This window comes from Mycobacterium malmoense, assembly GCF_019645855.1.
GTDB classification, from domain to species: Bacteria; Actinomycetota; Actinomycetes; order Mycobacteriales; family Mycobacteriaceae; genus Mycobacterium; species Mycobacterium malmoense.
The window spans coordinates 1934657-1990108 of record NZ_CP080999.1; the positions used below are offsets into that span (position 1 = coordinate 1934657).

The window sequence follows — 55452 nt, forward strand, 5'->3', positions numbered from 1 at the left end:
ATTGGTGGCGAAGCGCGGGTCTGCGGCCAGGCCCGGAACGCAGCCGGACAGCACCATGGTCACGGAAAAGGTCACCGCGCCCAGGACCGTGGCGGACGTGATCTGCCGACTCATGCCGACCACAGTAGCCATCGCGCCCGGCTTTGCCGCGCTAGTCCTTCACGTAGCGGGTGTACAGATAACCGGCATCGTCGGTCAGGATGTGGGCGCAGCGCATCCGGGTCAGCACCTCGCCCGGGCCGGTCGCGATGCGTCGGGCCAGGCCGCCGACGAGGTACGGCGCGATCGTCAGGCACAGCTCGTCGAGCATGTCGCGCTCGACGAGCGAGCCGAGCAGCATCGGCCCGCCTTCGGTCAGGATGCGGCGCATTCCGCGAGCCCCGAGGATCGCCAGCAGGGCGGCCTCGTCGACCTTGCCGGGATCGCTGCCGGAGCAGTCGACCACCTCGCACAGGTCGGTGAGCAGATGGCGCGCCTCGGCGGCGGCCGCCGTGCAGGTGAGCACCAGCGGCGGCGCTTCCGTCCGGGTGAACACCGGCATATCCCGGCCAAGGCGGCCCGACTTGGTGACGATCGCCAGTCGCGGCACTTCGCTTTGCCCGCGGGCCTGCCGCCGCTGGCGCTGGGCGGCGCCGACGTGCGCGCCGGAATAACCCTCGATCCGCACCGTGCCCGCGCCGACGACGATGACGTCGGCCAGTTCGCGCAGCAGGTTGAAGATGAGTCGGTCGCCGGCCCCCGCCATTGGTCCGCTCTTGCCGTCGGCGGTCGCGCCGCCGTCCACGCTGGTGATGAAATTCGCCCGCACCCACGTCCCCTCCCGTTCCGGGTAGCCGTAGAGGTGGGGGAGTTCGCCGTCGTCGAGTTCGCGTATCGACCCGAGCAGCGTCAGCGGCGTGCCGGCCTCGGAGTCGGGCATGGGTCTGATTGCAGCACGCCGCTACAGTTCCCGCATGCACGGGTCCGTCTCCGGCCGGGTGGGTCACCTGGTGGATCGGCATCCGACCGTGTCGCCGGAGCGGCTGATCGCCCAACTGAGGCCGCCGCCTACGTTCGCCGACGTGAGCTTTGCGACGTATCGCCCGGATCCGGCGGAACCGACCCAGGCGGCCGCCGTGGTCGCCTGTCAGGACTTCTGCCGGCGGGCCGTGGAGCGCCGGGCCGGCCGCCGGAAAGTGTTCGGCAGGCGGGCGGTGTTGCCCGGCGTGGGGCTCTACCTCGGCGGCGGCTTCGGCGTGGGCAAGACCCACCTGCTGGCGTCGGCCTATTACCGGTTGCCCGGTGACGGCCCGGACGCCCCCACTCCCAAGGCGTTCGCCACGTTCGGGGAGCTCACCCAGCTCGCGGGCGTGTTCGGCTTCGCCGAATGCGTCGACATGCTGGCCGATTACACGGCGGTGTGCATCGACGAGTTCGAACTCGACGATCCCGGTAACACCACGCTGATCTCGCGGATGCTCTCGTCGTTGGTCGAGCGGGGGGTGTCGGTGGCCGCCACCTCCAACACCTTGCCCGAGCAGCTCGGCGAGGGCCGCTTCGCCGCGCAGGACTTTCTGCGTGAGATCAACACGCTGGCAAGCATTTTCACCACGGTCCGGATCGAGGGACCCGACTACCGGCACCGCGGCCTGCCGCCGGCGCCGCGGCCGTTGTCGGACGAGGAAGTGGCCGCGCGCGCCGCGAAGGTCGACGGCGCGACGCTCGACGATTTCGACGCGCTGTGCGCGCATTTGGCCACCATGCATCCGTCGCGGTATCTGACGCTGATCGAGGGCGTGACGGCGGTGTTTTTGACCGGCGTGCACCGCATCGACGATCAGAACGTCGCGCTGAGGCTGGTGTCGCTGACTGACCGGCTTTATGACGCCGGCGTTCCGGTGCTGGCTTCCGGGGCGAAGCTGGACACCATCTTCAGTGAGGAGATGCTGGCCAGTGGGTATCGAAAGAAGTACCTGCGGGCCACTTCACGGCTGTTGGCGCTGACCTCTCGCGAACCATGACGTAGTCGTTCTCGCGGCTGGCGCCCACCTGAAACGTCCTGGTGCCGTTGACCTTGAATCCGCTCTTGGTGTAAAAGCGTTGTGCGCGTTGGTTTTTCTGATTGACACCCAGCCATACGCGGCGCACGCCCCATTCTTCGGCGGTGGCCAGCGTAAGGTCCATCAGCGCCGCCGACACCCCGGCGCCGTGGTAGTCGGGCAGAACGTACATCTTGGAGAGCTCGGCGCTGTCGTCAGCGACCCCACGAACGAGCATGGCGTAACCGACGATTCGGCCGTCCTGCCGGGCGGCGAGAACCGCGCGCCGCGGATCGGTCAGATACTCCGCGAAGCGGGCGGCGGACAGGTTGGCGTCGATGAACGACGCGATGTTCTCCGGAGCCGCCGAGGGCGGACACGCCAACGGAAAGGTCCGCGCGGCGACGGCGGCCAGCTCGTCGGGGTCGGCCGAACCCGTCGTGACGACGTCTACCGCAAGCGACTGGATTCTCAGAGGTTCCACTGCGCGAGGTGATAGCCCGTCTTCTTGTCCAGCAGGACGACGGTGGAGACCGGGTCGCGGTAGGCGTCCCAATACACTCCGCCGCGCACGATCGCGCCGTTCGGCGCGTTCACGAGCACGTTGTCCAGCGCGTCGGGGGCGTCGGAGGGCCGCGGCTTGTAGGCATCGGCGAACGCCGTCACCCCGTCGAAGCTGAAGTCGGTCGCCATGATGAACGGGTTGGGCATCCGGATCGCGCGAATCGTCACGTCGGCGCGGTCGATGGTGCTGCCGGGAAAGCTTTTGACCGGAACGCCGCTGCGCGTGTAGCCGAATCCCGGCGGCGGGTCGCACGGGGCCACGCTGCTGACGGTGACGTCGGCGATGTATTTGCCGGTGTCCACCCGCAGGGTGTCGCCGATGTGGCCGATCGGCGCGTCGCCGGCCCAAGCGCGGGGCGCGGACGCCACGGAAACACCGACCGCGGTGACGCTCGCGGCGGCCACCAGGAATGTGGACAGGACGATCAGCCAGCGGTGCATCTTCGCCACGTCTTTGCCTCCTCGGCTCCCTTGGACCTTTGCATGATGGCACACGAGCTGTCGTGAAGGGAGGGGTTGGGCGATAGCTGGTCAGCCGTCGTGCTTAAGCGCCCGGGCTCGGGTCACCGCTGGTCAATGATTCGAGTGCGGCGACCAGATCGATCTCAACGCGGTCCTTGTCGACGCCGAAGCGGTGCAGCGGTCCGTCACCGTCCTCGAGTTCGAGTAACGCCAGCAGCAGGTGTTCGGTGCCAACGTAGTTGTGGCCGAGTCGAAGTGCCTCGCGGAAGGTCAGTTCCAGCGCCTTGCGCGCCGGGCCGCTGAACGGGATGAGCGCGGGGGACTCGCCGCTGGACGCGGGCAGGGTTATGGCGGCGCGGATGGTCTCGGCGTCAACCTTTTGCAGGTTCAGCAACACCGTGGCCAGGGCGGCCGGATCGCCGAGCAAGCCAAGCAGCAGGTGGTCGGGCGTGATCTCGCTGTTGCCGGCCTCGTGGGCGGCATTCTGCGCCGTGACAACGGCGTTGCGGGCCCGCGGCGTGAAGCGTCCGAAGCCCTGTTCGGGGTCCAGCGTGGTGGCCTCGGCCCGCGGGACGAACCGCTTCTGGGCGGCCTGCTTGGTGACGCCCATGCTCTTGCCGATGTCGGTCCAGGAGGCGCCCGAGCGGCGGGCCTGATCGACGAAGTGCCCGATCAAATGGTCGGCGACCTCGCCCAAATGCTCGGCGGCCAGCACGGCGTCGGCGAGCTGGTCCAGCGCGTCGGTGTGCACCTGCTTGATGGCGTTGATCATCTCGTCGAGGCGGACGGGATAGGCGGTGGGTGTGGCCTGAGACATGCCGTCAACACTAGGTTGACGCAGCCGCTATGTCAACCTCGAGTTGACGGCCGGTGTGCCGTCCGGCCGTCGTGACCGGGCGGCCGGCGAACCGGCACCGAGGTGACCACTGCGAATAATCTTGGCGCACAGCATCATTCGTGGTCCGCGTGCGGTGCGTCGCTCGAGATGCGGGCCCGTCGCCTCTCTGGGACGATCGGGGAACCGTGAAATTCCTCCTGACGCTGGCAAGCCTTGCCGCCGCGATCGGCGTGGCCGTGCCCGCCCACGCCGACAGCAACGACGACGCGTTCCTCGCCTCGCTGCAAGCCGCCGGCATCACCTATCCCGACCCGGGGCGGGTGATTGCGGCCGGCAGATGGGTGTGCCAAGTGGTCGGTCAGGGCACCCAGATGGTGGATGCCGTCAAGACGATCCAGGCGCACAACCCTGGGCTCACCGGCGACAACGCCGCCAGGTTCACGGCAATAGCGGCCAGCGTGTACTGCCCCAAGGCGCTGTCGGTCACGAGCGCGAAGGGCGACGGTCCCCCGTAGCCGCTCGCCAACCTGGTCGCGATTTGCTTGCTGGGCAAGTGGGCGTTTTGACCTCGCGTTGGTCTACCGTTGAGCCCGTGCCGTCATCTCTGGGGCGATCGCGGGCGGTGGCAACGGAGATTCAACTGCGTGAATGCCGTCGGACGGTCGGTCCGGCCGTGAGAACAGGCCTGGCCGCGTGCGCCGCGCTGGCCGGCGCGACCGGCTTGTTGGGCTGGGGCGCCGCGCGGGCGACGGTCGCACGGATTCAGCGGAACCCGGATCCCTTTCCGCGCCAAAGGCTTATCACCGAACCGCAGGGTGAGCAGGTGCCGATCACCCGCCCCGACGGCACGGTGCTGCACGCGTTGACAGCAGGGCAGGGACCGCCGGTAATCCTCGTCCACGGCTACACCGCCAGCATCGCCGAGTGGAACGTGGTGTGGGACGGGCTGCAGGCGCGGGGCTTTCGCGTCATCGCCTTCGATCAGCGCGGCCACGGGCGGTCCACGCTCGGCTCCGACGGGATCGGGTCGGAGCCCATGGCGGCCGATCTCGCCGCGGTCCTGCGGCACTTCGACGTTCACGACGGCGTGCTCGTCGGACATTCGATGGGCGGGTTCGTCACCATCCGCGCGGTGCTCGACCACCCCGATCTGGCGCGGCGGCTGCGCGGGCTGGTGTTGTTCGCCACCTGGGCGGGCCGCGTCCTGGATGGGGCGCCGCAGAACCGATTGCAGATCCCACTGCTGGAACACGGCATCCTGCAACGGCTGATACGCAACGAGACCGTTGCGGTGCTGTTCGGTGCCGCGCAATGCGGTGCGCGCCCGTCGCCGGCGATGATCTCGGTGTTCGTCGAGTTGTTCAACCGGCACCTGGACGAACACGGGCCGCTGCTACCGATCGTGCGGGCCTTCTCGCACGAAGATCGATACCCGCGGCTGGGCGAGATCGCGATACCGACCGTGGTGATGGTCGGCTCCGCGGATCGCACGACGCCGCCAAGCCATTCGCGTCGCCTCGCCGAGGGCATACCCGGCGCGCGGCTCGTCACGGTGCCCGACGCGGGACACCTGCTGAACTGGGAAGCAGCCGACGAGCTGATCACTGTCGTCGAATCGTTTCCGGCGCAACGGGATTCGGGCCCCACCTAGGGGGATGCGGCCCGCGCGGTCCAGGTGAAGCTGTGCATGTCGGGAATCTGCGGAGCCAGCGCGGAGGCCACGCGGCGGCCGATGCGGTCGGCGTCGGTCAGCGAAGTGTCGCGGTCGAGGAAGCCTTCCACCTCGACGCGCAGGGTTCGCCCGGTCCACCGGGCTCGGGCGTGCGCGTGCATGACGCCGGGGATCGTGGTGGCGGCGGTTTCGGCCGCCGCGATGATTTCGGGGTCGACGCCGTCGAGCAGGCGGTGCGCGATGTCGACGGTCACCTCCCAGCCGACGTGGCAGACGAATCCGGTGACCACGATTCCCGCGACCGCGTCAGCCCAACCCCAGCCGAGTGCGACGCCGATCAGCCCGAGCATCGCGCCGGCCGAGGACAACGCGTCCAGCCAGGAATGCTTGGCGTCGGCCACCATGGTTGCCGAGCGAATCCGCCGCCCGACTGCCAGCTTGTAGCGAGCCACGAGCTGGTTGCCCGCGATGCCCACGGCCGCCGCGGCGATGCCCCAGCCCAGGTGACCGGTGCCGCCATGACGAAGCAGCTTGGTGACGCTTTCAAAACCGGCGACCAGGGCGCTGCCCCAAATCACCAAGGCGACGCCCACGCCGGCGAGGTCTTCGGCGCGTTCGTAGCCGTAGGGATACCGCTCGGTGGGCACTTTGCGGGACGCCCGAAACCCCACGAACACCAGGACGCTGGTCGAGACGTCCGACAGGTTGTGCAACGCATCGCCGAGCAGCGCGACCGACCCCGACACCAGCGCGATCGCCAATTCGACGAGCCCGGTCAGCGCCAATCCGACCGCGCTGACGGCAATGGCACGATTGGCCTGGCGACGCTCGCTCGCGTCGTCGGTGGCGATATCGAGAGGAAAACTCGCGGCCGGGTCACGGACTCCGCTAATCAGATGCATACCGGTAAGCATGCCCGCCGGGGCGGTGGCGCTCAACCCCGCCGCCGATCGGTCGGATGGCCCTGTCTATCAACGACTTTCGGCTGATCACGACGGGCAAAACGCGTCGGTCGGCGCCTCGGGCTGCAAAAGGCCGCGCGTGATGCTACCGTCACCCGGTCGATGCGTCGCGGATCCCGTTCGGGCAACCGCGGGGCTTGATTCGGCAGGGTCAAACGAAGGCGTGTGCAGGTCTCGTCGATGAAATTCGTACTGGCCGGCTACGGAAGTCGGGGCGATGTCGAGCCCTGTGCCGCCGTCGGTCGGGAGCTGTTGCGTCGAGGTCACGACGTGCGCATGGCCGTCTCGCCCGACATGATCGGCTTCGTCGAGTCGGCGGGGCTTGCCGCGGTCGCCTATGGACCGGACACGCGGGAGCAGATGCGCGCGGCCGCGGAAGTCGTTCGCACCGCGCAGAACCCGATCGGCGCGTTGCCCGAGGTCCTGGAGCGTCTCACCCGGACCTGGTTGGCGAAAAGCGCGGCGTTGACGTCGCTGGCACAAGACGCCGACCTGCTCTTGGTCGGCATCAACGAGCAGGAGCTCGCCGCGAACGTCGCGGAGCGTTGGGGAATTCCGTTGGCCGCGCTGCATTTCTTCCCGGCGCGCGTTTTGTCGACCGGGTTGTTGTACGCGAGCATGACCAAGGAGGCTGCAGGCGCCCAGCGCCGCGCGCTCGACTTGCCGGAGGCAACCGAACCCTCGACCCAACCGCTGGAGATTCAGGCCTACGACGAGCTCTGCCTGCCCGGGCCGGCCGCCGAATGGGTGGACTCACACGGTCGCCGGCCCTTCGTCGGCGCGCTGACGCTCGAGTTGCCGGCGGATGCCGACGACGAGGCCTTGTCGTGGATTGCCGTGGGAACGCCGCCGATCTGCTTTGGCTTGGGCAGCACGCCGATCGCGGCTCCCGCCGAGCTGGTCGCCATGATCGGCGCGGCCTGCGCACAGTTGGGCGAGCGGGCGTTGGTTTGCAGCGGCCCCAATGACTTTGCCGGCGTCCCGCGTTTCGACCACGTGAAGGTTGTGGACGCGGTGAACCACGCGGCCGTCCTTCCGGCGTGCCGCGCGGTCGTCCACCATGGCGGCGCCGGCAGCACCGCCGCGGGCATGCGGGCCGGAGTCCCCACACTGATCCTCTGGCTCTGGCTCGATCAGCCCGTCTGGGCCACCGCAGTGAGCCAGCTGAAAGTCGGCTCCGGCCGGCAGTTTTCGGCCACCACCCAGGAATCGCTGGTCGCCGACCTGCGCGCCATCCTCACCCCGGACTGCGTCGCTCGTGCCCGCGAGGTCGCCACCGAGATGACCAAGTCCGCCGAAAGCGTTGCCAGGGCCGCCGATCTTGTGGAGGGCGCATTGGATCGGTGACGCGCTATCAACGTTTGGTGTGTGGGTCGACGCGCTCATGCACCGTCACCCGGTCGTGGACACCCCACCATTGAACCGGCTGGCGGGAATCGACTTCGGTCCAATCGGTTTCGAGGATGCGGCGCAGCTCGTCGTCGCCGGTGTGACCCTCGGTCTCGCCGATGTAGATGACGCGTTTCCCCTCGTAGGCCAGCACTATTCGCGCGCCGACATCCTGGGCATGGGGCGGCCACGAAAGGAATAGCGTCCTATCGGGGTGCAGCGCCACCGCTTCGGCGCCGTCCTTCGCGCTGATCTCGGCATAGAGGTCGTCGCCGTGCCAACCGTTGGTGTGCAGCGCCGTTCCCGGGTTCCGGTCGTAACAGACGACATCGACACCCGCCTGCGCGAGCAGGTAGGCCCAATAGCCCGTGCCCGCGATCGGATCGACCAGTCCGCCGTGAGCGTGCTTGGCGACGAACGCCACGGTGTCGGGGTCGGGAATGGTCCAGCAGTACTTCCTGACCAGCTGCTGCCGGTTGGGAAGGCGGGCCATGCTCTCTTCGACGGTTTGGTCCAGGCGGAACTCGCCGACCACCGGGGTGCCCCGGAAACTGTCGACCGCAACGCAATCCTTGACGGCCTCCCAGAAGGGATTGTCGATGCTCACTCCGCTACTCCCTCAAGCCGACGCCTTCCCGGCACTCGGACTGTTCCTCAATGCCGTTCTGGTTCTTCATGATTCACGAACCTTCGGGTAAGCTTCAGCGCGCGGCTTGCTTGACGAATTCGTCGAGCACTTGGCGTGAGAGCTTCGACACGCTCATCTTGCGCGCCTTGGCGATCGCCGCGAGCTTGTCCCGGGTGGCTTCGGAGACCCGGACCTGGACTACCGGTGAATGCTTCTGGCCGCCGGACAGCGACTTGCCGCCGGGGATGAGGTTGGCGGCCCGGGCCGCGCGGGTTTGTTCGGCTTCCTTGGCGGCGATGTCGCCCAGCTCCGCAACGCGGGCCTCGGTGAGCCGTTCACCCTTGTAGTAGATCTCGCGTTCGTCGAGGTCGGCGTCCTCGATGGTGGCTTCGGGTCCGATCACGTAGTCGGCCGGGTTCTTGTTCATCGTGTCCATTCCAAGGGTTGTGCGTGGATGATGACGAGCACTGCCGTGTCTTCGACGGCTTCAATGACAGCGATTTCGGTCAGCCGCCCGGTGGTGTCGCGGCCGGTGTAGAGCATGCTGCCGCCGGGCTGGATCTCCGGGACGCCCGAGTTGCGCATAGCGGCGATGGCGTTGCGTTTGTTGACGCCGTGCTTCCGCCGGGCTGACGCGGTGAGGATGATCCTTTGCTGCGGCATACATGCGAGCGTAGGGTACATACCCTCTATGCATAACCATTATGCAATACATACTCGTATGTTACGCAGGTCCGGTAGAGCAGTCAAAAGCCGGCTGGCGGACACTCCTCATGAATCCCGATCATCTCGTCGCCTGCTGGCGCCGCGGCGTGCTACCGATCGGCCCGGGCGCAGATCTCGACATCCCGCTGCCGGCGCGCGGCCGACCTGTCATCCCGGCGCGCTCCGATGCCGCCTCTGACCTGCGATAACTCTGGTGCGCGATACTGGGATTGAACCAGTGACCTCTTCCGTGTCAGGGAAGCGCTCTCCCGCTGAGCTAATCGCGCTGGGAGTTCGAACTTTGGAGGTGGAGACGGGAATCGAACCCGTGTGCACGGCTTTGCAGGCCGTTGCCTCACCACTCGGCCACTCCACCGCGGGGGATTGATGCCACTTGCACCTTCGAGCGGATGACGGGATTCGAACCCGCGACCCTCACCTTGGCAAGGTGATGCGCTACCAACTGCGCTACATCCGCGCGCAACGGACGAGATCGTCGCCCGGTGCGAAGCACGACGATAGTCCACCTGAGCGGGCGCACACAAATCTCTTGGTAGGTTGCCGCGGTAGGCTGACGCCGACGTACGTGGCGCGTTCCGCGACGTCCGCCTCGTGCTAGTCTTCGACCTCGTTCGCCTCTCGGCGCCGGTCCCGTGGCTCAGTGGAAGAGCGTCCGCTTCACACGCGGAAGGTCGCTGGTTCGATCCCAGCCGGGACCACCGGATCCTTGCACGTCAGGCGTTGGCCTTGTCAGATAACCCGGGCTCATGCCAGAAACGTGCCGGATCGGTCAGCAAATTCAGCGGTACGGTTGCCCCCGATGGTCCGGATGCGAGCTACTCCTTGATTTCGCATTAGCTCCCCAGCATGCGCGACGGCGAAGGTGGGCAACGATGACGACACGAATCGCAGCCGGCCTCGCGGCGCTGGCCGCCGCCGCATGCACCCGCGACGTTTCGGGACCACCGCCGCGGCCGGCAACGCCCGCGCCGACGAACACCCACACTGCCGCCCCGGCCTCGCCGGCACCGCCGCCGACGGTCGAGCTAAAACCGGGATCGCATTCCGCGCTGGCCGACGTCGACCTCCCAGCCGGTGTAACTTTCGGGGGCAGCAGCTCACTCGAAGAACGCTGGAACTACAACGGGTCTTATGACGACACCGTTGTGTTCCTGAGAAAGCAGTTCGCCACCGGGCGGAAGTACGACGCGCGGGGCGCGACGTGGTGGCACGACTTGCCTCCGTGCTACAGCGACACGCACGAAAGTCCGCCGGCCGGTTGGGTTTTGGACGATTCCACACTTTGGGTGTGGGCGGACGTCAACACCTCGCTCTCCGTCCAGGTTTTCCGTCCGAGCAGCACGATCACCCCTGACGAAATCGTGATCGACTACATGCGCCGGGGCAACGCATACGTGTGCAATCGGCAGTAAAGGCGCAAGACGGCGGCCGGCTCGCGCACGACCAGATCCACCGATTGAATCGCCCCAGCCGGAGCGCCAATTGGTCATCGAGGCGACAATTGAGTGTGCCCCGATGACCAGACCAAGACCCGTAAGGACGGTGGACGATGGTAGGCAACCAAGAGGGGATCGGCGTGCTGAAACTCGAATGCCCGCAAACCCATCCCGTGGGCCGGATCGTCAAGGAAGCCCCGCATCAGGCGGTCCAATACGATCCCGGGGCCACTGTCGGGCCACGCCGATTCTGGCCGGACGAAGACGAGCAGCCACAATTCAAAGCGCACTGTCGCTTCTGCGACAAACCGGTGATAGGAGCCACGACCGCGCTGCAGGACAAGCTGAACAACTTGATCGCCGACGGAGCCGAGGTCAGTGGAACCGCCACGCTGTCGTATCTGTAGCCGGGTGCGCACGGGCTCGATACATACTGAAACGGTTACAGTAGCGAGTTTAGCGGCGCGATGTTGCACCGACGGAGGCGCCGACGTGAGAGGAGTCCCGTGGCGCAGACACCGCACGACACGCCCCGCCCGCCCAACGGCGATTGGCTGGGCACCCCGTACCTCAAATTCGAGCGTCAGGGATCGATCGCGGTGTGCACGATCGACCGCCCGGAGGCGCGTAACGCCTTGACCCCGGCGATGTACTTCGGAATCCGTTGTGCCGTAGGACGTCTCAACGAGGACCCAGATTTAGCGGGGCTACTGATCACCGGAACCGGGGACGTGTTCGCACCCGGCGGCGACATGGGCGGTGGGGGCGCCGAGGACAACTGGATCACCTTCGGCGCCGCGCTGGGCATGGACGTCACACCGTTCGACGCGGTCCGCACGTCGGCCAAGCCGGTCGTCTCCGCGGTCAACGGGCTCTGCCAGGGCGGCGGCTTCCAGATCGCGTTGTGCAGCGATCTGTCGGTGGTCAGCGAGCGGGCGACCTTTCGCGTGCCGGAGCTGTTCCGCGGCTACGCCGACACCTATTACAGCCAGATGCTGCTGCGCCTCATCGGCCCGGTGCGCACCCGCGATCTGATGTTCACCGGACGGGTGCTGAGCGCCGCCGAAGCCCTCGACTGGGGCCTGGTCACCAGGGTGGTGCCGCACGAGGACCTGCTGACCACCGCGAAAGACCTACTGGCGCAATGCTGCCGGAGCGCACCGCGCGCCCGCGGTGTGATCAAGTCCAGCATCGACAACTACCTCGGCCTGTACGACCGCATCGGCATGACCAGCAGCCTGACCGATGCCGAGGCACGAGAAGGCTTCCGCGCGTTCAAGGAACGCCGCTCGCCCGATTGGGTGCACCCGGAACTGCGCGCGGAGGGACACCTGTGATCGCCCCGACTGCGGGACCAGGGGTCGTCGAGGTCGTCGTCGGCCCACGGGATGTGAATTCCAAAGATGTTGATGCGCAAGGCTTACCAGGTTGCAGGTTCGTGGTGAACTAAGGTGGGACGCAGCGCTTGTGATCAGGCTATCCTGCGTGATTCCGCGCCGGCCGACACGATCCGGGCCAGCAGCCTGCCGCCACGGACGACATCGATCGTCTCGCCGGCGGCAACCCGATCGAAACACCGGCCGGCACGCGTTCGCAGTTCGTCAAGCCCGACCCACCCGCCAGCCTCCTGTGCCGCGACTCTGACTGACCGCGCCGGTATCGGGGCCACCCTCCAGTCACCAACGGAGAGTATTCGCGCCACCAATTTGCCGCGACGGATGACATCGATCGTCTCGCCCGCGGCGACTCTTTCCAAGTAGGTGAGCGTGTGGCTCCGGAGTTGGCCTAGGCCGATCACTTCGCGCGTCCCGCTTCGATCTGTGTGTTCGGGAGCCGGTTTGTCGTGTGGGGAGCGGATGTGCGCGGAGCGCGGATGAACTGACGGGAACATGGGCGGGGTTCAGCCGGCTGGTGCCAGCATCTCCTTCCATCCGTCGTCTCCTGTTTTGGTCGAGTTTTCGACGGAGTATTTGGCTCCGTCGGGCCCTACCAGTTCACCGCTTTGGGGACTGTAGACGGCCACGGGCGGTCCGGGGGTGTAGACACACGGGTTGGGTTGTTGGCCATTGCATTGCACGGTTCCGGTTCCCGGCCGCGACAAGGGGTCGCTGGTGGGCGGTGGGGTCCCCGCCACCCGGTCGGAGGGTGCGGGGTTGAGGCCGTTGTCGACTGATGGTGCCGGGATCACCAGGCCTGGTTTGACCGGCTGGTCGCAGCGCGCCGACGGTGCGGGGCAGGTCAGGAGTTGGTTGGGGTCGCCGTACCAGGGGTTGGTCCCGGCCGGAACGTAGGGTTTGGGGTCGCGGCATTCCCGCGGCGAGGCCGCGCGCTTGCCCGGGACATCGACACAGGGAATGTTGCGTGATCCGCGCACGCTGTTGGCGGGGGTGTCCATCGGGATTTTGCAGTAGGTGCCCGAGGGCAACGGCTGCATGCTGGTGTCGGCCGGTGATCGCCACTGTGACGCCGGAATGAACCCGGTCAGACACGGCGGTGGCTGGTTGATCGACAGCGCGAGATCCAGGGCGGCCATGTTCGGGAACGGCGCGGCCACCGTCTGCGCGATCGACGCACCCTGCGGCAGGAACACCAGCACCTGCTCCACGCCGGTGTGGTACTTCTTGAGCAGGTCGATCACCACCTCGAGATTCGCCAGCGTCTGCGGCAGCGAATCCCGGACGTCGCTGAATACCTCGTTGACTTGATCGGCGGTCGGTGCCGCCTGCGACAGCACGCTTTTCAGATGCCGGTCTTGCTGGGCTGACTGTGCGGCCAACGTATTGAGGTTGTGTGCCCAGCGCTCGATGGCGTCACCGGATTTGACCTGGCTGTCGATCACTGGTCCGGAGTTCGCGATGATGTCGTTGATGTCGGTGATGTTGGTTTTGAAGTCGCCGACGATGGCTTGGGTGGAGTCGACTAGTCGTTGCAGGGCGGGGCCTAGGCCGCCGACGGATTGCGCGGTTTCGTCGAGCAGGGAGCCGATCTTGTCTTTGGGTAGTACTGCGAGTCCGCGGTTGGCGGTGTCTAGTGCTGGGCCGATCTCGGCGGGCACGGTGCCGTGGGTGATGGTTTGCCCGGGTGAGAGGTTTTTGCCGGGGTTTCCCGTGGAGACTAGGTCTAGGTATTGTTCACCGACTGCTGATACCGAGTGCACGTGGGCGATCGCGTCGGCCGGGATTTTGTAGCGGCTGTCGATGCTTATCGTGGCTTGGGCGCCGTGTTCGGTGGGTTCGACGTCGGTGACTTTGCCGATGGTGATGCCGCGGTAGGTCACGTTGGCGGTGGGGTATAGGCCTCCCGAGGCGGGTAACTCGGCCTTCAGGGTGTAGCGGCCGATGCCGGCCAGGCTCGGGATCTGTAGGTAATACACCCCGAGCACGAGCAGGGAAATGACCGTCAAGATGCCGAAGGCGACTAGCTGGCGTCGGATGAAGGGGGTCAGCAATTGCGGTCCCCCCTTTCCACCAGCGGCCCGCCCGGGGCGTCATTGGGGTTAGGGGTGTAGCGCACGTCGGGGATCATCGTCTCGGGATCACGCCCAAAAGACTGCTCAAGAGCCCGCAGCGCCCCCGACAACCCCGTCCCGGTAAGAAACGCATTATCAATCGCGCTATAGGTGACGTCGATCGTCAGCGACACATTGATGTAGTCGCCGCGGAACATCTTCGGCACTGTGTCGATGTCATAGGGCTGGGTCAGGATCAGCTTTAGTGCGCCGATCAGATATGGCGCGCCGCGGCCGAGTTCTTTGAGTGGGCATTGCAGGGCTTGCAGGTCGGTGTGCAGGGGCCCACGCGCCTCCGCCAGGTAGTGGTCGGCGGCTGCGCTGAGTCGTCCTACCGCGTCGGTGGCGTTGATGAGTAGTTGTTTGGTGTCGGCGAAATGTTTGATCAGCGGCGGGATGTCGGTCAGGACCCGATCCAGGACGTCGGCGCGCCCGCCCACGTAGGTCAGTAGCCGGTTGGTGGAGTCGATGGCGTGGGTGATGTCGTCGCGTTGTTGATTGAGTTGAGTGGTGAAGGTGTCTAGTTTGCCCAGGAAGGACCGGATCTGCTCGCCGCGGCCGTGAAAGATGGTGTAGACCTCGTTTTGCAGCACCTCCAGGTTTGGGATGCCGCCGCCGCGCAGGATCAGGGCGAGGCTGGCCAGGGTTTGCTCGGTGGTGGGATAGGCCGAGGAGTTCTTCAGCGGAATGGTGTCGCCGTCCCTGAGCGGCTGCGGGGAGGGGTTGGGTGGGGCGGCTAGCTCCACATGCTGGGATCCCAACAGGCTGGTCTGGCCGATCTTGGCGATCGCGTTCTTCGGGAGCTTGACGGACTTGTTTATCCCCAGCGTCAAGGTGGCGATCCAGTTCTTGAGCGCGATGGCGCGGATCGAACCGACGAACACATCAGCGACCATCACCTTGCTGTTGCCGTTGATCGCCAACGTGTCGGGCACCTGCACATAGACGGTGTAGGAGCCCGCCCCACTACCCGGACCACCCGGAATCGCCACATTAGAGATCCCCCGCCAACCGCACGAGCTGACCACCAGCACGACCACCAACACCACCAGCCCCTGCCAACCCCGCCGCCGGATCCAACCCAGCACGCTCGGCGCGCGCCTCACTGGCCCGCTCCTGCGTTAAGCGGTGCCGGTGTGGGAGCGACGGGACCCGGGGCCACCTCCGGCCCCGGTGGCGGTGGCAGGATGGGGTTTTCGTCGTAGGCGTTGGGGGGTCCCGGCGGGGTTTGCAGGGTCGATTGCACGGGTGCGATGTTGGGTCCGCCCATCAACTCCGCCAGTGAGTCTGGCGTCATCAGGCCCGCGGTGATCGGCCCGACCTGTTGGCCCTGCATGCCCGGGGCGACGATCCAGCCGGGTTGGGTGTTGCGGTGCGACGTCGGCGTATCCGGGCTCCAGATCCCGGGCACGGTGGTGTCTTTGTACCCGTTGGGGGGCTGTAGGCGCGGCTCGGAGTAGGCGACCTCCTTGGGCAGCACCTCGGCGGTGGAAAACAGGTTCAACCCGAACGGCGGATAGTTGAACTTGATCGCGTCAAGCACTGGGGCTAGGTATTGGGCGCATAGTTCGGCGGAATCTTGGTAGCCGAGGCGGCTGCCGGCCTGGATCGAGCTGCAGATGAACTGCATCGGATTGGCGAAGTTGATTGCCGGAATAGCAATGGCGGAACCGTGCGCCGGGTGGTAGATCTGGTCGACGTTCGCTAAGGCCGTCGGACCGACGTGCAGGAAGGTCTCCAGCCCGTTGAGTGAATCGGGTTGCAGCAGGGTGTTTGTCGCGGTGGCCAGGTTGTTGACGTCGTGGGTGAGCACCTCGCGGTTTTTGTTCAGGAACGGGCGCACCGTGGTCAGCAGCCCGTCGAGCTGGTCGATGGCGTTGGCCAGGGCGGTGTCGGAGTGTGCGAGGCGGGTGGTGAAATCGGCCAGGTTTTGGTTGAGGGCGACGAACTGCGCGTCGTCTTGGTGCAGCGCGTTGACGAACAGTGCCAGGCTTTTGACTACGGCGAAGAAGTCGCCGCGGCCCTCGTTGAGCGCGGTCAGCGCCCGCGAGAGGCTGTTGAGGGTGGTGTTGATCTGCTTGCCCTTGCCGGCCAGCCCGTCGGCGAACGAGGTGATGACCTCCCCGAACGGGCCGGTGGGCTGCTGGGGGGTGGGGCCGAGTTTGGCGATGATGTTGGTGATGCTGTTACGCAGCTGATCCCACTCCACGGGCACCTGGGTGCGCTCCTGGGGAATCACCGCGTTATCGGCCAGCACCGGCCCACCCTTATAGGCCGGCTCCAACTGAATCGCCCGTGAGGCCACCAGGGTGGGGTTGAGGATCACCGCTGAGGCGTTGGCGGGCACCTTGTATTTGTTCTGGTAGTGGAAGGTGACCTTCATCGTGTCCCCGGCCGGTTCGATCGCATCGATCGCGCCCACGCGTAGGCCCATGATTTGGACCTTGTCTCCGGCATACAGGGCGTTGGCCGCCGGGAAATAGGCCACCACCGTGTTGTTGGTCAGCTTTTCGTAGAGCCGCCAGCCGACGTAGCCGATGATCAGGGCCAGCACGATGACCAGGGTTCCGAGGATCACCGACGTGCGGGACAGCTTGGGTAGCCGGATGTTGCGGATGTCAAAGATGGTGCTCAATTCTGGCTACCCCCTCCCGCCGCGCCGCTGCCTCCCGCACCGCCGGGGTTGATAAACGGGGCCGGCAGCTGCTCACCGGGCCCGGGTGGTGCCGGCGGGCCCGGGGGCAGGCCCGGCGCGAACGTCGATGGCGGCGGTGTGGGTCCGGCCGGCGCCAGGTTCTCGGTGCGCGCGCCCGGCGGCGCCTGCGTGGGGAGCGGCACCGGGGTGCCGACAACATTGGGAGCCGGTTCACCTGGGCGCCCGGCGATCGGGATGCCCGGTGTGGGCGGCAGACCACCGGGATTCGGCGACCCCGCCACATCGATCGGGGCCGGGAAGCCCGGCCCGCCGAAGGGGCCAGCGGCAGCACCCGCGCAGGGCAGCGGGTTGTCGGGCCGGGGTAGCCCGTCGGCCGCTGGGGTGTAGGAGCAGGGCGATCCGGGTGGGACGGCCGGCCCGGGATGCTCCGGGGTGCCTTCGAGCGCCGGCGGCGCCGGCGGCGGCGCACCGTTGGGGAACCGGGTGCCGTTGGGGTCGGGCCACCGGAATTCGGGCAGTCCGGCGCTGCGCCAGAAGTTCTCCGGGTCAAGACCACGCTTCTTAAAGGCGGCATCGATGAACGGCTGCACAAGCCAACCCGGTGCCAGGTTGTGCAGCACCGCCTTGAAGAACGGGCCCGACGCGATGGCCTCGTTGAGCGACGGCAGGAACTTGCCGACCTCGGTGAGTCCGGTAGCCAAGTCGTCTTTGCGTTGGACCAGGATGTCGCTGAGCGAGTGGAGCTGTTCGAGTACGTGGTTGAGGTTGGGGTTGTCGTTGATCAAGCCCTTGACCTGTTCGGAGAACGCGGCGACGTTGCCCAGCAACGCGTCGATGGCGTGGCCGCGTTCGTTGAAGGCGGCCAGCAGTGTCTTGGCGTTGACCAGCGCCCGGTCGATCTGCTCGCTGCGGTCGCCCAGCACGCTGGCCACCTGGTTGGCCTGGGCCAGCAGATGGGTGACCTGCTCGTCGCGTTTGCCGATGGTGTCGGAGAACTTGGCCACCCCATCGAGCGCGGCGCTCAGGTGCGGGTAGGTCGCATCGATGGTCTGCGACAACACGTGCAGCGACTCTTTGACGGTGTCGATGTCCCAGCCCTGCGCGGCCTTGGTGACGTCGAAGAACGCGTCGTAAATCTGGTAGGGGGTGGTGCTTTGGCCCAGCGGCAACGCGGCCCCGGGCCGTAACGTCTGGCTACCGCGCGGTTGAACCTCGAGGATCTTCTTACCCAAAATGGTGTCGGTCTTGATCGCCAACCGGCTCTCGGTGCCGATTGTGTTGGCGCCGATGGAGAACTTCAGCACGATGTGGTCGCCGTCGATCTTGAGGCCCTCCACCTTGCCGACGTCCACCCCGGCGATGCGCACCTTGTCCCCGGTGTTAATGCCCCCCGAATCGGTGAACTGCCCGTAATAGGCCGGCTTGGCCATCAGCATGGGGACGCTGGTGAAGCTTTGACCCACGCCGATGACCAAGGCCGTCACCAGAATGCCCATGATCCCAATGCGCAGCCGATTGGGGGGTTCCAGTGTTCTCATTGCGGCGTGCACCTACCGGTCGGCTGGTTGAGGAGCCGGACGGTGCGGACGGGGCCGCCGGACTGTAGACCGTTGAGCTTGAGCGTGATGTCGCAGGCGTAGAAGTTGACGAAGTCGCCGTAGGAGCCGATGCCGCGTCCGATCATGTTCAACGCGGTCGGGATCTTGTGGACGAAGTCGTTGAGCTGGTCGCGCTGGCTGACGAGCGGCTGCTGCATCGCGTCGAGGTAGTTGAGGCTCTTGCGTAACAGCGCGCGGTCTTCGGCCAGCAGATCGGCGACCGTGCCCGCGGCGTTGCTGATGTGGGCGGTCCCCCCCGCCAGCTGATCGCCGTGGTCTTTGAGCCCGGTGATGAGCACCTCGAGGTGGTTGACGGTCTGATCGAACTGCTGGCGATGCCGCACCGTGGTGTCCAACACGATGTTGAGGTTGGTGATCACCTCACCGATCGCCTGATCACGCTCGCCCAGCCGTGTGGTCAGTTGCGCGGTCTGATCCAAGATGTCGTTAAGGGTGCCGCCCTGACCCTGAAACACCGTGACCAGGGCGGTGGCGATGGTATTGACCTTCTGCGGGTCCAGCGCCCGAAACAAGGGTTTGAACCCGCCGATCAGCGCGTCCAGATCTAGGGCCGGCGCGGTCCGCGCCAGCGGGATGAATCCGCCTGGCGGCAAGACCTTCTCGGCGCCTTCGCCCTGACCGCGTTTGAGCTCCAGGTAGCGGTTGCCGATCAGGTCCAGGTAGCGGATCTGGGCGGTCGTGGACTCATACAGCGGCACCGCGCGATCCACGGCGAACTCCACCCGCGCCCGCCTACCGCCCTCGACCAGATGCACCGAGGAGACTTTGCCGATCTCCACCCCCGAGGCGCGCACGAACTGACCCTGTCGCAGACCGCTGACATTGGCGAACTCCGCCGAATACCCGTAGGTGCGGTCAAAACGCATCTGACCGAACACCACGATGATCATCACGGTAAAGATCAACAGCACCACCGAGAAGGCGCTGAGCCGCACGAGGGTACCGGTGATTTTCATGGGTTGATCGTGTTATCCCCGACTTGGCGGCCCCAGACATACTCGAGCGCATACGGCGAACCGGTCTCCAGATGGTTATACGGCGCAATGCTGGCGCCGGTGTCCATCACCAATTCGGGTGCCGGCCACAGATTACGAGTGATCTGCTGCCAGCACCCCGGGGCGCCTCCCGGTCCACCGCGGGCGTTCACCCGCGGCAAATTCTCCGGATAGACATAAGGATTCGGCGCACCGGCTACGACGCCGCCGACTAGCGATCCGGCTACCGATGCCGCTCCGGCTACCGCTGCCAGGGGGTTCAGCAGCAGACCCAGCGCCGACAGCAGCTCGCTATGGGCATTTAACGAGTAGCCATTGCCGCCGCCTTGGAACACGGCGGTCTTGGGTTCGGCGTCGTGGTAGTTGCGGATGGTGCAGAACAGCTCCGGGCTGTAGGTGTCCAGCAGTTGGGCCGAGGGCACCAGGTCGGCGGCGCCGCGCGCCAGATACGGTCCGCCGCGGCCGAAGATGTCGGCGCCGGTGTTGCCGAACCCGGCCGCCGACAACAACGCCTGATCGAGATCCTTTTGCTGCGCGTTAAGGGTGCGCGAGGTGATCACCGCGTTGTTGAGGAAGTCGAACAGATCCGGTGAGGCGGCGGCGTAGGTGTCACCCAGATCCGCCAACTGCGCAATGTCGCGGCGGGCCTGCGGCATCCGCGGATTGACATCATCGAGGATCGCGTTGGCGTTAACGATCGACTGCCCGAACCGATCACCGAGCCCGGCCAGCGACTGCGCGGCCGCCGACAGCGTCAGGTTCAACTTGACCGGATCCACCTTTTCCGCGATCGAGGTGATGGTCTGAAACAACGTGTTGATCTCGGTGGTCACCGACCTCGCATCAATCACGGTGTGCGGGGTAATGCGTTGCGGGGACGGGTTTTTCGGCGTCGTCAACGACACATACTTACCGCCGAACACCGTGGTCGCCTTGATATCGGCATCCACATTGGCCGGAATCAACTCCAGGTATCGCGGGTAGACGTCCAGGCTGAACTTGGCCGCCGGCCGTCCATCGCGCACGGTCTCCGAGATAGAACCCACCCGGCCGATCTGCACCCCGTTATAGGTGACCTTCGAGCCCGGATCCATCACCAACCCCGCCCGCGAGGCCACCATCGTCAACCGGGTCGTGGGCGTGAAATCACCCCGGAATTGCCCATACACCAACACCAAAACCAGCGCCCCGACGACCAGCAAGATGATCCCGGCCAACTTATACGGCGGGTTGCGCGGGGCATTGATCTTGGCGGGTGCTGTCATGGCCGCTACACCGTGAGCGCGAAGTTGGGGTTGACGCCGTAAAGCGCCAACGCGAACAGCAGGACGACGACTTGCACTGATGCCAGCGAGAAGCGCATTGACCGGCCGACGGCCTCACCCACACCGACCGGCCCGCCGCCCGCGTTATACCCGTAGAAACAGTGGGTGATCATCACGATTGCGGTGATGAGGATGATTTCCACGAACGACCAGAACACGTCGTTGGGCCGCAAAAACGTGCGGAAATAGTGGTCATAAGTGCCGTTGGACTGGCCATACAACAAGGTGGTGACGACTTGCGGGGACAGAAACGACATGATCGTTGCCAGCGCGTAGAGCGGGATGATCACCACCAGCCCGGCCATAATTCGGGTGGAGGCAAGAAATGAAATCGCGTTGATGCCCATCACTTCCAGGGCGTCGATCTCCTCGCTGATCCGCATCGCCCCCAACTCCGCGGTCGCCCCGGCACCGACCGTGGCGGCCATCGCGATGCCGGTGACGACGGGGCCGGCGATGCGCACGTTGACCATTGCGGCCAGGAACCCGGTGAAAGTTTCGAGACCGATGTTGCCCAGCGAGGCGAAGCCCTGGATGGCGACCAGCGAGCTACCCGACAGGGTCACAAAACTGACGATCGCCACGGTGCCGCCGAGGACGGCCATCGCGCCGGTGCCCATGCCGATCTGGGCGATCAGCCGCAGCGTCTCCTTGCGGTAGCTCCGGAGCGCATTGGGGATGTGGCCGATGCTGATCGCGGTGAACCAGGCTAACTGGCCCGTCTGGTCCAGTCCCCGGCCTGCAGCCCCGCCGTAGTGGTTGAGGTTTTCGGCCGCTCGGGGGAAGCGGGCGCGCAACACGGCGGTGGTCGACATGTCAGTGCCCCGTTCCGAATCGCACACCGATCGTGGTCAACACCACGTTGACCGCATACAGCGCGACCACGCACAACACGACGGTCTCGTTGACCGCGGTGCCCAGCCCCTTGGAGCCCCCACGCACGGTCAGCCCGCGAAAACAGCCGACCAGCCCCGCGATCAGGCCGAACATCGCGGCCTTGGCGATGGCGATGACCACCTCGGGCAGGCCGGTGATGGTGGTCAGGGTGGCCAGATACGCCCCGCCCGACACGTTTTGCAGATACACCCCGAACAGGTAGCCGCCCACCAGACCGACCGTGATCACCAAGCCGTTCAGCAGTGTGGAAACCACGGTCGCGGCGACCACCCGGGGCACCACCAGCCGGTGAATCGGGTCGATGCCCAACACCTCCATCGCGTCGATCTCCTCGCGGATGGTGCGCGCACCCAAATCCGCGCAGATCGCCGTCGACCCCGCGCCGGCCACCACCAACACCGTGGTCAACGGGCCCAACTGGGTGACCGCGCCGAGCGCCGCACCGGCGCCGGAGAGGTCGGCGGCACCGAACTGGATCAACAGGATATTCAGCGTGAAGATCAGCAAGACGGTCAGCGGAATCGTGACCATGATGGTCGGCAGCGACGCCACCCGCATGATGAACCAGCACTGCAAGATGAACTCGCGCCACTGAAAGGGCCAGCGGAACAACGCTTTTCCAGTCAGCACACACATCCGGAAAAACCCACCGACGAGGGTCAGCGGCGTCTGCAGCTGATCACGCAGATAACCAACCAGGTAGGGGCCCCGAGGACTCGTCGACGTTGAAGGCATTCTGGCCTGATTTCAGCTGCCGTGCTTGGCGATCCACTCGGCCTGCAGCCCCATCAGCTGGATCACGCCCAGTTCCGGCAAGGTTGGGTCGAGGTAGCGGTAGTGCTGGTAAAGGTTGGTGACGATCCGCTCGGCGTCGAGCCATTTCGCGTATTCACCGAGGTCGATGGAATCGGCCGCTTCGATGAATGTTTGCCCTTTGCGGTGTGCTATCTCCGCGTACTCCTTGATGAAGCTCAGGTAGTCGCGAACGGCGCGGATGCCATCGGCGTCGGTGACGGGACCGTGCCCGGGCACGACGATCTCGGCGTCGAGCCCGATCATGGTGTCGCAGGCGGTGACCCAATTGCTGATCGGCCCCTCCCAGACGACCGGGGTGCCGCCGATGAACAACAAGTCCCCGGCGAAGAGCACCCCGGCATCGGGCACATGCACCACCGAGTCGGCGGCGGTATGCGCCGGGCCCAGGTTCAGGACGCGAACGCTGCGCCCGCCGACGTCCAGTACCAGTTCGCGGTCGAAGGTCTCGTCGGCGAATCGCAGGTCTACCCCGGAGAAGTCGAAGGGACCGAAGCGATCCTTGAGATAGGGCGTCAAGGCGGGACCGAGATCGGCGAGGGTGGCGACGCGCAGCAACTCCGGCGCCGGTTCGTGACGCATCTCGGTGTCGGTTCCCTCGGCGGCCACAATACGAACCGCCTTGTCCAGCAGCTGATTCCCATGAGTGTGATCGCCGTTCGAGTGGGTCATGACCGCCCAACGCAGCGGATGGCGATCGGTGATCGGTGCCATCGCCTCCAACATTTCGCGGGTCAGGTGCAAGTCGAACAGGGTGTCGACCAGCAGCGACGCCCCGTCGCCGGCAACGAGTCCCGCGTTGCTCCAGCCGTAGCCGCCGTCGGGCGCCAGCCACGCCCAGATATCGGCGCCGAGATCGTGTAGTCCCTTGGTGTAGGGCACTTTTCGGGCCGGGGCCGGGTTGGGAGGCCGATGAGGTATCCGCGCGTCGGGATTGTGGCGCGGGGCAAGGGCGGCGACCGGGCGGGGGTATCGGCGCACCGCCTGGCGAAGCGCACCCAGGCCTTCGACCTCGAGGGTGACGGTGTCGCCGTCGCGCAGCCATCCGGAGAATCCGGCGAGATCGTCGAGCCGGAGGTGTTCGACCAGCGTGCACGTTGGCACGGTGCCCGAGCCGAAGATGTCACCGGGCCGCAGTTCCACACCCCGGGAGGCATACGAAATCACCTCGGAGAACGACCAATCCATGTCGGCGGTGGTGCCGGTGCCCACCACGCGATCGTTGACCCGCGCCGTCACGTTCAGCGCGAGGCGGCCGTCGCGTTGAAAGCCGACGAGTTCGTCCGCGGTGACGAGATAGGGTCCCAGCGTCAGTGCGCAGTCCTTGCTCTTGCCCTGCCCGATCGCCAGCACCGTCTCGGCGAGCTGCAAATCCCGGGCGGACCAGTCGTTGTAGATCATGTAGCCGACGATGTGGTCCTGCGCCTGCTCGGGCGTGAGGTCGATACCGCCCGGGCCGATGACCGCCCCGATTTCGAGCTCGAAGTCAAACCAGGTGCTGCCCGGAGCCATGTAGACGTCGTCGAAGGGCCCCAGGACCGTTGCGGGACAGGCGAAGTAGAAGGCCGGAATCTCATACCACCGGTCGTGCAGGGTTCGCTCGCGCCCGGCGGCAACCTGGCAGTTGCGCATGTGCTCGAGAAAGCACAAGAAGTCGCGGATCGACGGCGGTTTGGGGATCGGGGCCCGCAGCACGACGTCGTTGAGTGCAACGACGGCGTCGGGCTCTGCCAGCGCATGTTCACCCACTTCGCGTAGGGCTTCCGCACCGCCACCGATCAGGTCAACCAGGTTGACGCCGGCGCCCAGCGCGTGAATTTGACTGTCGCGCACCACGCCAACCCGATCGGAACCGTCAAGGTCGAACGTCACCCAGCGCATCAGCACTCCGTGTGTTAGTTGTCATTTTCTATGTTGGTTAACATAGACCGTGACGTCGGTGCTGTAAATATGTGATTACAAGATGTGGACCAACCGAAGGGAGGGCTGTGCCGACTCGTCGTGCAGACACCAGCGCCGAAAGCCGGCAACTGCTCATGCGTGCGGCGGCCGAGGTTATCGGCGAACGAGGATTTCGCCGGGCGACCATCGCCGAGATTGCCGAGCGCGCCGGGATCAGCCGCGGATCGATCCCGTGGCACTTCGGCAACAAGGAGGGGCTGTTGGCCGCGGTGATCGAGCAGTTCATCGACGACGTGGCCGACAGGTTCGTCGTCAACGAGCCGGGGTCGGCGCGCGAGATTGCCGGCGCTCTGGATGCCGCCATGCTCTTTGTGCAGGTGCCCGAGATCCGTTGGCTGATCATGGTTATCGCCGAGGCGATCGAGGAGGATTCCTCACTGGCTCCGTGGTATGCCAAACTCCACGAGGCGATGCGCGCCCAGATTCGGGGCTGGGTGCGTCCCGAGCATCTTCCCGATGGCGTCACGCCAGACGGGTGGGCGATCGTCGTTATGGCCGCGGTGATGGGAATCCACCAGCAGTGGCGGATTTCTCCTGACGCCGTGGACCTGAATCACGCCGCATCGACGTTGGAGACGCTGGTGCTGTCCTCGTTGCGCTCGCCAACTCGATCCCGGTCCGGCCCGCGGGCCAGGCGTTAGCCAACCTGGCGGTCGCGTCCGGCCCACCACCGCGCCCGAATGGCCTTCTTGTCGATCTTGCCGGCGGGAGTCTTGGGAAGCGCATCGGTGAAGTGGACGCGTTTGGGGGCGGCGACACTGCCAAGCGCGCCCCTGACGGAGTCGATGACCGCGCCCTCGCTGGGCTCGCGGCCCCGGGCGGGCACCACGACCGCGGTAACCATCTCGCCCCATTTATCGTCGGGCACCCCGATGACCGCACACTCGAGCACATCTTGCCTGGCCAAAATCGCGGCCTCGACCTCGGCGGTGAAGACATTGACGCCGCCCGTGACGACCATGTCCTTCTTCCGGTCCACGATGTAGAGAAAGCCGTCCCCGTCGAGGTAGCCGACGTCGCCCGTATGGTGCCAGCCGTGTTGTCGAACCTGCGCCGTGGCCTCGGGCATGTCGTGGTATTCGCTGACCACCAGCCCGCCACGGACGACGATCTCCCCGCGCTCACCGACCTCGAGCAGCCGTCCGTCCTCGTCCATCGTGGCGACAATCGTCGAGAGCGTCGCCCGCCCCGCACTGGCGAGACGTTCGGGATGTTCGCCCGCCACCGCCCGCGTGACGGTGTGGGGATCCAGATAGGAGATCATCATCGGGGCTTCGACCTGTCCGTAACACTGACAGAGGCAGGGGCCGAAAGCCTCCACGCCCCGCGCAAGCTTCTGGGGCGAAACCGGCGAGGCCGCCAACAAGAGCATGCGCAGGCTTGAGGTGTCGTAATTCCCGGAGGCGGCGCTGTCGAGTAATGCGTAATACGCCGTGGGCGGCAGAAAGAGGTGACTTACCCGATGCGCCTCAATGGCCTCCAGAACGGCGTGCGGTTCAAAACCGTTGTGCACGACCGTTGTTGAACCGATGCTGGCCAAAACCAGCGCGGTGAGGCCGGCGGCATGCGTGATCGGCGTGACCATAAGATTGACCGGATCGTTGGCCCGCGGCCAGTTCGCCAATGCTAACTCTGTCATCGCCGTGAAGTGACGGTTGCGTACCACAACACCTTTGGCCGCACCGGTCGTGCCACCGGTGGGCATCAGCGCCATCACAGCATCGGGGGCGCCGAATGGATCGCTCCAATCCGGGATATCGGTGCCCGTTCCCGCGCTGATGAATGCGTCGAGATCGTCGATGCAGACCGGTCGCCGCAGGCCGGGAGCGGCCCGCTGTAGGGCGTCGGCTTGCTCGGCGTAACTGGAATGGAAAAACAGCCAGCGGGGTTTGGTGTAGCGCACGTACTCGGCCGACGCCGCGGGCGGGTTACCGGCATTGAGCGGGATCCACGTCCCGCCCGCGCGCCACAGACCGAGCATCACCGCGAAGGTGCGCGGGTCGTTGGGCGCAAGTACGGCGACGCCATCGCCGAGTTGGAAGCCCTGGGCATAAAGCACCCGAGCGATTCCCCATGACAGGTCCTGCCCCTGTTGGAACGTCAACGTGAGGTCCTCGCCGACGGCCAGCGGCCGGCCGGGCTCGAGGGCGACACCCTTATCGAAGTAGTCGATGACGCGCACTCGTCTCCCTCTGCCGATGTATGCCGATGCGACGGTGATCGGAACCTGGGCCCGAGCGCGGCCCCGGTGATCCGACCCGGTTGCTTGCCTTCCGATTGCGTAGTCTGCTACACATAAGTGAATTTTGACTAGTCCATCGTTCGGAGATGCTTATGACCCAGCGCGCTTTGGTGGCCGGTGTCGGGATGATTCGGTTCACCACGCCCAGTCGTAGTGAGACCTACCAGGTAATGGCCGAGAACGCGACGCGGGCGGCATTGGCCGACGCGGCGGTCGAATACTCCTCGGTGCGCCAGGCCTATGTGGGCTATGTGTATGGGGACTCGACATCGGGGCAGGCCGCGCTGTACGGACTGGGGCAGACCGGCATCCCGATCGTCAACGTCAACAACAACTGCTCAACCGGGTCGACGGCGCTGTGGCTGGCGCGGCAGGCCATCGAGGCCGGTGTCGCCGACTGCGTCCTGGCGTTGGGCTTCGAGCAGATGCAGCGCGGCGCGCTGGGATCGATGTGGACCGACCGCCCCAGCCCATTCACCCGCTTCGACGACGTCACCCGCGCCGCGCAGGGGTGGGACGATGCCGCGCCGATGGCCGCCCAGTACTTCGGCGGCGCCGGGCGCCAGTACGCCGATAAGTACGGCACCGATCCCGCGACCTTCGCGCACATCTCGGTCAAGGCGCGCCGGCACGCAAAGAACAATCCCTACGCGGTCTTTCGCGACGAGGTGACCGTCGAGGAAGTGCTGGCGTCGCCGCACATCTATGGACCGCTGACCAGGCTGCAGTGCTGCCCGCCGACCTGCGGTGCCGCCGCCGCGGTGCTGGTCAGCTCGGAGTTCGCCCGCAGGCACGGGCTTTCCCCACGGGTCGCCATCAAGGCTCAGGCGATGACGACGGACTTTCCGTCCACGTTCGCCGGCGCAGACATGATCAAGGTCGTGGGCTACGACATGGCCAAGGCCGCCGCCGATCAGGTCTACGAAACCTCCGGTGTCGCACCGGAAGACATCCGGGTGGTGGAACTGCACGACTGCTTTACCGCCAACGAGTTGCTCACGTACGAGGGTCTCGGCCTAACCCCGGAGGGCACCGCGGAGAAGTTCATCCTCGACGGCGACAACACCTACGGAGGCCGGGTGGTGACCAACCCGTCGGGCGGGCTGCTGTCCAAGGGGCATCCCCTCGGGGCGACCGGCCTCGCCCAGTGCGCCGAATTGGTGTGGCAGCTGCGCGGACAGGCCGGCGCACGCCAGGTCGACGACGTCAGCGTGGCGCTGCAACACAACATCGGTCTCGGCGGAGCGGCCGTGGTGACCCTCTACGAAAAAGTGGGCTGAGCGTGGCAATCGACACGAGCGTCATCGGGACCGCGCTGCCCACCGCAACGCTCACCGTCGACCGAGGGCGGCTGCGGTTCTTCGCCAAGGCGATCGGGGAGACGGATCCGATCTATGCCGACGTCGACACCGCCAAGGCCGCTGGGCACCAGGACATTCCGGCGCCACCCACCTTCCTGTTCTCGGTCGAGCTGGAGAATCCGGACCCGTTCGCGTTCCTGGCATCGCTGGGCGTCGACCTGCGGATGGTCCTGCACGGCGAGCAGTCCTTCACCTATCACGCCATCGCCTATCCCGGCGACGAACTCGTCGCCAGCCCCCGCATCACCGACGTCTACGCGAAAAAGGGTGGGGCGCTGGAGTTCGTCGTCAGGGACACCACGATCACCCGCGCCGACGGGGCACCCATCGCCGATCTGCGATCGGTCATCGTCGTCCAAAACCCAGGGGTGGCACCATGACTCTCGCGGAATCCGTGGCGGTGGGCGCCGAGCTGCCGCCGCTCAAGGCCGCGCCGATCTCGCGGCTGACGTTGGCGCTGTTCGCCGGGGCCTCCGGCGATCACAACCCGATGCACGTGGACCTCGACGCCGCCAAGTCGGTCGGCCTGCCGGACGTTTTCGCACACGGAATGCTGTCCATGGCCTACCTCGGCCGGCTGCTGACCAACTGGGTGCCCCAGCGGCAAATCCGCTCCTATCGCGTCCGGTTTGTCGCCATCACCCCGGTGCGCGGGGAACCGACCTGCACCGGCCGGGTGACACGCATCGACGATGTCGACGGCGAACGGCGAGCCACGGTCGAACTGGCCGTGCGCCTGCCCGACGGCACCACCACTCTGACCGGCGATGCCGTCGTCGCGATCTAGCTGAAAGGCACTGTCACACATGGGAACTCTGAGCAATAAGGTCGCGATCGTTTCGGGTTCGGGCCGCGGCATCGGGCGCGAGATTGCCATCAAGCTGGCCTCCGAAGGGGCCCTCGTCGTGGTGAACGACCTCGACGCCGGCCCCGCCGCCGAGACCGTGGCCGCCATCGAGGCCCTCGGCGGCAAGGCCGTCCCCTGCATCGGCAGCGTCACCGATGCCGGCTTCGGGGAGCGGTTCGTGCAGACCGCCGTCGACACGTTCGGCGGCCTGGACATCATCGTCAACAACGCCGGCTACACCTGGGATTCGGTGATCCAGAAGATGACCGACGAGCAATGGGACGCGATTCTGGACGTGCACCTCAAGGCGCCCTTTCACATCTTGCGCGCCGCCCAGCCGGTCATCGGCGGATTCGTCAAGCGCGCCAAGGAATCTGGAGATCCGGTGCCCTGCCGCAAGGTGGTCAATATCTCATCCCTGGCCGGTGTGGGCGGCAACGTCGGGCAGGCCAACTACGCTTCGGCCAAGGCCGGCATCCTCGGCCTCACCAAGGCTCTGGCCAAGGAGTGGGGCCGCTATAACGTCACTGTCAACGCGGTGGCATTCGGGTTCATCAAGACCCGGCTCACCGAGACGTCGGCGGGTGGCGGCACGATCACCGTGCAGGGCAAGGAGATTCAGGTCGGCGTCAATCCCGGTCTGCTCGCCGCGATGGAACAGCTCATCCCGCTGGGGCGGGCCGGCACCCCCGCCGAGGCCGCGGGCGCGGTCTACCTGCTGTGCACGCCCGAATCCGACTACGTCAGCGCGCAGACCCTGGTCTGCGGCGGCGGAGTGAACATCTAGGGCAAGCGATGAGCGCGGTGCACCGTTCGCCCTGGGTCGATGACGAGATCGCCGACCTCACACGGATGGCGATCAAGTTCTTCGAAACCGAAGCCGTCCCGAACCGGGAACGCTGGGAGCGACAGAAGCGCGTCGACCGTGAATTCTGGCTCGCCGCGGGCCGGTTGGGGCTGCTGTGCGCATCGATTCCCGAAGAGTACGGCGGCGGTGGCGGAACGCTCGCCCACGACTTCGCCATCTTCGAGGCGCAGGCCCGCTGCGGCGATAGCGGATTCGGCAACCAAGTCCACAGCGGCCTGGTGGCCCACTACCTTCTTGCCTACGGAACGGAGGAACAAAAACGGCGGTGGCTGCCGACGATGGCCAGCGGCGAACACGTCGGCGCGATCGCCATGTCGGAGCCCGGGGGCGGCTCCGACCTCAAAGCCCTCCGCGCCACCGCGATCCGGGACGGCGACCACTACCGTTTGAACGGATCCAAGACGTTCATCTCCAACGGCGCCAGCGCCGACCTGATCGTGCTGGTGGTCAAGACCGACCCGGCGGCCGGCGCCAAGGGCGTTTCCCTGCTCGTCCTGGAAACCGCCAATGCCGCGGGATTTCGCGTCGGGCGGGTGCTGGACAAGCTGGGAATGAAGGCCCAGGACACGGCCGAACTGTACTTCGACGACGTGCGCGTCCCCGCCGACAACCTCCTGGGCGAGGAGGGCGCCGGCTACGGTTATGCGATGAAGCAACTCGCCCACGAGCGCCTGATCGTGGCCATCATGGGCGTGGCCATGTTGGAAAGCGCTGTCGCGGAAACCATTGCCTACACCAAACAGCGTTCCGTCTTCGGGGCGCCACTTTTTTCGATGCAAAACACCCGCTTCGAACTCGCCGACTGCGCGACCATCGCGAAAGTGGCGCGAACCTTCGTCGACGACTGCATCGTCAAACACCTGCGCGGCGAGCTCGACGCCGTGACCGCGTCGATGGCCAAGGCGTGGGTGACAGACATGCAGTGCCGGGTCATCGACCGTTGCTTGCAGCTGTTCGGGGGATACGGGTACATGCTGGAATACCCGATCACGCGGATGTACGCCGACTCGCGCGCCCAGAAGATCTATGCCGGCACCAACGAGGTCATGAGGGAACTGGTCGCGCGCTCGCTGTGAGTGCAGTCCCAGCACGGGAGAGGCGAATGTATGTAACACAGTCACTGCACCGGATGCTGCAGCAACGTCCGGACATGCCGCTGACGGTGTTCGCGGACCGCCAGCGCACGGTGCGCCAGTCCGCCGATCGCATCGCGCGGCTGGCCGGGGCGCTGCAGGCGCTCGGCGTCCACCGCGACGACCGGGTGGCGTTCCTGGGCCTGAACTCCGACCGCTACCACGAATACCTCTACGCGGTGCCATGGGCCGGCGCGGCGCTGAACCCGGTCAACATTCGCTGGAGCCCGATCGAAATCGCCTACTCCCTAAGGGATTCCGAAACCACGGCACTGCTCGTCGACGACGCATTCGTCGCGGCCGTCCCGCAGCTGCGCGCCGCGGGTGCCGAGCTGTCGACCGTCATCTACTGCGGTGAGGGCCCGTGCCCGAATGGCATGGTCGACTACGAATCGCTCGTCGCGGACTCGCGGCCGATCCCGGACGCGCGACGCGGCGGCGACGCGCTGTTCGGCATCTTCTACACCGGCGGCACGACCGGGCAGCCCAAGGGGGTGATGCTCAGTCACACCAACGTGATGACCTCGGCGCTGGGCAGCCTGGCCACCGGCCGGTTCCTCACCGACCAAGGCCGAATCCTGCACGCGGCGCCGCTGTTTCACCTGGCGGCGATCGGCATGTGGATCGCCGGCACCGTTGCCGGGTCAACCCACGTGATGGTGCCGTCGTTCACCCCCGGCGGCGTCGCCAAAGCGATCAGCGACCATCGCGTCACCGATCTGCTGCTGGTACCGACGATGATCCAGATGCTGATCGACCACCCGGACACCGCCGGGCATGACCTTAGCTCGCTGCGCCACCTCGCCTACGGTGCCTCACCGATCCCCGAAGCGTTGGTCGAGCGCGCCGCAAAGGCTTTTCCCACAGCGGGTTTGGCGCAGGCCTACGGGATGACCGAACTGGCGCCGGCGGCCACCTTTTTGCCGGCGTCCGACCATGACAAGCCGGCGCTGCAGCGATCCGCGGGTCGGGCGCTGCCGCACGTCGAAGTGCGGGTCGTGGACGAGGACGACAACGAGGTGCCGACCGGCGAGATCGGGGAAGTGGTCGTGCGCGGCGACAACGTCATGCTCGGCTATTGGAACCGGCCCGACGACACGGCCGCGGCGGTCCGCGACGGCTGGATGCACACCGGTGACCTGGCGCGCATGGACGAGCACGGCTACCTGTTCATCATCGACCGGCTCAAGGACATGATCATCACCGGCGGCGAGAACGTCTATTCGGCCGAGGTCGAGAATGCCCTCGCCCGCCATCCCGCGGTCGCCGCCGCGGCGGTCATCGGTGTGCCCGACGATCGATGGGGTGAGCGGGTCCACGCCGTGATCGTGTTGCGCCCCGATCGCGCGGCGGCCCAAGAAGGGCAAGAAGGGATAGTGGAATCGATAGGTGAGCACTGCCGGGCGCTCATCGCCGGATACAAGGTGCCGCGCAGCATGGAATTCGTCACCGAGCTGCCTATTTCCGGGGCTGGTAAGGTGCTCAAACGTGAGCTGCGGGAACGCTATCGGAACCCTGCCGGCACTCGATAGTGGGTAACCAGCAGCAGTCCTTGTCGAGTCCGCCCGCCAGGGGAACGCGACCGCGCAACCGGCGTCAGTTGATCATCGACGCGGCGGCCGACCTATTCTGCGACAACGGCTTCGGCAACGTCTCGATGAGCGATGTAGCCGAGGCGGTGGCCGTCGGCCCCTCGGCGTTGTACCGGCACTTCCGGGGAAAACAGGCGCTACTGGCGACGGTGATCGACGACGCGCTCGGCGCCCTGGACCAAGCGTTGAAAGGAGCCGACGCCTCCGCCGACCTGGCCGCGGTTCTGGCCCGCATTGTGCTGGATCGCCGCGCCGTCGGTGTGCTGTGGCGGCGAGAAGGCCGTCATCTGACAACGGAGGACCGTAAACGACTGCGCCGGGTGGCCCTGCGGATCGGCGATCGGCTCGCCCAACATATTCGATATCGGCGCCCCGACCTGGAGCCGGTGCAAGCCGACCTGCTGGCATGGTGCGCGCTCGGTGTTGCCAATAGCGTGTCATTTCATCGTCTTTCGATGCCCGAGCCGGGATTTTCGGCCCTGTTGACCGGGCTGATCGGCGTGCCGCTCAACGCCGCCGCCGAGCTGCGGGGTGCGGGTGCGGGTTCGGGTGAGTCGCGCGGGGCACTGGCCTCCCGTTCACGAAGGGAAGCGATCTTGTCGGCCGGCGCCGCGCTGTTCGCCCAGAAGGGCTTCTCCGGGGTCAGCGTCGACGACATCGGCGCCGCCGTCGGCATCGCCGGACCCAGTGTCTATAACCACTTCGCCTCCAAGACGGACATCCTGGCGTCGGCGATGTTCCGTGGTAACGAACGGCTTTGGATGGACTTCGACCGCGCCGTCGCCGATGCTCGCGACGCGGCCGAAGCCCTGCGCCGGGTGGTGCTCAGCTACCAAACCTTCGCCTTTCGGAACCCCGACATCGTCGAAATCCTGATCACCGAGGCAGCGCATCTTCCGGTGTCCGACAGCCAGAGCGCCAGGAGAGCGCAACGGGCCTATATCGACGAATGGGTGCACCTCGCACGGCAACTGCACCCCGGCTGGACGATCACCGAAGCACGGATCAGGGTGCAGGCGGCTCAAATAATGATCAACGATGTTGTGGTGATCCCGCGGTTGCGCAAGCTGGCTGGGGTCGAAGCCGCATTGGCCGATATCGCGGTCGACCTGCTGGCCGGGCCATCGGGCCGGTGAATACCCAGGAACCCGTCGACCTCATATTCCTCGCGCCCGGTCTCGCCAATGGGGTTCGCGCAGCGTGGTTTTGAGGATCTTTCCGCTCGCATTGCGGGGCAGCTCCGGCGCGAAGTCCACGGTTCGCGGGCATTTGTAGCCGGCCAGATGGCGGCGGCAGAATTCGATGATGTCTTTCGCGTCGACCTCGTCGGTGGCCACGACGATCGCCTTGACGGATTCGCCCCAAAAGTCGTCGGGCACCCCGATGACCGCGGCGTCGGCGAGGGCGGGATGCTCGACCAGCACGCTTTCCACCTCGGGCCCGTACACGTTCTCGCCGCCGGTGATGATCATGTCCTTGAGCCGGTCTTCGACGTACACGTAGTCATCGGCGTCGAGGCGCCCGATGTCGCCGGTGCGCACCCAATCGTCGGCGGTGACCGTTTCGGCCGTCGCCTCCGGCCGATTCAGGTAGCCGCTCATGTTCTGGTTGCTGCGCACCCAAATCTCACCCGGCTCCCCGGTGGGCAGCGGGTCGCCCGTCTCGGGATCAACGACCCGGATTTCGGTGCCCAGCACCGCCTTTCCCGCCGACAGCTGCAACCCGGGCCGGGTCGAATCGCGGTGATCGGCGTTACTTAGCGCCGTGACCGCGCCGCACAGTTCCGTCTGCCCGTACACCTGAACGAAATGCGTCTCGGGCCACGTCGAGAGCGCCCGGTGCAGCAAGGGCAGCGGCATCGGTGCGGCGCCGTACACGATGTAGCGCAAGCCCGAGATCGCGGCGCTCGCCGCCTCACCGGCCTCCAGGAACCGGGCGATCACCGGCGGGACAAAGAACGCGTGGGTCGCACCGGCCCGCACCGCCCCGATCAGGGCCGCGGCGTCGGGCTCGCGGGTCATGATCGTCGGCACCCCGGCCCTGATACCGAAGAGCGCATAGCCGATTCCGCCTACGTGAAACAGCGGCATGGCAACGAGATTCGCGTCGCCCTCGGTGAACGGGAACGCCGGTGCCAGGTTCGCCGCGTGATTGACGAGTGCACGCTGGCTCAGCAGCACCCCTTTGGGTCGTCCGGTGGTGCCGGAGCTGTAAATCACCAGGGCGGTCTCGCTGTCGTCGACTTGCGCGTCGGTCTCCGCGGGTGAGGCTGCGGCGAGCAACGATTCGTACTCGTCGCCCACCACGACGACACGTTCCAGGCCCGGTACCCTCCCGGCGGCCGCCGGACGCAGCTCGGCGCCGACGAAAAGCACCCGTGCGCCGCTGTCGCCGAGCACGTGGACGAGTTCGTCGCCGGTCAGGCGCCAATTGACCACGGTGGTCACGGCGCCGATTGAGGCGGCGGCAAAGAGCACTTCGAGGCAGGCGGGGTGGTTCTTGTCCAGGAACGCCACGCACTGGCCGCGCTTTACACCGGCGGCGCGCAGCGCTCCGGCCGCGCGACGAATCCGCGACGCCCAGTCGGCCCAGGACCACTGCCGGTCGCCGTAGCGAATCGCTATGCCGTCGGGCCGCCGCCGCGCGTGCCGCTCGACGAATCCGGCAAGCGTGCCGGTCGTGGCGTCGGCTGGTGGCATAAACTTCTCCGCTCGTCGCTACCCTGATGCCCAGTTCGGTCAAGCCAAGGTTAGCCACCATTCCACGAGCCACTTGCAACGACGGGTAAGTGAGCCCTCCCGGTACGGCCAAGCTGGCCGCACCGCCAATCCTCCTGCGGTCGTGGAAGTCGGCGCCTACCAGCAGCAAGCAATCCGGTCCTGGCGCATTCCGCTTGAGCAAGCCAAAGATTGAAAGCCGTGACGGACATCGCCGCGCGACACGACTCCCAGACACATCGGCGCGTCGTCGCCCGCGCTCGCGCGCTGCAACCGGTGCTGCGCACGCACGCCGCGGACGGTGAATTACTTCGCCGGCTGCCCGATACGGTCAGCGACGCGCTCACGCGGGAAGGCATGTTTCGGCTGCTCACACCGAAGCGCTTCGACGGGTATGCCTTTGGTCTGCGGACGGTGCTGGAAGTCGGCGAAACGCTGGGAGAGGCGGACGGATCGGCGTCGTGGCTGGTGTCCATCGGGTCGACCGCGAACTGGATGGCCGCGCGGTGCTCGGCGCAAGTCCAGGAGGAGATCTTCGGCACCAATCCCGACGCGCGGGTGGCCGGATCGAGCACTCCGACAACGGCCCGGCGGGTGGATGGGGGAGTGCGCATCACCGGACGCTGGTCCTACGCGTCGGGAGCCCATCACGCGGACTGGGCCTTGGTGGCCGTCGCGATCCCCGCCGAGCCGGAGGAGACGACGTTGTGCGTCGTGCCGGCGGCCGAGCTACGCCTCGAGAAGTCGTGGAACACGGTCGGGATGCGGGGAACCGGCAGCGACACGTGGGTGGGTGACGACGTTTTCGTTCCCGATCACCGGACGATTCCGCTCGCCGCGATGGCGGAGGCGACGTGGCCGGTGCCCAGTGACGAGCCGATGTACCGGCTGCCCCTGGCGCCCTTGGCGACGGTGCTGCTGATGGCGCCGTTGTTGGGGCTGGGCGGAGCGGCACTGCGCTTCGTGGTTGACAACGCGCCGGCCAAGGCGCTGCACGGCACCACCATTTCCCGGCAGAGCGAATCCGTTGCCGTGCAAGTGCAGATCGCGGAAGCCGCCATGAGAATCAGCACCGCGCGGCTGCACGCGTACGACATCGCCACCACCCTCGACGTCGCCGCCTGGGAAGAACGAACCGTCGGTTATGCTGACCGCGCCGAATTCCGGGCCCGGTTGGGCTATGCCGCACAACAGATTATCGACGCCCTGGGCCTGCTGATGAACGTGCACGGAGCCGGAAGCTTCGCGGAATCAAACCCGCTGCAACGGTATTGGCGTGACGCCAATACCGCCGCACGGCATGCGGGCCTGCAGCCAACCGTCGGCTACGAGGTCTACGGCAAGTCGATGCTGGGGATCGAGGAGCGCATCAGCGCGACGGTGTGAACCCCGTTAGCGACCCTCGGAGAGGGGTGCCCCGCCGGGTCAAGCGTGGGCGTCACGCACCGCCAGGATCGGCCACGGCTCGGGCACGCCCTTCAGGTCGTGGCTGCCGCGGTTGTCGAAGGTAAGCCGTGATCCGAGCACCAGCGGCGGGATCGTGCCCGAAACCAATACCTCCCCGGGCCGCGCGAGAGCCATGATGCGCGCGGCGATGTGTACCGCGATGCCGTGGACGTCGCCGTCGATAATCTCCACCTCTCCGGTGTGCAGGCCGGCGCGGATGCCTAAGCCGAGCTCTTGCAAGGCATCTCGGATGGCGCATGCGCAGCTGATCGCGCGTGCCGGGCCGTCGAACGTCGCGAGCGCGCCGTCGCCGGTGAACTTGACGACTGTGCCGCGCGCGCTGGCCACATACCGCTCGACGACACCGTTGTGCGCGGAGAGCGCCATCGTCCAGGCTTCGTCTCCCAGGCTGGCGGCGCGCTCGGTCGATTCGACGATATCGGTGAACAACACGGTCGACAGCACGCGGTGTGTGGGCGAGGCGGTGCGTCCGCCGGTGATAAACGATTCGATCTCGTTGAGGACGCGGTCGGCGTCACCGGCGAACCATTCGTGGTCGTCGCCGTCGAGCTCGACCAATCGCGCGCGCGGGATCCGCTCGGCGAGATATCGCGAGTGGCCCGCAGCCACATGAGGGTCGCCGCGCCGATGCAACACCAGCGTCGGCGCCTGGATGCTTGCCAGCACGGGCCGAATGTCGGTGCGCAGATACAAGTCGAGGATCGCCTTGAAGTACCCGGGCCCGCCGGCGAGGCGCTCACCGCGGGCCCACCACCGCCGCTTCGCGGGGTCGTCAGCCCAACTTGGCGCCAGGATGTCGACGATAGCGCCGGTCCCCACGTTGTTCCCGAATTCATCGATGTACCGATCCAAAGTCTGCTCGGGCATCCCGAACGGGTAGTCGGGGAGCCTGCGGAAGCAGGCGAACGCGCTCCAGAGCACCAGCGAGCGCACCCGTTGCGGATGGCTGGCGGTCAAGAGCATGGCGGGAAGCGCCGATTCCGACATCGCAAAGATCGACACGCGCTCGCTCCCGATGGCATCGAGAACCGCGAGCAGGCCGTCCGTCCAGGACTGCATTGCGGGACGGTCGTGTATCGGCACCACATCAGAACTGCCGACCCCGAGGAGATCGGTCGTGATCAGGCGGCTGAACGAGGCCAGCCGGCGTAGCTGGCCCGCGACGCTCGGCTCGTCCCAGAGGAGGTCGATCGGGAAGGTCGCGGTGGGGATGAAGAGCAGATCCGGGCCGTGATCACCGACGACCTGGTACGCCAGACGAGCATCGCCGTCGCGCGCATAGACCGTGTTTGGGATCGCCGACATGGCCCCAAGCATGCCCTTTCTCTGCCGAGGCTGCTCCGTTGTCACCTGGCGTAGCACCGGATGTGACCAGACTGGGTGCACGTGGGGGCTAGGGAGCGGTAGGCCCGGTAAGAAGGTCGGCCGCTTTCTCACCGATCATGATTGACGGTGCGTTGGTGTTCCCGGACGTTACCGACGGCATGATCGAGGCGTCGGCGACCCGCAACCCGGCGACGCCGCGCACCGCCAGATCGGGAGTGACGACGGCGCCGTCGTCGATGCCCATTCGGCAGGTGCCCACCTGATGGTGGTACGTGTCGACCGCCCGGAAAGCATACCGGCGCAGGTCTTCTCGCGTCCGGGCCTCGCGTCCCGGGGCGGCCTCGTCCTTGCGCCATGCCTTGAACTTCTGCGACGCGCCGATCTCGCGACACATCTCCACGCAGTCCAGCAGCGCGTCGAGGTCCTGGCTTTCGGACAAGACGTTCGGGTCGCACAGGGGTGCGGTCTGCGGATCGGCAGAGGCCAGCCGAAGCGTGCCCCGCGACCGTGGCCGGATGACGCCCGCGGCGATCGTGTACCCGTGCGCGGGGACCGGATAGCCCGGCGCCGGATACACGATGTGCAGAAAAACGGGTTGCAGGTCCGGTCCAACGCCGCGCCATCCCCGGCTGGCCGCGAACAGTTGGCTCTCGAGCAGGTTGTGATGGCCGTCCGTCAGCGGGAACTCGGCCTCGTACATGTTGCTCAGCAGCAGATGGTCGTGCAGGTTTTGCCCCACCCCTGGAACGTCCACCGCGACCGGCACGCCGACCGCGTCCAGGTGCGCGGCGGGGCCGATACCGCTGCGCATCAAGATTTGGGGCGAGCCGATGGTGCCCGCGCTGAGCACCACCTCCGCTTCGGCTCGCGCTGTATGCATGGTCTGACCGATCGAATACTCCACACCGGTGGCGCGGCCTTCGCCCAGCAAGACCCGGTGCACCAGCGCACCGGTGGTCACCCTCAGCGCGGGGTGGCCGAGAACCGGTGCCACGAAACTCTGCCACGCGCTGGCGCGGCGCCCGCCGCGGCTGGTGATGTGGTTGTACCCGACGCCGACCATCTGGGCGCCGTTGAAGTCATCGGTCACTGGGTGTCCCAGCGCGCTGGCCGCCTCGACGAACGCCTCGGATGTGGGATGCGGGCGCGTGATTCGCTCCACCGATAGCGGCCCCCCTGCGCCGTGCCAAACACCCACGCCGTCAACGTGATCCTCGGAACGCAGGAACAGCGGTAGCACGCTGTCAAAGTCCCAACCGGAGCACCCCTGCGCCGCCCAGCCGTCATAGTCGCTGCGATGCCCCCGTATGTAGATCAGCCCGTTCATCGAACTGCTGCCGCCCAGCACCTTCCCGCGTGGCCAGAACAACGACCGGTTGTTGGCGTGCCGTTGTGGCGCGGTATGAAACGCCCAGTCCTGCGGGCTATGCAGCAACGCCGGCCACCCGTGCGTGCTGTGGATGTCGGGGTTGGTGTCGATCGGTCCGGCTTCGATCACGTGAACGGTGAAGCCGCCGTCGAGGAGTCGCCGCGCGACGACACTGCCCGAGGAGCCGGCCCCGACGACGATGTAGTCACTGACGGGCGTTTCGTCGACCGTGCGCAATTCGTTTCCCTTCCGTCGCTCGCGACCGCCGTGGGCCGTCAGGACCGGACGCTCGAGTGTGGGCGTTGGGCGCGGGGTCCGCAGACCATGCGGTTGTGCCATACCGCGCTGTTATCCCAGGACCGGTCGTAAAATGCGATGCCACAACGGGTGTCAGGGCATTTTTTCAGCCGTTGCCATGTATCGGTCTGTTGAGCGACCAGGACCTCACCCCAGATCGCGGCGGCGAACCATCGCCAGCCGGTGTTGACCGGCTCCCAGGAGATTTCACCGCCGACTGGAACGTTGAACCGTGCCTCGCCCTGCGGGAGATACGCCGGGCCGTTGGGCGCCCCAGCGAGAAGGCCACCCAAGCGATCACGCAGTTGCCGCAGCTTTCGCGCGTCGTGTTTGGTCAGTGTCGGTGACCGGTGGGGGATCCCCCGTGCCATGGTCCAGGCGCGTGCCGCCGAGGCCGCCCACCATTGCGCATCCGGCAGGCGGCCGAGCAGGTCCGGGCCTCGCGAGGCGCCGGCGGCGGTGTTGAGAAAATCTTGCGCCAAGGCCAGTCCAGCGGGCGCGGGCCGTTCGCGACACCGCAGGCTCGCCACCCAAAGCCGTTCAGCTCCCTGGGTTTGCGGGACAACGCCCGACCGCTCGCCCGCACACACGGTCACGTCGTAGCGCTGCTGGCCCTGGGCGGATTGCCTTGTCGCGGAGGTCACCTGCCGACTCATGCCTCAACCTTGCGCTCGCCGACCGGTCCTCGGCTACGACCGGTTCGCTTTCTCGTGGTAGATCACGGCTTCCAGGCCCCACGCGGACGTTGACCGCTAAGGCTCGACGACCTTTCTGATCGTGTTGGCAATCGCCGCCAAGGTGCGTTTGTCTCGGGTGGACAACGCGACGACAAAGGCGCCCTGGATGAGCGCGAGCACGCCGTCGGCAATGTCTTGTGCGCTCTGGTCCTGCCGGATGTCCCCGGCGCGCTGACCCCGCTTGAGGAGTTCGACCAGGCCCGCCTTCCATTTGGCAATCTGCCGACCGAGTTGGTCGCGAAACAGGTCAGACGTGGCGGCCACCTCGGTGGAGAACTTGCCGGTCAGACAACCCCGTTGATAGCCCGACTTGACAAAGAGCCGCACCATATCGTCGAAGTGCCCCACAACCTTGTCCGGAGTGCTCACATCCTCCTTGTTCGCCCATTTCTCCAATGCCTCGAGCTGAAACTGCAGATACCGGTCGAGAACTGCTTGCCCGAACGCGTCCTTCGAGCCGAAGTGATGGTAAAACGAGCCTTTGGGCACTCCCGCGCGGACCAGCACCGCATCGACGGTGGTGCCGTGAAATCCCTGTTCGTAGAACAGTTTCATGCCGGCAAGGAGCAGACGCTCCTTATGCGAGGCCGCCTCAGCCTGCCCTGCAGCCATATTGGCCAACTCCCAACGCTGTGATGCACCGGCTTCGGCCGCGATGCGGGCCGTTCATTTGACGGTATGGTCTAGACGATCTAGTCTAGCGCATGCGTGCACTGCTGGAGGAGGGGACGCGTGGATGTGGTCAAGATGGATGCGGCAAACGGCATGGCGAACCCGCCGGCGCGCTGGCGAAATCATCGCTGCCGCAGCGGGATGATTGAGGACGGCGCGTGGAGCTGCGTCAGCTGCGTTACTTCACGACGGTCGCCGAAGAACTGAACTTCGGGCGTGCCGCAAAGCGGTTGCGCATTGCCTCACCATCGCTTTCCCAGCAAATCAAGGCCCTCGAGCGCGATCTGAAGGTTCGATTGTTCGACCGTGACCGCCGCTCGGTCACGCTGACGGCGAGCGGTGCGGCGCTGCTGCCCGCGGTCCGCACGATCGTGGATCAAGCGGCCCAATTACACCAGTTTGCCATCGGTTTGGCGGCTCGTGAACCCCTCCGGCTTGGCTATGTCAACTGGCTACCACCGGACCTTTGCGAGCGGACCGCACCGGTCACCCAGGTCCACATCGATACGTGGGTGCTGCCGTCGCATGCCCAAGCCGCCCGGGTCGCCGACGGCAGCATCGACCTGGCGGTCTGCTGGGTGCAAACCACCGATCTCGACGCGCATGGGCTCGACGCGCGTGCCGTCTGCGCCGAACAGCTCTCCGCGGTGTGTGTCGGCCCGGATGTCTCCGTGGTCAACGCAAGCGATTTGGTGGTTTTGCTCGACGCGGACGATGCCAGTTGGTCTTCGTGGAATCGGTACGGGGAGCAGTTCGCCGCCGCGACGGGCGCACAGGTGGTGCGAATCAGCGACGGCGGCATCGCCGGCCCAATGCTTTTCCACCATGCCCGCCGCCTGGGCCGACCGGTGCTCAAGTCTCCCAAGAGTTCGACTACCACCGTGCCCGTGGGTTTTGCGCAGCGTCCGATTGTCCAGCCCACGCCATTGTGGACGTGGTCGCTGGTATGGCGCCGCACCGAAACACGCAAAACCGTGCGTGCCGTGGTGGAGGCACTGACGGCCGATACCGTGCTCCTTGACGCCGGCTCAGCGTGGCTACCCGTCGCCGACCTCTACAGGTGATTGCCACGTTCCGCACATCGTCCGCTATCGTCGTGAAATCCCTTGCGCTCGAGCCCATGCGGTGATGAGGGGCGGCATCATGATGATGGCATCGGCCGCAAGCGCCTCCTCGCGGAACAGCGACACGAGGTTGTCAATGTCGGTAACCCCATCGATGCTGAAGCCGGCCTGTTGTGCTATCGGGGACGCCAATCGCCAGACTTCCGTTGTGTAGGACAGGATGTCGGTGTCGGCGGCGGTGCCGATCGGCGCGCCGAGGGTCAGCCGTGGTGAACCGAGTCCGGCATCGGAAAAGACCGTGTGCAGCGTGCTGCCAAACCGAGCGCTGAGCCCCATCGCCTCGAAGGCGCGAACGACTCCCTCTACTACCCGCCGAAACCGCGGCATGTCCGGGGTGCTTCGCGCCCCGGTGATATCGTTCTCGGAGAAGGCAATTGTGCCGCCGGGGCGCACCCGGGCGCTAAGGTGCCGCACCGTGGCGGCCGGATCGGGCACGTGCATCAGGATCAGCCGGCCGACGACGGCGTCGACCGGTTCGTCCAAGGCGATGTCGTCGATCGCGGCCTGCGTGAACTGGACGGCTGGCAGGTCCTGTTCGGCGGCGCGGTCGCGGGCTAGCGCGATCATCTCGGGTGCGGCGTCCACGCCGAGAACGGTTCCCGTCGGGCCGACCAGCCGAGCGGCGATGAACGACACGTCCCCGGGCCCGCACCCGACGTCGAGCACCCGCATGCCCGGTCGCAGCCCAGCGAGTCGCAGCGCATGCTCGGTGTACTCGTTATACAGCCGTCCTTGCAGCAGCAACCGCCGCACCTCTACGTCGTCATGGCCTAGGAGGTAGCTGCTCCCGCTCGCCGCAGCAGATGACGTGGGGCTCATGGGTTTCCTCGCCTTTCCTTAGCTGTGTCGCGCCACGGTCGTCGATCAAAGCGCGCGGTCGCGGCCCCGCCAATGCGGTTCCCGGAGAACGGCTTTGAGGATCTTTCCGCTTGCATTGCGGGGGAGGGATGATCGGAACTCGACCGTTCGGGGGCATTTGTAGCCGGCAAGGTTGCGGCGGCAAAACTCGATGACGTCGCTGGCGTCAATGTCGTTGGCGCTGACCACGAGCGCCATGACGGACTCGCCCCAGCGATCGTCGGGGATACCGATCACCGCGGCATCGGAGATGGCGGGGTGGCCCATGAGCACGCGTTCCACCTCGGGGCCGTAGACGTTTTCACCCCCCGTGATGATCATGTCCTTGAGCCGGTCGTCGATGTAGAGATAGTTGTCGGTGTCGAGATGCCCGATGTCGCCGGTGCGCAACCACCCGTCGGGCGTGATCGTTTCGGTCGTTGCCTCCGGCCGATTCAGGTAGCCACTCATGCGCTGATCGCTGCGCACCCAGATCTCACCCGACTGCCCGCTGGGCACTCGGTCACCGGTGGCCGGATCGATGATCTGGATTTCGCTTCCCGGTGAGGCTTTTCCGGCGGACAGCAGCAAGTGTGGGCGACGGGAGTCTCGATGATCGGCGGGGCCGAGGGTGGCGGCTGCGCCGGCGACTTCCGTCTGCCCGTAGACCTGAATGAAATTCGCTGTGGGCCAGGCCGCGAGGGCGCGCTGCAGCAGCGGCAACGGGGTCGGGGCCGCCCCGTACGCGAGATAGCGCAAGTGCGACATGACTTCGGTCGCCGCACCGCCCGCGTCGAGGATGCCGGCGATCACCGTGGGCACGAAGAAGGCGTGGGTCGCACCGTCGTTCGCGGCGGCGACCAGGGATGCGACGTCGGGCTCGCGGGTCACCACCGTCGGCACACCGGCGCGGATGCCAAACAACGCATAGCAGAGGCCGCCGACATGAAACAGTGGCATGGCGACTAAGTTCTTGTCCCCCTGGGCAAACGGGATTTGCGGGGCCAGGTTGGCGGTGTGATTGACCAGGGCGCGATAACTCAGCAGAACACCTTTTGGCCGCCCGGTCGTTCCCGAGCTGTACATCACGACCGCGATGTCGCGGCCATCGACCGCCGCCGATTCCGATAAAGGTGTGGCGGCGCTGAGGAAAGCGTCGTACTCGTCCCCTTTGCCGCCCACCACGACGACGCGCTGGAGCCCGGGCGCTCGCTCAATGATTGTGCGGACCGTGGAAGACAGTTCGGCGCCGACGAAAAGCAGCCGCGCGCCGCTGTCGTTGAGAACGTGGACCAGTTCCTCGCCGACCGTGCGCCAGTTGACGACGGTGACCGACGCCCCAATCGATGCCGCCGCGAAGAGGGTTTCGAGGCAAGCGGGATGATTCTTGTCGAGGAATGCAACGCGATCGCCTTGTGCCACACCGGCTGTTCGTAGCGCGCCCGCGACGTGCCGGATGCGTAACATCCAGTTCGCCCAGGACCACCGCCGGTCACGATGGCGGATCGCGAGTGCATCGGGTTTGCTCCGCGCGTGTTGTTCGACGAACCCGACGAGTGTGTCCCTGGTGGCGGTCGTTCCGTCGGCATGTGTCATAGGTCCTCCGTCAACGTCGGTGTCCCGAGCGGGTTTTGGCGATCGAGATCGGCACCGAACAGCATCCGCGGCGCCGCATATGAACGCCGCATTGCCCCAGTCAAGCCCGCAAGGAGAGGGTCGTCCAGGACCTGCTTTCGAATAGGCAGTAGGCGCGCCCTCCTACGAGGGTGCGGCCCGAGATCGTTCCAGAAGCTTCGCGAACTCGTGCCCGCGTGTGTCAACATGACAGCGGCGAAAATCCCCCAACCCGACAAGGATCCCGACATGGTGAGCACCGATCGCGCCCGTTCCCGGACATTCATCGTGACGGGTGCGGCGTCGGGCATCGGCCTTGCCACCGCGAGGCGCCTGCTGGCCGAGGGCGGCACCGTCGTCGGCGCGGACCTGGCCGACCCGCCCGATCTCGGCTCCCGGTTCCAATTTGTGGCCGCCGATGTGACCGACGAAGCCGCCATAGCCGCGGTGCTGGCGGCCGTGCCCGGCCGCCTCGACGGCGTCTTCCACGCCGCCGGCGTCGCCGGGGGCGGCCCCGTCCACCTGCTCGACCGGGCCGAATGGGACCGGGTGATCGGGATCAACCTCACCGGCACGTTCCTGGTGGCCAAGGCGGCCCTGGCCAGGATGATCGAGCAGCCCCGCGTCGACGGCGAGCGCGGCTCGCTGGTGACCGTCGCCAGCATCGAGGGCCTGGAAGGTACGGCGGGCGGCAGCTCGTACAACGCGGCCAAGGGCGGCGTCGTTCTGCTGACGAAGAACATCGCGCTCGACTACGGGCCGAGCGGCATCCGGGCCAACGCCATCTGCCCCGGCTTCATCGAAACGCCAATGGCCCAAAGCGTGTTCGGCCTGCCGGGGATGGAGGGTCCGCTGGCCTCCATCACCACGGAGCATGCCCTGCAACGGCTGGGCCGGCCGGAGGAGGTCGCGGCCATGGCGGCGTTCCTGCTGTCTACCGCCGCCTCTTTCGTCAGCGGCCAGGCCATTGCCGTCGACGGCGGCTACACCGCCGGCCGCGACCACGGCGTGGTCAAACTCTTCGGTTTTCCCCAGTGAGGCCGCCGCGAGCTACGCACCGGCGTAGATCGGGGTCCCGAAGCCCCCACGCCTAAAGGCGGTCAGCCACGCGGTTTTTGGCACTATGCGGCGGTGGACTAAGGTTGGGCTAAGGTTGTCCGTGGTGCTGCTTTTCCACATGGTGTTGATCGGCCTGGCCGGGTTCGCCGCCGGCGCCATCAACGCGCTCGTCGGATCGGGCACCCTGATCACGTTCCCCACGCTCGTCGCCCTCGGCTATCCGCCGGTCACGGCCACCATGTCGAACGCGGTCGGCCTGGTGGCCGGAAGCGTGTCGGGCACCTGGGGTTATCGCGCCGAGCTGGCCGGTCAGTGGGATCGGTTGCGGTGGCAGCTCCCGGCGTCATTGGCCGGGGCGCTGCTGGGCGCCTTCCTGCTGCTGCATCTGCCCGCAAGGGTGTTCGCCGAGGTCGTGCCGGTTCTGTTGGTGCTGGCCTTGGTGCTGGTGATGATCGGGCCGCGGCTCCAGTCGTGGGCGTTCCAGCGTGCCGAGCAGGCGGGACGTTCACCCGAACACACCACGCCGGCGCGGATGGCTGCGCTGGTGCTGGGCACGTTCGCGGTCGGCGTCTACGGCGGCTACTTCACCGCCGCGCAGGGCATCCTGCTCGTCGGCATCATGGGCGCGCTGCTGCCGGAGTCGGTGCAGCGCATGAACGCGGCCAAGAACCTCATGACTCTGGTGGTGAATGTCGTTGCCGCGGTTGCCTATTCGCTGGTGGCCTTCGGCCGCATCAGCTGGCCGGTGGCCGGTCTCATCGCGGCGGGCTCGCTGATCGGGGGATGGGTCGGCGCGCACTATGGGCGCCGGCTGTCGCCGAAGGCGTTGCGCTCCACCATCGTGGTGGTCGGCCTGATCGGGCTGTACCGCCTGGTCACGGTGGCGTGACGAAAGCCCCTCGTCGACCCGCGGACGGCGGGGTGGGCCGGTAGTTCACCGGCGAACCGGCGCCGCGAGCGCGGCGTCCGCCGTCCGGTAAATGGGCAGCATGCCGTGGAGCCCGCACGCGTCGACAATTCGCGCGACGATCGGCGCGCGACTCACCAGACGCATTTCGATGCCACGCTCGCGACACCGTTGCGCCTCGTCGGCCAGCACAGCGAACGCGCAGCAGCCCATGAAATCGAGTCCCGTGACGTCGACCACGAGGGGTCCGGGCGGTGTGACGACGCCGGCCGCCTCGCTGACCAGCTGCCGCCACGTGTGCTCGTTGCAGGCGTCGATCTCACCGCCCGCGTTGATGAGCACCGCCGCGCCGCTGCGGTCGGTGGTCGCCCTCAGCGTGCTGTGTGAATCGCCCAGCTCGTAAACCAGCCGCGTGCTGAGCATGAAGTGGGGGCTGGACATAGGTTCCGCAATAACCGGGCTCATGATGGACTCCCTCATCGATCGGTGTCGGTGACGCCGGTCTGGATGCCCGTCCTGCTGTCTTAAGACAGACGGTTCGCGAATCGCGAATCTCATTTGTATAACGAGACAGGGCGGTCTGTCTATATGTCGGGGGTTAAGAGTATGGTAAGGCTCGCTATGACAAGCCACGATGTCACGACGCCGGCCTCGGCCCGTGAACGAATCCTGGCTGCGGCTTACGAGCTGTTCAGCCGGCGCGGGATCCGCGCGGTCGGCACCGACGAGGTGATCGAGCGGGCCAGCGTGGCGAGGGCGACCCTCTACCGTCATTTCGCGACCAAAAACGACCTGGTCCTGGCCGTGCTGCAGCGGCGTGAAGAACTGTGGACCCATGGCCTCATCGAGGAGCGGTCACGGCAGCGAGGCAACACCCCCGAGGAACAGTTGCTCGCGATCTTTGACGTGATGCACGACTGGTTTCAGCTCCGCGACGGTTACGAAGGCTGCTCGTTTATCAACGTGTTGCTCGAGTTGGGGCCGGCCCATCCGGCCGGGCGGGCCAGCATCGCCCACATCGACCACGTCCGCGACATCGTGCGTCACCGCGCTCTCGCGGCGGGGCTGACCGACGTCGAGGACTTCGCCTCGTCCTGGCACATCCTGATGAAGGGCGCCATCATCCTCGCGGCCGTGGGTGAGCTGGATGCCGCGCTGCGCGCCCGCAAGATGGCCTGCACGCTTATCGAACAGCACCGGCCGATATCCGCGGCCGACGCCGGTGAGGCCGTGAGCTAGGCCCGGGTTGGCTCGTCGACTTTGATGACTCTGCGCTCACCAGGCACTCTTCTCGTACTTTTGCCTGGTGGGCGCAGAGTCAACCGCAGCAAGTCAGCGTGACCGGGTGTGCCAGCTGGTCGACCTGCTCTCCGGCGTGGAGAACGAATTGGCATCGCTGCTTCATCAACCCCCACAGCACTACCCCTGCCTATAGCGACCTGGGTTCAAACGTTTCAGCACCAAGGAGCTGGGTTAGCGGATTTCACGCGGCGTCGGCCGGGGTGCCGGCCTTGCGGTAGTGCTCGGCCTCGAGTTCGGCGATCGCCCGCGAGGTGCGTTCGCGCAGCAGGATCGCGGCGATAAGTCCGCCGATGACCGCGATGAGTAGCCCGATCCAGGAGAACCGCTCCATCCAGCGTTCGGCGGCCATCCCGGCGAAATACACCAGGGCGGTCGTGCCGCCGGCCCAGCAGATAGCGCCCGACACGTTGGCGGCCAGGAAACGCGGGTAGTGCATCTTCAAGGCTCCGGCCAGCGGCCCGGCGAAGATCCGCAGCAGCGCGATGAAGCGGCCGAAGAAGACCGCCCGAACCCCCCAGCGGTTGAACAACTTTTCGGCGAGGGCGACGTGCCCGGGACCGAAGTGTCTCGGGAACCGCCGGCCGAGCCGGTCGAAGAGCGGCATGCCGAACCGGCGCCCGACCGTATAGCCAATCGAGTCGCCGACCACGGCGCCGATCACCGCGGCAATGCCGACGCCGATCGGATTGACCGCCAGGTCGTGCTGCGACGACATCAACGCCGCGCTGACCAGCACGATCTCGCCGGGCAGCGGTATGCCCAGGCTCTCCATCCCCACCACGCCGCCGACCACCAGGTAGACCGCGAGCGGCGGGATGGACTGCAGCAAAGCCTCCACATTCATGGGTCAAGGATGCCTGACCGGCGGTCGAACCGCGCCGTAACGTCGCCGCTTTCCCGCGGCGCGCCGAGGGGTTCCAGCCGCGGCCGTTTGGGCACCCGCCCGTCGGCCGACGACCGGCCGCGCAGGCGGCGCCAGATCCACGGGATGAAACTGTCGTGGGTCCAGCGCAGCTGTTCGTAGGCGCTGGCCGGGAACGACAACCGCATGGGATGGCCGCTCGCCTCGGCCCAATCATGGTTGCTGTCAGGCAATTTGAGAGCTTCGGCGGCCGCGGCCGCAAACAGGATGTGCCCTTGGCTCGACGCGTGCACGCGGTCGACGGCCCACGTGTCCACGTTGTGCATCGAGGGCGCGTTGTACAGGTCGACGAGCCGGAACCCGTAGCGATCGGCGGCCGCCGCGATGGCGTCGTTGATGCGGGTGAGCCGCGACGACACAAGCCGGCCGAGCGGAAGGAATTGCGCGACGTTGGGGAACGTGGTGGTCACCACCGTCGCCCCCGAATCGGCCAGCGCGGCGTGGACGTGGTCGAGGTCGACAAGGGCACGGCCGAACGATCGTCCCGGCTGGATGACGTCGTTCATTCCGGCGCACACGGTGATCAGGTCCGGGCGCATCGCCAGCGCCTGCGGAACCTGCTCGCTCAGCACGTCGGCCATCCGCTTGCCGCGGATCGCCAGGTTGGCGTATCGCAAACCCGGAAAGAACGAGTCGATCAAGACGGCGAGCCGGTCGGCAAATCCGAGGAGGCCGACGGCGTCGTCGCCGTCCCATAAGCCCTCGGTCTGACTGTCACCGATGGCGATGTATCGGCGGTATCCGGTCCCAATAGCACCGCACACGAAGCCGAGACTAATCGCAATTTCGGGCCGCGTGGCCGCGACAAGCTGCCAAAAGTGCCCGAAAGTGGTTGTCTTCTGCAGCGGGGCGCAACGTTCGCCATCCGGCGGGCCGACGACCGGTGGGCGAATGCCCAAGTGGCGCAGAGCGGCCGCGGATCCAGTCGAACGAGGCTGGCCACCCGGGTCAGTCGCTGCGCCAAGCAGCTTTGCCAGGTTTTTACAAGAAGGCTTTGTGCTAATTCACAGCCGGTTGACAACCGAGTATCCAGGAAGCGCGGCTACGGTGGTCACATCAGGTCTACTGCGCATGTGAGAGCGAAGTAACGCAGGGATAATCGCCGATTTTGCGTGCGTCACCGCATGGCCGTGCGTCACCGCATGGCCATGCGTTCGAGGAAGGACTGGTGCCATGGTTGATCGGTCACGGCGTGGTCGATTGCGAGAACTCGGACCGCGAGTGCTGTCCGTCATCGGACACCAAGAGTGGCTGGATCGGCCGAGCTATCGGTTTGAGCACCTGCTCAGCTTCGCCTATAACGGGCTGGGCGGGGCGCGCGACTCCGTCACCAACGCGCTGCACGGCGTCTGGCTCGGGCACCCGGTGCATCCGCCGCTGGCATCGCTGACGAGCGGCGCGCTCGGCACGACGGTGGCATTGGATGCGTTCAGCTTGCTGCCGGGCCGGCGCACCACCGAGGTCGGCGAAGCGTCACGGTTTGCCCGCCGCGCCCTGGGCGTGGGGATTGTGGCGAGCATCGGCTCCGCCATCACCGGCACCACCGATTGGCAGCACACCCACGAGGCGGAGCGCCGGGTGGGGTTGGTACACGGCCTGGTGAACCTGGCCGCGACCGCGCTGTACGCACAGTCCTGGTGGGACCGTCGCCGGGGCCGCAACCTCCGCGGGATCGCCCTCACCGCGCTCGGCTACGCGATCACCCTCGGGGGTGGTTACCTCGGCGGGGCCCTGGTGTTCGAGTCCGGTGTCGGAATCGACCAGTCGGGTGAGCGGCTGCGCACCAAGGAGTGGACGCCGGTGCTGGCCGCGAGCTCGTTGAATGGGAAACCGGTGCGCGTCGAGGTCGACGGGGTGGGACTGGTGGTGTGCCAGACCAAGCCGGGAGAGGTGTCGGCGTTCGGTGAGTTCTGCCCGCACCTGGCGGCGCCGATGGCCGACGGCTGGGTCGATCGCGGGCGGATCGTGTGCCCGTGGCACGGCTCGTGGTTCGAGGCCGAGTCGGGGGAGGTGTTGCGTGGCCCGTCGGCGGCTCCGCTGCCGCGCTACGAGGCCAGGTTGGTCGACGGAATGGTCGAAGTCCGGGGCGAAGAGGAGATGCGCATCGATGCGCAAAGCGGCGGGAAGGGGATAACCAAGTGAACGCCTACGACGTCTTGAAAGAGCACCACGTCGTGATCAAGGGCCTCGGTCGCAAGGTCAGCCAGGCTCCGGTGAACAGCGAAGAGCGGCATGCCCTTTTCGACGAGATGCTGATCGAACTCGACATCCACTTTCGCATCGAGGACGACCTGTACTACCCGGCCCTCAAGGACGCCAGCAAGCTAATCGCGGTCGCCCACGCCGAGCATCGCCAGGTGGTTGACCAGCTTTCGGTGCTGCTCAAGACGCCGCAGAGCGCGCCGGGCTACGAGCGGGAGTGGAACTCCTTCAAGACGGTCCTGGAGGCACACGCCGACGAGGAAGAACGCGACCTGATTCCCGCTCCCCCCGAGGTGACGATCACCGACGCCGAGATCGAGGAGCTGGGCAACAAGATGGCCGCGAAGATGGAGCAATACCGCGGCTCCGCGCTGCACAAACTGCGCACCAAGGGCCGGGCGGCGCTGGTACGCGCCCTGTAGCAGCAGGGCGCCGGGCTACCTGGCCGCCGCGGCCTTCCCGTCGGCCGCGTAGATGCTGGCCAGCCAGATGTGCACCAGCGTGTCGATCACCCGGTGTTCGGGGATCGCCGGCTCCTCCGCGGTGAACGTCGCGGCCATCACCCGCTCGCTCAGCAGGTTCAGCGCGACGGCCAGGTCCTCGGCCGGGTAGGTGTCGGGGGCGGCGCCCCGCATGCGCTCCGCCTGGATCGCCACCGTGGTGTAGGTGATCCACCGCTGCATGAGTGTCGACCACAGCTGCCGGACCTCGGGGTTGGTGGCCTTGGCCGCGGCGCCGGCGACGGCGACCGCTCGATGCGACCCGGACACCTCGAAGAACGCCTCGATGCGCGCCCGCCACAGCGTCGCGGGATCGCCGGACGGTGTGGCGCCGAGCGCCGTAAGCGCCGCGTGCGCCTTGTTATTCATTTGGTCGAGCAGCGACAACAAGACCGCATTTTTCGACTGGAAGTAGAAGTAGAAGGTGGGCCGGGAAATGCCCGCGCCTTTTGCCAGGTCGTCGACGGAGAAGTCGGCCAGCGGCCGTTCCTGCAGGAGCCGCTCGGCGGTGGCCAGGATCGCCTGTTTGCGGTCGTCACCCGAATGTTGGGATGAACGGCGGCTTCGGGAGGCGTGCATGTATTCGGCCTGCGTCGAGCGGTCGGACACGTGAGTTACTTTATGGACGCGTCGATATATGTCAACGAAATTGTTGATTAAAACCAACGATATTGTCGATGAAGATCGACGGATTGTTTATCGGCCGATTCGTTGATTGATCGACGGTCCGTCGAAATTCGTTTGGTAACAACCCGTCTGGTGGTCCGTCGGACGGGACCCTCAACGACGCCTTCAGCTGACGAACCGGACTGGTGACTTTCGCCCCTACATCGCGCCTGCCCGGTGGTGGTCGCATCTATTCGGGCAAATCATCCGGCAAGACAAGGAGACTGGCGATGACGCGCAAGGACGACGGCACCAAGGCTTGCCACGTCGACGTGCTGATCGACGAGCGCGAAGACCGCACCCGGGCGAAGGCGCGGCTGTCCTGGGCGGGCAAGAGGCTAGTCGGCGTCGGTTTGGCGCGGCTCGATCCGGCCGACGAGCCGGTGGCCCAGATCGGCGACGAACTGGCGATCGCCCGGGCGCTGTCCGACTTGGCGAATCAGCTGCTCGCCTTGACCTCAACCGACATCCAGGCCAGCACCCACGAGCCGGTCACCGGTCTGCACCACTGAACGTGCGGCCGGGTACCGCGTTCGCGGTGACCTTCGGCCCTACAGCGGCGATTTGCGAAGGCGTAGCAACGAATCATGCGACAGCGACCCGATTTACCAGCCGTTCTCGACGTCGAGGTGACGACGCCTGGCCAGCTCTCCGATGCCGGGGACTACGCACGGGCAAAGATCGGTGAACTCGGTCGCCTCACCCACGAACCGGTGTTGCACGCTCGCGTCAGGTTGAGCGAGCACGGCGACCCGGCGGTGGCGCGCCGGGTGATCGCGCAGGGGAACCTCGACGTCAACGGCCGGCCGGTCCGCGCGCAGGTCGAAGGCGTCACCGCGCGGGAAGCGATCGATCGGCTCGAGGCGCGGCTGCGTCATCGACTCGAGCGCAGCGCCGAACACTGGGAAGCCAAGCGAGGCGGCATGCCACGGCTCGGTCCGCACGAGTGGCGGCACCAGTCCGAGCCCACCCACCGGCCGAAGTACTTCCCCCGGCCCGAAAGCGAACGCCGGATCATGCGGCACAAGTCCTACAGCCTGCCGACCTGCACCGTCGAAGAGGCCGCGTGGGAGATGGAGCTGCTCGACTACGATTTCCACCTGTTCACGGAGAAGGGCACCCAGCAGGACAGCGTGCTGTATCGCGAAGGGCCCACCGAATACCGCCTCGCACAGGTCAATCCGGAAGGCGCGGACAAGCTGGCGCCGTTCGAGATGCCCCTGACCGTCAGTCCGCGGCCGGCTCCGCGGCTCACCGTGAATCAGGCCATCGAGCGGATCGGGTTGCTTGGCCTGCCGTTCCTGTTCTTCGTCGACACCGCCCGCGACCGGGGGAGCGTCCTATATCACCGCTACGACGGGCATTACGGGCTCATCACACCGGCCGTTTGACTAGCGGCCCGGCGCACCCAGGTGGTCGACGAACCAGTCTCGGGCCAGCGCGGCCGCCCGTTCGAGCGTGCCCGGCTCCTGGAACAGGTGGGTGGCGCCGGGCACCACCGCGACCTCGCATTCGGCCGGGATCTCCGCCTGTGCCTGCCGGTTGAGCCGCAGGACCATCTCGTCGCGCCCGCCCACGATCAACAGCGTCGGCGAGTGCACGTCACGCAGTGACTTGCCGGCAAGGTCGGGCCGCCCGCCCCGGGACACCACCGCCGCGACCTTGACGCCGGGATGCGCGGCCGCGGCCAACGCCGCGCCCGCACCCGTGCTGGCACCGAAGTAACCGATCGGCAATGACGCGGTGTCGGGTTGGCCCGCCAGCCAGCCCGTGACGTCGACCAATCGGCTTGCGAGCAAGGAGATGTCGAAGACGTTGGCGCGGTTGCGTTCTTCGTCGGGCGTCAGCAGGTCGAAGAGCACCGTGGCGAACCCGGCCTTGTTGAGGACCTCCGCGACGTAGCGATTGCGCGGGCTGTGCCTGCTGCTTCCGCTGCCGTGCGCGAACACGACGACGCCCTTCGGGCGCTCCGGGATGGTCAGATGCCCAGCCACCGAAACCGGCCCGGTCGCCACCCGGATTTCCTCGTCGCGCAGCGGCGGATCGTCGGCGCCGCCGCCCGCCGCGTGAAATCCGCTGCGGGCACGGGCGAGTAGGGCGACCACCTCGTCGTCCGAGGTCTGCGCGAAGTTGCGGTACCCCTGGCCAACGGCGAAGTACGGCACCGGCGTTTCCAGGCACACCACCTCGTCGGCGTACCCCGCGAACTGTTCGGCGGTGTCGGTGGCCGCGATGGGAATCGCCAGCACCACCCTGCTCGCCCCCTGCGCGCGGGCGACCTGGCAGGCGGCCTGCGCGGTGGCCCCCGTCGCGATGCCGTCGTCGACGATCACGGCGACATTGTCCCGCAACGAAATTCGGGGATGATCACCGCGGAACCGGTCGGATCGGCGGTGCAGCTCGGCCCACTGCTCGGCTTCGACCGCGGCCATCTCCCGGTCGCTGAGCCGGGTCTCGCGGACCACGGCGTCGCTGATTACCCGCACGCCGCCCTCGCCGATGGCGCCGAAGGCAAGCTCGGGGTGGAAGGGCACGCCGAGCTTGCGGACCACCAGCACGTCGAGGGGAGCCCCCAGCTCCTTGGCGACCTCGAAGGCCACCGGGACTCCGCCTCGCGGCAGGCCGAGCACCACCACGTCTTTGCCCTTGCCGCGCAAAAAGCCCATGCGCGACGCCAATCGTCTTCCGGCATCGGCGCGGTCGTTGAACTGCTTCATGATTCGAGTCTCGATTCGGATTGTTGGCCGGCAAGCCGGTCGGTCGCGACGTATCGCAGCAGGGCGCCGATTCCGTCCTCGGGTGCGATTCGGTTGCCGGCGGGGACCAAGGAGGCGCCGGTCGCGATCGCGGTGAACGGCAACGCCTCGTCGGCCCGTGCGACGCGTTCCACCGGTTCGCCGAACTCCGACAGCACGTCGGCGTCGGGCGCCACGGTGGTAAGGGCCTTGCCGGTGACCACGGTGGCGTCGCCCAGCTCGCCGACGATCAGCGTGTCGACGTCGCCGTCACGCAGCGCCACGCAGACGGCGGCGAGCCCCTGGGCCGCCAACCCCGAGCCACGCCCGATCTCGGCTTCGAACCGGTCGGCGACGTCGGCGATCTCGATGCCGCGCCGGTGAGCCAGCTCCGCGGCCGTCAGCCGGCGGATCTCGTCGGCATCGACGCTCTGGCGCGAACCGGCGTGTAACTGCGACACCCGGTCCGCTACCCGCTCCGGCAAT

55 protein-coding genes, 4 tRNA genes and 1 pseudogene (2 of these 60 only partly in view) are annotated in these 55452 nt (G+C 66.5%); 25 read left to right on the forward strand and 35 right to left on the reverse strand.

Going from position 1 to position 55452, the window contains the following annotated elements:
* Together K3U93_RS09075 and K3U93_RS09080 are read right to left on the reverse strand one after the other, a co-directional pair.
* Positions 1–132: the start of an alpha/beta fold hydrolase gene (locus tag K3U93_RS09075; protein WP_071510858.1), read on the reverse strand. 1458 nt of this gene lie to the left of the window's left edge; 132 of the gene's 1590 nt are visible here — the first part of the coding sequence; the start codon lies at positions 130–132; its stop codon lies beyond the left edge, outside the window.
* A 19-nt stretch (positions 133–151) separates the two neighbouring features.
* Positions 152–919 (reverse strand): pyrimidine reductase family protein, encoded by a 768-nt coding sequence (locus K3U93_RS09080; RefSeq protein ID WP_071510859.1) that lies wholly within the window; start codon positions 917–919, stop codon positions 152–154.
* Here K3U93_RS09080 and zapE point away from each other — a divergent pair.
* The gene (gene zapE, locus K3U93_RS09085; RefSeq protein ID WP_083010061.1) at positions 918–2000 is read left to right on the forward strand and encodes a cell division protein ZapE; all 1083 of its coding nucleotides are present in this window, start codon (positions 918–920) and stop codon (positions 1998–2000) included. The genes K3U93_RS09080 and zapE overlap by 2 nt on opposite strands.
* On the opposite strand, the pseudogene K3U93_RS09090 reads toward zapE, so the two are convergent.
* The 3 genes and pseudogenes from K3U93_RS09090 to K3U93_RS09100 all read right to left on the reverse strand — a co-directional run.
* Positions 1987–2487, reverse strand: a pseudogene (locus K3U93_RS09090) (GNAT family N-acetyltransferase); the annotation flags it as partial. The gene zapE and the pseudogene K3U93_RS09090 sit on opposite strands and share 14 nt — an antisense overlap.
* A gap of 2 nt (positions 2488–2489) precedes the next feature.
* The gene (locus K3U93_RS09095) at positions 2490–3023 is read right to left on the reverse strand and encodes a hypothetical protein (RefSeq protein ID WP_071510878.1); all 534 of its coding nucleotides are present in this window, start codon (positions 3021–3023) and stop codon (positions 2490–2492) included.
* A gap of 103 nt (positions 3024–3126) precedes the next feature.
* Positions 3127–3861, reverse strand: a complete 735-nt coding sequence (locus tag K3U93_RS09100) for a Clp protease N-terminal domain-containing protein (protein ID WP_071510861.1) — start codon at positions 3859–3861, stop codon at positions 3127–3129.
* Between the two features lie 206 nt (positions 3862–4067).
* On the opposite strand from K3U93_RS09100, the gene K3U93_RS09105 reads away from it, so the two are divergent.
* Positions 4068–4397 carry a DUF732 domain-containing protein gene (locus tag K3U93_RS09105; protein ID WP_071510862.1) on the forward strand — a complete coding sequence of 110 codons (330 nt, stop codon included), beginning with the start codon at positions 4068–4070 and terminating at the stop codon, positions 4395–4397.
* A 158-nt stretch (positions 4398–4555) separates the two neighbouring features.
* Positions 4556–5533 carry an alpha/beta fold hydrolase gene (locus K3U93_RS09110; protein WP_071510863.1) on the forward strand — a complete coding sequence of 326 codons (978 nt, stop codon included), beginning with the start codon at positions 4556–4558 and terminating at the stop codon, positions 5531–5533.
* On the opposite strand, the gene K3U93_RS09115 is transcribed toward K3U93_RS09110, so the two are convergent.
* A complete protein-coding gene (locus tag K3U93_RS09115) occupies positions 5530–6456 on the reverse strand; it encodes a cation diffusion facilitator family transporter (RefSeq protein ID WP_071510879.1) in 927 nt (308 codons plus the stop codon). The two genes, K3U93_RS09110 and K3U93_RS09115, sit on opposite strands and share 4 nt — an antisense overlap.
* A gap of 240 nt (positions 6457–6696) precedes the next feature.
* On the opposite strand from K3U93_RS09115, the gene K3U93_RS09120 reads away from it, so the two are divergent.
* Entirely contained in the window at positions 6697–7863 is a 1167-nt protein-coding gene (locus K3U93_RS09120) for a glycosyltransferase (RefSeq protein WP_071510880.1), read from the forward strand.
* A gap of 7 nt (positions 7864–7870) precedes the next feature.
* Here the strand turns inward: K3U93_RS09120 and K3U93_RS09125 are convergent, their stop codons facing one another.
* The 6 genes from K3U93_RS09125 to K3U93_RS09150 all read right to left on the reverse strand — a co-directional run bounded on the left by K3U93_RS09125 (position 7871) and on the right by K3U93_RS09150 (position 9716).
* Entirely contained in the window at positions 7871–8512 is a 642-nt protein-coding gene (locus K3U93_RS09125) for a hypothetical protein (protein ID WP_071510864.1), read from the reverse strand.
* Between the two features lie 94 nt (positions 8513–8606).
* On the reverse strand, positions 8607–8969 hold the full coding sequence (locus K3U93_RS09130; RefSeq protein WP_071510865.1) for a DNA-binding protein: 363 nt from the start codon (positions 8967–8969) through the stop codon (positions 8607–8609).
* On the reverse strand, positions 8957–9196 hold the full coding sequence (locus K3U93_RS09135) for a hypothetical protein (RefSeq protein ID WP_071510866.1): 240 nt from the start codon (positions 9194–9196) through the stop codon (positions 8957–8959). Before K3U93_RS09135 ends, K3U93_RS09130 begins: the two co-directional genes overlap by 13 nt.
* Before the next feature lie 254 nt (positions 9197–9450).
* Positions 9451–9525: transfer RNA gene (locus K3U93_RS09140), tRNA-Val, on the reverse strand.
* 15 nt (positions 9526–9540) lie between these two features.
* Positions 9541–9614: transfer RNA gene (locus tag K3U93_RS09145), tRNA-Cys, on the reverse strand.
* A 29-nt stretch (positions 9615–9643) separates the two neighbouring features.
* Positions 9644–9716, reverse strand: a tRNA-Gly gene (locus K3U93_RS09150).
* 169 nt (positions 9717–9885) lie between these two features.
* Here K3U93_RS09150 and K3U93_RS09155 point away from each other — a divergent pair.
* The 4 genes from K3U93_RS09155 to K3U93_RS09170 all read left to right on the forward strand — a co-directional run bounded on the left by K3U93_RS09155 (position 9886) and on the right by K3U93_RS09170 (position 12032).
* A tRNA-Val gene (locus K3U93_RS09155) sits at positions 9886–9957 on the forward strand.
* Positions 9958–10131: 174 nt separating this feature from the next.
* On the forward strand, positions 10132–10671 hold the full coding sequence (locus K3U93_RS09160; RefSeq protein WP_071510867.1) for a hypothetical protein: 540 nt from the start codon (positions 10132–10134) through the stop codon (positions 10669–10671).
* 137 nt (positions 10672–10808) lie between these two features.
* Complete coding sequence (locus K3U93_RS09165; protein WP_071510868.1) at positions 10809–11102, forward strand: hypothetical protein; 294 nt, start codon at positions 10809–10811, stop codon at positions 11100–11102.
* Positions 11103–11162: 60 nt separating this feature from the next.
* Positions 11163–12032: an enoyl-CoA hydratase/isomerase family protein gene (locus tag K3U93_RS09170; protein WP_420915386.1), complete on the forward strand. Its 870-nt coding sequence runs from the start codon at positions 11163–11165 to the stop codon at positions 12030–12032.
* A 563-nt stretch (positions 12033–12595) separates the two neighbouring features.
* Here the strand turns inward: K3U93_RS09170 and K3U93_RS09175 are convergent.
* From K3U93_RS09175 to K3U93_RS09215, 9 genes are read right to left on the reverse strand one after another with little or no spacing between them, the layout of a single operon-like run.
* Positions 12596–14143 carry a virulence factor Mce family protein gene (locus tag K3U93_RS09175; RefSeq protein WP_220688601.1) on the reverse strand — a complete coding sequence of 516 codons (1548 nt, stop codon included), beginning with the start codon at positions 14141–14143 and terminating at the stop codon, positions 12596–12598.
* Positions 14137–15309, reverse strand: a complete 1173-nt coding sequence (locus tag K3U93_RS09180) for a virulence factor Mce family protein (RefSeq protein ID WP_230981619.1) — start codon at positions 15307–15309, stop codon at positions 14137–14139. The genes K3U93_RS09175 and K3U93_RS09180 overlap by 7 nt, the downstream gene beginning before the upstream one ends.
* Positions 15306–16838, reverse strand: coding sequence for a virulence factor Mce family protein (locus K3U93_RS09185; RefSeq protein WP_083013048.1), 1533 nt, complete (start codon positions 16836–16838; stop codon positions 15306–15308). Before K3U93_RS09185 ends, K3U93_RS09180 begins: the two co-directional genes overlap by 4 nt.
* The gene (locus K3U93_RS09190) at positions 16835–18397 is read right to left on the reverse strand and encodes a virulence factor Mce family protein (RefSeq protein WP_083013047.1); all 1563 of its coding nucleotides are present in this window, start codon (positions 18395–18397) and stop codon (positions 16835–16837) included. The genes K3U93_RS09185 and K3U93_RS09190 overlap by 4 nt, the downstream gene beginning before the upstream one ends.
* Positions 18394–19434 carry a virulence factor Mce family protein gene (locus tag K3U93_RS09195; protein ID WP_220688602.1) on the reverse strand — a complete coding sequence of 347 codons (1041 nt, stop codon included), beginning with the start codon at positions 19432–19434 and terminating at the stop codon, positions 18394–18396. The genes K3U93_RS09190 and K3U93_RS09195 overlap by 4 nt, the downstream gene beginning before the upstream one ends.
* Complete coding sequence (locus K3U93_RS09200; protein WP_220688603.1) at positions 19431–20738, reverse strand: MCE family protein; 1308 nt, start codon at positions 20736–20738, stop codon at positions 19431–19433. Before K3U93_RS09200 ends, K3U93_RS09195 begins: the two co-directional genes overlap by 4 nt.
* Positions 20739–20743: 5 nt before the next feature.
* Positions 20744–21613, reverse strand: coding sequence for an MlaE family ABC transporter permease (locus tag K3U93_RS09205; RefSeq protein WP_083011335.1), 870 nt, complete (start codon positions 21611–21613; stop codon positions 20744–20746).
* Between the two features lies 1 nt (position 21614).
* Positions 21615–22430: an MlaE family ABC transporter permease gene (locus K3U93_RS09210; protein ID WP_220688604.1), complete on the reverse strand. Its 816-nt coding sequence runs from the start codon at positions 22428–22430 to the stop codon at positions 21615–21617.
* Between the two features lie 12 nt (positions 22431–22442).
* Entirely contained in the window at positions 22443–24389 is a 1947-nt protein-coding gene (locus tag K3U93_RS09215) for a fumarylacetoacetate hydrolase family protein (RefSeq protein WP_083011397.1), read from the reverse strand.
* Between the two features lie 107 nt (positions 24390–24496).
* Here K3U93_RS09215 and K3U93_RS09220 point away from each other — a divergent pair, with 107 nt between their 5' ends.
* Positions 24497–25111, forward strand: coding sequence for a TetR/AcrR family transcriptional regulator (locus K3U93_RS09220; protein ID WP_071511481.1), 615 nt, complete (start codon positions 24497–24499; stop codon positions 25109–25111).
* Here K3U93_RS09220 and K3U93_RS09225 read toward each other — a convergent pair.
* Positions 25108–26652, reverse strand: a complete 1545-nt coding sequence (locus K3U93_RS09225) for an AMP-binding protein (protein WP_083011338.1) — start codon at positions 26650–26652, stop codon at positions 25108–25110. The genes K3U93_RS09220 and K3U93_RS09225 overlap by 4 nt on opposite strands.
* 152 nt (positions 26653–26804) lie before the next feature.
* Here K3U93_RS09225 and K3U93_RS09230 point away from each other — a divergent pair, with 152 nt between their 5' ends.
* Genes K3U93_RS09230 through K3U93_RS09260 form a run of 7 tightly spaced genes read left to right on the forward strand, consistent with a single transcriptional unit; the run spans position 26805 to position 33649 of the window.
* Positions 26805–27992, forward strand: a complete 1188-nt coding sequence (locus K3U93_RS09230; protein ID WP_083011339.1) for a lipid-transfer protein — start codon at positions 26805–26807, stop codon at positions 27990–27992.
* Positions 27993–27994: 2 nt separating this feature from the next.
* Entirely contained in the window at positions 27995–28453 is a 459-nt protein-coding gene (locus K3U93_RS09235; RefSeq protein ID WP_083011340.1) for a MaoC family dehydratase N-terminal domain-containing protein, read from the forward strand.
* A complete protein-coding gene (locus K3U93_RS09240; protein WP_083011341.1) occupies positions 28450–28860 on the forward strand; it encodes a MaoC family dehydratase in 411 nt (136 codons plus the stop codon). Before K3U93_RS09235 ends, K3U93_RS09240 begins: the two co-directional genes overlap by 4 nt.
* Positions 28861–28879: 19 nt before the next feature.
* Positions 28880–29707, forward strand: coding sequence for an SDR family NAD(P)-dependent oxidoreductase (locus K3U93_RS09245; protein WP_083011342.1), 828 nt, complete (start codon positions 28880–28882; stop codon positions 29705–29707).
* Between the two features lie 8 nt (positions 29708–29715).
* A complete protein-coding gene (locus K3U93_RS09250; RefSeq protein WP_083011343.1) occupies positions 29716–30864 on the forward strand; it encodes an acyl-CoA dehydrogenase family protein in 1149 nt (382 codons plus the stop codon).
* A gap of 26 nt (positions 30865–30890) precedes the next feature.
* Positions 30891–32453: a long-chain-fatty-acid--CoA ligase gene (locus K3U93_RS09255; RefSeq protein ID WP_083011344.1), complete on the forward strand. Its 1563-nt coding sequence runs from the start codon at positions 30891–30893 to the stop codon at positions 32451–32453.
* A gap of 20 nt (positions 32454–32473) precedes the next feature.
* Positions 32474–33649 carry a TetR/AcrR family transcriptional regulator gene (locus tag K3U93_RS09260; RefSeq protein WP_083011398.1) on the forward strand — a complete coding sequence of 392 codons (1176 nt, stop codon included), beginning with the start codon at positions 32474–32476 and terminating at the stop codon, positions 33647–33649.
* 21 nt (positions 33650–33670) lie between these two features.
* On the opposite strand, the gene K3U93_RS09265 is transcribed toward K3U93_RS09260, so the two are convergent.
* Complete coding sequence (locus K3U93_RS09265; RefSeq protein ID WP_083011345.1) at positions 33671–35212, reverse strand: long-chain-fatty-acid--CoA ligase; 1542 nt, start codon at positions 35210–35212, stop codon at positions 33671–33673.
* A 219-nt stretch (positions 35213–35431) separates the two neighbouring features.
* Between K3U93_RS09265 and K3U93_RS09270 the strand changes: the two genes are divergently transcribed.
* Entirely contained in the window at positions 35432–36616 is a 1185-nt protein-coding gene (locus K3U93_RS09270; protein WP_083011346.1) for an acyl-CoA dehydrogenase family protein, read from the forward strand.
* 39 nt (positions 36617–36655) lie between these two features.
* On the opposite strand, the gene K3U93_RS09275 is transcribed toward K3U93_RS09270, so the two are convergent.
* The 4 genes from K3U93_RS09275 to K3U93_RS09290 all read right to left on the reverse strand — a co-directional run bounded on the left by K3U93_RS09275 (position 36656) and on the right by K3U93_RS09290 (position 41038).
* Positions 36656–38002: an adenylate/guanylate cyclase domain-containing protein gene (locus K3U93_RS09275; protein WP_071511471.1), complete on the reverse strand. Its 1347-nt coding sequence runs from the start codon at positions 38000–38002 to the stop codon at positions 36656–36658.
* 88 nt (positions 38003–38090) lie between these two features.
* The gene (locus K3U93_RS09280) at positions 38091–39629 is read right to left on the reverse strand and encodes a GMC family oxidoreductase (RefSeq protein ID WP_230981620.1); all 1539 of its coding nucleotides are present in this window, start codon (positions 39627–39629) and stop codon (positions 38091–38093) included.
* A gap of 38 nt (positions 39630–39667) precedes the next feature.
* A complete protein-coding gene (locus K3U93_RS09285) occupies positions 39668–40345 on the reverse strand; it encodes a CGNR zinc finger domain-containing protein (RefSeq protein ID WP_083011348.1) in 678 nt (225 codons plus the stop codon).
* 96 nt (positions 40346–40441) lie between these two features.
* Entirely contained in the window at positions 40442–41038 is a 597-nt protein-coding gene (locus tag K3U93_RS09290; RefSeq protein ID WP_071511469.1) for a TetR/AcrR family transcriptional regulator, read from the reverse strand.
* Positions 41039–41256: 218 nt separating this feature from the next.
* Between K3U93_RS09290 and K3U93_RS09295 the strand changes: the two genes are divergently transcribed.
* The gene (locus K3U93_RS09295) at positions 41257–42162 is read left to right on the forward strand and encodes a LysR family transcriptional regulator (protein WP_083011349.1); all 906 of its coding nucleotides are present in this window, start codon (positions 41257–41259) and stop codon (positions 42160–42162) included.
* A gap of 24 nt (positions 42163–42186) precedes the next feature.
* Here K3U93_RS09295 and K3U93_RS09300 read toward each other — a convergent pair whose 3' ends face one another.
* Positions 42187–43041, reverse strand: coding sequence for a methyltransferase domain-containing protein (locus K3U93_RS09300; RefSeq protein ID WP_083011350.1), 855 nt, complete (start codon positions 43039–43041; stop codon positions 42187–42189).
* A 45-nt stretch (positions 43042–43086) separates the two neighbouring features.
* Positions 43087–44655, reverse strand: a complete 1569-nt coding sequence (locus K3U93_RS09305) for a long-chain-fatty-acid--CoA ligase (protein ID WP_083011351.1) — start codon at positions 44653–44655, stop codon at positions 43087–43089.
* Positions 44656–44922: 267 nt separating this feature from the next.
* Here K3U93_RS09305 and K3U93_RS09310 point away from each other — a divergent pair, with 267 nt between their 5' ends.
* Both K3U93_RS09310 and K3U93_RS09315 read left to right on the forward strand, forming a co-directional pair.
* On the forward strand, positions 44923–45711 hold the full coding sequence (locus tag K3U93_RS09310; RefSeq protein WP_083011399.1) for an SDR family NAD(P)-dependent oxidoreductase: 789 nt from the start codon (positions 44923–44925) through the stop codon (positions 45709–45711).
* Positions 45712–45850: 139 nt separating this feature from the next.
* Entirely contained in the window at positions 45851–46621 is a 771-nt protein-coding gene (locus K3U93_RS09315) for a sulfite exporter TauE/SafE family protein (protein WP_071511482.1), read from the forward strand.
* Positions 46622–46666: 45 nt separating this feature from the next.
* On the opposite strand, the gene K3U93_RS09320 is transcribed toward K3U93_RS09315, so the two are convergent.
* Positions 46667–47104, reverse strand: a complete 438-nt coding sequence (locus K3U93_RS09320) for an anti-sigma factor antagonist (protein ID WP_139797089.1) — start codon at positions 47102–47104, stop codon at positions 46667–46669.
* A gap of 156 nt (positions 47105–47260) precedes the next feature.
* On the opposite strand from K3U93_RS09320, the gene K3U93_RS09325 reads away from it, so the two are divergent.
* A complete protein-coding gene (locus K3U93_RS09325; protein WP_071511464.1) occupies positions 47261–47878 on the forward strand; it encodes a TetR/AcrR family transcriptional regulator in 618 nt (205 codons plus the stop codon).
* A gap of 244 nt (positions 47879–48122) precedes the next feature.
* Here the strand turns inward: K3U93_RS09325 and K3U93_RS09330 are convergent, their stop codons facing one another.
* Complete coding sequence (locus K3U93_RS09330; RefSeq protein WP_083011353.1) at positions 48123–48785, reverse strand: DedA family protein; 663 nt, start codon at positions 48783–48785, stop codon at positions 48123–48125.
* Positions 48782–49627: an SGNH/GDSL hydrolase family protein gene (locus K3U93_RS09335; protein WP_083011400.1), complete on the reverse strand. Its 846-nt coding sequence runs from the start codon at positions 49625–49627 to the stop codon at positions 48782–48784. The genes K3U93_RS09330 and K3U93_RS09335 overlap by 4 nt, the downstream gene beginning before the upstream one ends.
* Positions 49628–50036: 409 nt before the next feature.
* On the opposite strand from K3U93_RS09335, the gene K3U93_RS09340 reads away from it, so the two are divergent.
* Entirely contained in the window at positions 50037–51005 is a 969-nt protein-coding gene (locus K3U93_RS09340; RefSeq protein WP_071509310.1) for a Rieske (2Fe-2S) protein, read from the forward strand.
* Positions 51002–51487 (forward strand): hemerythrin domain-containing protein, encoded by a 486-nt coding sequence (locus K3U93_RS09345; RefSeq protein WP_071509309.1) that lies wholly within the window; start codon positions 51002–51004, stop codon positions 51485–51487. Before K3U93_RS09340 ends, K3U93_RS09345 begins: the two co-directional genes overlap by 4 nt.
* A 15-nt stretch (positions 51488–51502) precedes the next feature.
* Here the strand turns inward: K3U93_RS09345 and K3U93_RS09350 are convergent, their stop codons facing one another.
* The gene (locus tag K3U93_RS09350; protein ID WP_176220022.1) at positions 51503–52144 is read right to left on the reverse strand and encodes a TetR/AcrR family transcriptional regulator; all 642 of its coding nucleotides are present in this window, start codon (positions 52142–52144) and stop codon (positions 51503–51505) included.
* Between the two features lie 317 nt (positions 52145–52461).
* Here K3U93_RS09350 and K3U93_RS09355 point away from each other — a divergent pair, with 317 nt between their 5' ends.
* Complete coding sequence (locus K3U93_RS09355; protein WP_083011355.1) at positions 52462–52743, forward strand: DUF1876 domain-containing protein; 282 nt, start codon at positions 52462–52464, stop codon at positions 52741–52743.
* A 75-nt stretch (positions 52744–52818) separates the two neighbouring features.
* A complete protein-coding gene (locus K3U93_RS09360) occupies positions 52819–53622 on the forward strand; it encodes a ribosome hibernation promotion factor (RefSeq protein ID WP_071509307.1) in 804 nt (267 codons plus the stop codon).
* On the opposite strand, the gene K3U93_RS09365 is transcribed toward K3U93_RS09360, so the two are convergent.
* Both K3U93_RS09365 and K3U93_RS09370 read right to left on the reverse strand, forming a co-directional pair.
* Positions 53623–54948, reverse strand: a complete 1326-nt coding sequence (locus tag K3U93_RS09365; RefSeq protein ID WP_083011356.1) for a phosphoribosyltransferase — start codon at positions 54946–54948, stop codon at positions 53623–53625.
* Positions 54945–55452, reverse strand: partial view of an Rv2629 family ribosome hibernation factor gene (locus K3U93_RS09370; protein WP_083011357.1) — the 3' end only. The gene runs 632 nt beyond the window's last position; only the last 508 of its 1140 coding nucleotides appear in the window; its start codon lies beyond the right edge, outside the window; the stop codon is at positions 54945–54947. The genes K3U93_RS09365 and K3U93_RS09370 overlap by 4 nt, the downstream gene beginning before the upstream one ends.

What these genes read in the sequence shown, in the direction of transcription:
- zapE (WP_083010061.1), top strand. Translation starts at nt 918, where the DNA reads ATGGGTCTGATTGCAGCACGCCGCTACAGTTCCCGCATGCACGGGTCC.
- K3U93_RS09080 (WP_071510859.1), bottom strand. Translation starts at nt 919, where the DNA reads ATGCCCGACTCCGAGGCCGGCACGCCGCTGACGCTGCTCGGGTCGATA.
- K3U93_RS09095 (WP_071510878.1), bottom strand. Translation starts at nt 3,023, where the DNA reads ATGCACCGCTGGCTGATCGTCCTGTCCACATTCCTGGTGGCCGCCGCG.
- K3U93_RS09100 (WP_071510861.1), bottom strand. Translation starts at nt 3,861, where the DNA reads ATGTCTCAGGCCACACCCACCGCCTATCCCGTCCGCCTCGACGAGATG.
- K3U93_RS09115 (WP_071510879.1), bottom strand. Translation starts at nt 6,456, where the DNA reads ATGCATCTGATTAGCGGAGTCCGTGACCCGGCCGCGAGTTTTCCTCTC.
- K3U93_RS09120 (WP_071510880.1), top strand. Translation starts at nt 6,697, where the DNA reads ATGAAATTCGTACTGGCCGGCTACGGAAGTCGGGGCGATGTCGAGCCC.
- K3U93_RS09130 (WP_071510865.1), bottom strand. Translation starts at nt 8,969, where the DNA reads ATGGACACGATGAACAAGAACCCGGCCGACTACGTGATCGGACCCGAA.
- K3U93_RS09135 (WP_071510866.1), bottom strand. Translation starts at nt 9,196, where the DNA reads ATGCCGCAGCAAAGGATCATCCTCACCGCGTCAGCCCGGCGGAAGCAC.
- K3U93_RS09160 (WP_071510867.1), top strand. Translation starts at nt 10,132, where the DNA reads ATGACGACACGAATCGCAGCCGGCCTCGCGGCGCTGGCCGCCGCCGCA.
- K3U93_RS09165 (WP_071510868.1), top strand. Translation starts at nt 10,809, where the DNA reads ATGGTAGGCAACCAAGAGGGGATCGGCGTGCTGAAACTCGAATGCCCG.
- K3U93_RS09170 (WP_420915386.1), top strand. Translation starts at nt 11,163, where the DNA reads ATGTTGCACCGACGGAGGCGCCGACGTGAGAGGAGTCCCGTGGCGCAG.
- K3U93_RS09190 (WP_083013047.1), bottom strand. Translation starts at nt 18,397, where the DNA reads ATGAGAACACTGGAACCCCCCAATCGGCTGCGCATTGGGATCATGGGC.
- K3U93_RS09195 (WP_220688602.1), bottom strand. Translation starts at nt 19,434, where the DNA reads ATGAAAATCACCGGTACCCTCGTGCGGCTCAGCGCCTTCTCGGTGGTG.
- K3U93_RS09200 (WP_220688603.1), bottom strand. Translation starts at nt 20,738, where the DNA reads ATGACAGCACCCGCCAAGATCAATGCCCCGCGCAACCCGCCGTATAAG.
- K3U93_RS09205 (WP_083011335.1), bottom strand. Translation starts at nt 21,613, where the DNA reads ATGTCGACCACCGCCGTGTTGCGCGCCCGCTTCCCCCGAGCGGCCGAA.
- K3U93_RS09210 (WP_220688604.1), bottom strand. Translation starts at nt 22,430, where the DNA reads ATGCCTTCAACGTCGACGAGTCCTCGGGGCCCCTACCTGGTTGGTTAT.
- K3U93_RS09215 (WP_083011397.1), bottom strand. Translation starts at nt 24,389, where the DNA reads ATGCGCTGGGTGACGTTCGACCTTGACGGTTCCGATCGGGTTGGCGTG.
- K3U93_RS09230 (WP_083011339.1), top strand. Translation starts at nt 26,805, where the DNA reads ATGACCCAGCGCGCTTTGGTGGCCGGTGTCGGGATGATTCGGTTCACC.
- K3U93_RS09240 (WP_083011341.1), top strand. Translation starts at nt 28,450, where the DNA reads ATGACTCTCGCGGAATCCGTGGCGGTGGGCGCCGAGCTGCCGCCGCTC.
- K3U93_RS09245 (WP_083011342.1), top strand. Translation starts at nt 28,880, where the DNA reads ATGGGAACTCTGAGCAATAAGGTCGCGATCGTTTCGGGTTCGGGCCGC.
- K3U93_RS09250 (WP_083011343.1), top strand. Translation starts at nt 29,716, where the DNA reads ATGAGCGCGGTGCACCGTTCGCCCTGGGTCGATGACGAGATCGCCGAC.
- K3U93_RS09255 (WP_083011344.1), top strand. Translation starts at nt 30,891, where the DNA reads ATGTATGTAACACAGTCACTGCACCGGATGCTGCAGCAACGTCCGGAC.
- K3U93_RS09265 (WP_083011345.1), bottom strand. Translation starts at nt 35,212, where the DNA reads ATGCCACCAGCCGACGCCACGACCGGCACGCTTGCCGGATTCGTCGAG.
- K3U93_RS09275 (WP_071511471.1), bottom strand. Translation starts at nt 38,002, where the DNA reads ATGTCGGCGATCCCAAACACGGTCTATGCGCGCGACGGCGATGCTCGT.
- K3U93_RS09285 (WP_083011348.1), bottom strand. Translation starts at nt 40,345, where the DNA reads ATGAGTCGGCAGGTGACCTCCGCGACAAGGCAATCCGCCCAGGGCCAG.
- K3U93_RS09290 (WP_071511469.1), bottom strand. Translation starts at nt 41,038, where the DNA reads ATGGCTGCAGGGCAGGCTGAGGCGGCCTCGCATAAGGAGCGTCTGCTC.
- K3U93_RS09300 (WP_083011350.1), bottom strand. Translation starts at nt 43,041, where the DNA reads ATGAGCCCCACGTCATCTGCTGCGGCGAGCGGGAGCAGCTACCTCCTA.
- K3U93_RS09305 (WP_083011351.1), bottom strand. Translation starts at nt 44,655, where the DNA reads ATGACACATGCCGACGGAACGACCGCCACCAGGGACACACTCGTCGGG.
- K3U93_RS09310 (WP_083011399.1), top strand. Translation starts at nt 44,923, where the DNA reads ATGGTGAGCACCGATCGCGCCCGTTCCCGGACATTCATCGTGACGGGT.
- K3U93_RS09315 (WP_071511482.1), top strand. Translation starts at nt 45,851, where the DNA reads ATGGTGTTGATCGGCCTGGCCGGGTTCGCCGCCGGCGCCATCAACGCG.
- K3U93_RS09320 (WP_139797089.1), bottom strand. Translation starts at nt 47,104, where the DNA reads ATGAGCCCGGTTATTGCGGAACCTATGTCCAGCCCCCACTTCATGCTC.
- K3U93_RS09325 (WP_071511464.1), top strand. Translation starts at nt 47,261, where the DNA reads ATGACAAGCCACGATGTCACGACGCCGGCCTCGGCCCGTGAACGAATC.
- K3U93_RS09330 (WP_083011353.1), bottom strand. Translation starts at nt 48,785, where the DNA reads ATGAATGTGGAGGCTTTGCTGCAGTCCATCCCGCCGCTCGCGGTCTAC.
- K3U93_RS09340 (WP_071509310.1), top strand. Translation starts at nt 50,037, where the DNA reads ATGGTTGATCGGTCACGGCGTGGTCGATTGCGAGAACTCGGACCGCGA.
- K3U93_RS09350 (WP_176220022.1), bottom strand. Translation starts at nt 52,144, where the DNA reads ATGCACGCCTCCCGAAGCCGCCGTTCATCCCAACATTCGGGTGACGAC.
- K3U93_RS09355 (WP_083011355.1), top strand. Translation starts at nt 52,462, where the DNA reads ATGACGCGCAAGGACGACGGCACCAAGGCTTGCCACGTCGACGTGCTG.
- K3U93_RS09360 (WP_071509307.1), top strand. Translation starts at nt 52,819, where the DNA reads ATGCGACAGCGACCCGATTTACCAGCCGTTCTCGACGTCGAGGTGACG.
- K3U93_RS09365 (WP_083011356.1), bottom strand. Translation starts at nt 54,948, where the DNA reads ATGAAGCAGTTCAACGACCGCGCCGATGCCGGAAGACGATTGGCGTCG.